Annotated in this window: 41 protein-coding genes and 2 pseudogenes (1 of these 43 cut by a window edge); 27 read left to right on the top strand and 16 right to left on the bottom strand. The window is 44.5% G+C overall.

The features are described from left to right. From BXY_RS11665 to BXY_RS11650, 4 genes are all read left to right on the top strand, one after another. Positions 1-735, top strand: the 3' portion of a protein-coding gene (locus BXY_RS11665) for a DUF6047 family protein (protein WP_015531979.1). It extends 405 nt beyond the left edge of the window; 735 of the gene's 1,140 nt are visible here — the last part of the coding sequence; its start codon lies beyond the left edge, outside the window; it ends in the stop codon at positions 733-735. Between the two features lies 1 nt (position 736). Then, positions 737-1,963, top strand: coding sequence for a DUF6047 family protein (locus BXY_RS11660; RefSeq protein WP_177989137.1), 1,227 nt, complete (start codon positions 737-739; stop codon positions 1,961-1,963). Positions 1,964-1,969: 6 nt separating this feature from the next. After that, the gene (locus tag BXY_RS11655; RefSeq protein ID WP_015531977.1) at positions 1,970-2,839 is read left to right on the top strand and encodes a hypothetical protein; all 870 of its coding nucleotides are present in this window, start codon (positions 1,970-1,972) and stop codon (positions 2,837-2,839) included. A 200-nt stretch (positions 2,840-3,039) separates the two neighbouring features. Then, on the top strand, positions 3,040-4,983 hold the full coding sequence (locus BXY_RS11650; RefSeq protein ID WP_015531976.1) for a type IA DNA topoisomerase: 1,944 nt from the start codon (positions 3,040-3,042) through the stop codon (positions 4,981-4,983). Here the strand turns inward: BXY_RS11650 and BXY_RS11645 are convergent. Continuing rightward, positions 4,906-5,319, bottom strand: a complete 414-nt coding sequence (locus BXY_RS11645) for a hypothetical protein (protein ID WP_005681888.1) — start codon at positions 5,317-5,319, stop codon at positions 4,906-4,908. The two genes, BXY_RS11650 and BXY_RS11645, sit on opposite strands and share 78 nt — an antisense overlap. Positions 5,320-5,901: 582 nt before the next feature. Between BXY_RS11645 and BXY_RS11640 the strand changes: the two are divergent. Together BXY_RS11640 and BXY_RS11635 are read left to right on the top strand one after the other, a co-directional pair. Continuing rightward, positions 5,902-6,072: pseudogene (locus BXY_RS11640) on the top strand (helix-turn-helix domain-containing protein); the annotation flags it as partial. Beyond that, positions 6,072-6,374 carry a helix-turn-helix domain-containing protein gene (locus BXY_RS11635; protein ID WP_005798109.1) on the top strand — a complete coding sequence of 101 codons (303 nt, stop codon included), beginning with the start codon at positions 6,072-6,074 and terminating at the stop codon, positions 6,372-6,374. The pseudogene BXY_RS11640 and the gene BXY_RS11635, both read left to right, overlap by 1 nt. Before the next feature lie 64 nt (positions 6,375-6,438). Here the strand turns inward: BXY_RS11635 and BXY_RS11630 are convergent, their stop codons facing one another. The 11 genes and pseudogenes from BXY_RS11630 to BXY_RS11580 all read right to left on the bottom strand — a co-directional run bounded on the left by BXY_RS11630 (position 6,439) and on the right by BXY_RS11580 (position 25,019). Beyond that, a complete protein-coding gene (locus tag BXY_RS11630) occupies positions 6,439-7,668 on the bottom strand; it encodes a site-specific integrase (RefSeq protein WP_005681891.1) in 1,230 nt (409 codons plus the stop codon). Positions 7,669-7,928: 260 nt separating this feature from the next. After that, positions 7,929-8,075, bottom strand: a pseudogene (locus tag BXY_RS11625) (lipocalin family protein); the annotation flags it as partial. A gap of 6 nt (positions 8,076-8,081) precedes the next feature. Beyond that, on the bottom strand, positions 8,082-10,805 hold the full coding sequence (locus BXY_RS11620; protein ID WP_015531972.1) for a S9 family peptidase: 2,724 nt from the start codon (positions 10,803-10,805) through the stop codon (positions 8,082-8,084). Beyond that, a complete protein-coding gene (locus tag BXY_RS11615) occupies positions 10,789-13,143 on the bottom strand; it encodes a S9 family peptidase (RefSeq protein WP_208946803.1) in 2,355 nt (784 codons plus the stop codon). Before BXY_RS11615 ends, BXY_RS11620 begins: the two co-directional genes overlap by 17 nt. A gap of 17 nt (positions 13,144-13,160) precedes the next feature. After that, the gene (locus tag BXY_RS11610; RefSeq protein ID WP_004313743.1) at positions 13,161-15,521 is read right to left on the bottom strand and encodes a S9 family peptidase; all 2,361 of its coding nucleotides are present in this window, start codon (positions 15,519-15,521) and stop codon (positions 13,161-13,163) included. A gap of 45 nt (positions 15,522-15,566) precedes the next feature. After that, complete coding sequence (locus BXY_RS11605; protein ID WP_015531970.1) at positions 15,567-17,279, bottom strand: PKD-like family lipoprotein; 1,713 nt, start codon at positions 17,277-17,279, stop codon at positions 15,567-15,569. Between the two features lie 17 nt (positions 17,280-17,296). Further along, positions 17,297-18,055 carry a DUF4843 domain-containing protein gene (locus BXY_RS11600; RefSeq protein WP_049702247.1) on the bottom strand — a complete coding sequence of 253 codons (759 nt, stop codon included), beginning with the start codon at positions 18,053-18,055 and terminating at the stop codon, positions 17,297-17,299. A gap of 43 nt (positions 18,056-18,098) precedes the next feature. Next, positions 18,099-19,613, bottom strand: coding sequence for a RagB/SusD family nutrient uptake outer membrane protein (locus BXY_RS11595; protein WP_015531968.1), 1,515 nt, complete (start codon positions 19,611-19,613; stop codon positions 18,099-18,101). 10 nt (positions 19,614-19,623) lie between these two features. Then, positions 19,624-22,965, bottom strand: coding sequence for a SusC/RagA family TonB-linked outer membrane protein (locus BXY_RS11590; protein WP_049701528.1), 3,342 nt, complete (start codon positions 22,963-22,965; stop codon positions 19,624-19,626). A 39-nt stretch (positions 22,966-23,004) separates the two neighbouring features. Beyond that, a complete protein-coding gene (locus tag BXY_RS11585; protein ID WP_015531967.1) occupies positions 23,005-24,204 on the bottom strand; it encodes a FecR domain-containing protein in 1,200 nt (399 codons plus the stop codon). A gap of 245 nt (positions 24,205-24,449) precedes the next feature. After that, complete coding sequence (locus BXY_RS11580; RefSeq protein ID WP_004307824.1) at positions 24,450-25,019, bottom strand: RNA polymerase sigma-70 factor; 570 nt, start codon at positions 25,017-25,019, stop codon at positions 24,450-24,452. A gap of 1,359 nt (positions 25,020-26,378) precedes the next feature. Here BXY_RS11580 and mnmG point away from each other — a divergent pair. The 7 genes from mnmG (at position 26,379) to BXY_RS11545 (ending at position 33,804) form a co-directional block, all read left to right on the top strand. After that, a complete protein-coding gene (mnmG, locus tag BXY_RS11575) occupies positions 26,379-28,265 on the top strand; it encodes a tRNA uridine-5-carboxymethylaminomethyl(34) synthesis enzyme MnmG (protein ID WP_004313736.1) in 1,887 nt (628 codons plus the stop codon). A 50-nt stretch (positions 28,266-28,315) separates the two neighbouring features. Next, on the top strand, positions 28,316-28,846 hold the full coding sequence (locus tag BXY_RS11570; protein ID WP_004313735.1) for an adenine phosphoribosyltransferase: 531 nt from the start codon (positions 28,316-28,318) through the stop codon (positions 28,844-28,846). Positions 28,847-28,915: 69 nt separating this feature from the next. Next, the gene (gene uvrC, locus BXY_RS11565) at positions 28,916-30,760 is read left to right on the top strand and encodes an excinuclease ABC subunit UvrC (RefSeq protein WP_015531965.1); all 1,845 of its coding nucleotides are present in this window, start codon (positions 28,916-28,918) and stop codon (positions 30,758-30,760) included. 245 nt (positions 30,761-31,005) lie between these two features. Next, positions 31,006-31,458, top strand: a complete 453-nt coding sequence (gene dtd / locus BXY_RS11560) for a D-aminoacyl-tRNA deacylase (RefSeq protein WP_004313732.1) — start codon at positions 31,006-31,008, stop codon at positions 31,456-31,458. A 39-nt stretch (positions 31,459-31,497) separates the two neighbouring features. Beyond that, complete coding sequence (locus BXY_RS11555) at positions 31,498-31,836, top strand: nucleotide pyrophosphohydrolase (protein WP_004313731.1); 339 nt, start codon at positions 31,498-31,500, stop codon at positions 31,834-31,836. Next, positions 31,823-32,725, top strand: a complete 903-nt coding sequence (gene deoC / locus BXY_RS11550) for a deoxyribose-phosphate aldolase (protein ID WP_004313730.1) — start codon at positions 31,823-31,825, stop codon at positions 32,723-32,725. Before BXY_RS11555 ends, deoC begins: the two co-directional genes overlap by 14 nt. Before the next feature lie 398 nt (positions 32,726-33,123). Next, positions 33,124-33,804, top strand: a complete 681-nt coding sequence (locus BXY_RS11545; protein ID WP_008020027.1) for a DUF1266 domain-containing protein — start codon at positions 33,124-33,126, stop codon at positions 33,802-33,804. Here BXY_RS11545 and BXY_RS11540 read toward each other — a convergent pair whose 3' ends face one another. After that, positions 33,805-34,779 carry a polyprenyl synthetase family protein gene (locus BXY_RS11540; protein WP_004313728.1) on the bottom strand — a complete coding sequence of 325 codons (975 nt, stop codon included), beginning with the start codon at positions 34,777-34,779 and terminating at the stop codon, positions 33,805-33,807. A gap of 88 nt (positions 34,780-34,867) precedes the next feature. Between BXY_RS11540 and polA the strand changes: the two genes are divergently transcribed. Beyond that, positions 34,868-37,717, top strand: coding sequence for a DNA polymerase I (polA, locus tag BXY_RS11535; RefSeq protein WP_009041168.1), 2,850 nt, complete (start codon positions 34,868-34,870; stop codon positions 37,715-37,717). A 129-nt stretch (positions 37,718-37,846) separates the two neighbouring features. On the opposite strand, the gene BXY_RS11530 is transcribed toward polA, so the two are convergent. After that, positions 37,847-37,990, bottom strand: coding sequence for a hypothetical protein (locus tag BXY_RS11530; RefSeq protein WP_008997641.1), 144 nt, complete (start codon positions 37,988-37,990; stop codon positions 37,847-37,849). A 117-nt stretch (positions 37,991-38,107) separates the two neighbouring features. Between BXY_RS11530 and BXY_RS11525 the strand changes: the two genes are divergently transcribed. After that, positions 38,108-38,503, top strand: a complete 396-nt coding sequence (locus BXY_RS11525) for a DUF3836 domain-containing protein (RefSeq protein WP_004313726.1) — start codon at positions 38,108-38,110, stop codon at positions 38,501-38,503. Positions 38,504-38,592: 89 nt separating this feature from the next. Here the strand turns inward: BXY_RS11525 and BXY_RS11520 are convergent, their stop codons facing one another. Next, positions 38,593-39,372 carry a LytR/AlgR family response regulator transcription factor gene (locus tag BXY_RS11520; protein WP_004313725.1) on the bottom strand — a complete coding sequence of 260 codons (780 nt, stop codon included), beginning with the start codon at positions 39,370-39,372 and terminating at the stop codon, positions 38,593-38,595. Continuing rightward, positions 39,369-41,420 carry a tetratricopeptide repeat-containing sensor histidine kinase gene (locus tag BXY_RS11515; RefSeq protein ID WP_015531962.1) on the bottom strand — a complete coding sequence of 684 codons (2,052 nt, stop codon included), beginning with the start codon at positions 41,418-41,420 and terminating at the stop codon, positions 39,369-39,371. The genes BXY_RS11520 and BXY_RS11515 overlap by 4 nt, the downstream gene beginning before the upstream one ends. Before the next feature lie 123 nt (positions 41,421-41,543). Here BXY_RS11515 and BXY_RS11510 point away from each other — a divergent pair, with 123 nt between their 5' ends. From BXY_RS11510 to BXY_RS11455, 12 genes are all read left to right on the top strand, one after another. Beyond that, positions 41,544-42,449: a serine O-acetyltransferase gene (locus BXY_RS11510; protein WP_004296704.1), complete on the top strand. Its 906-nt coding sequence runs from the start codon at positions 41,544-41,546 to the stop codon at positions 42,447-42,449. 16 nt (positions 42,450-42,465) lie between these two features. Continuing rightward, positions 42,466-43,908, top strand: a complete 1,443-nt coding sequence (locus BXY_RS11505) for a THUMP domain-containing class I SAM-dependent RNA methyltransferase (RefSeq protein ID WP_195436270.1) — start codon at positions 42,466-42,468, stop codon at positions 43,906-43,908. A 144-nt stretch (positions 43,909-44,052) separates the two neighbouring features. Beyond that, complete coding sequence (locus BXY_RS11500) at positions 44,053-44,601, top strand: ORF6N domain-containing protein (protein WP_004313721.1); 549 nt, start codon at positions 44,053-44,055, stop codon at positions 44,599-44,601. Between the two features lie 14 nt (positions 44,602-44,615). After that, on the top strand, positions 44,616-46,814 hold the full coding sequence (locus tag BXY_RS11495; RefSeq protein WP_015531960.1) for a S9 family peptidase: 2,199 nt from the start codon (positions 44,616-44,618) through the stop codon (positions 46,812-46,814). A 68-nt stretch (positions 46,815-46,882) separates the two neighbouring features. Continuing rightward, the gene (purD, locus tag BXY_RS11490) at positions 46,883-48,157 is read left to right on the top strand and encodes a phosphoribosylamine--glycine ligase (RefSeq protein ID WP_015531959.1); all 1,275 of its coding nucleotides are present in this window, start codon (positions 46,883-46,885) and stop codon (positions 48,155-48,157) included. Positions 48,158-48,271: 114 nt separating this feature from the next. Next, positions 48,272-49,282: a hypothetical protein gene (locus BXY_RS11485; RefSeq protein ID WP_015531958.1), complete on the top strand. Its 1,011-nt coding sequence runs from the start codon at positions 48,272-48,274 to the stop codon at positions 49,280-49,282. Next, a complete protein-coding gene (locus tag BXY_RS11480; protein ID WP_008641597.1) occupies positions 49,267-49,746 on the top strand; it encodes a YqaA family protein in 480 nt (159 codons plus the stop codon). The genes BXY_RS11485 and BXY_RS11480 overlap by 16 nt, the downstream gene beginning before the upstream one ends. Before the next feature lie 56 nt (positions 49,747-49,802). Next, positions 49,803-50,537 carry a tRNA (5-methylaminomethyl-2-thiouridine)(34)-methyltransferase MnmD gene (gene mnmD, locus BXY_RS11475; protein ID WP_015531957.1) on the top strand — a complete coding sequence of 245 codons (735 nt, stop codon included), beginning with the start codon at positions 49,803-49,805 and terminating at the stop codon, positions 50,535-50,537. A gap of 38 nt (positions 50,538-50,575) precedes the next feature. Then, a complete protein-coding gene (locus BXY_RS11470) occupies positions 50,576-51,499 on the top strand; it encodes a metal ABC transporter solute-binding protein, Zn/Mn family (RefSeq protein WP_008641594.1) in 924 nt (307 codons plus the stop codon). A gap of 37 nt (positions 51,500-51,536) precedes the next feature. Further along, positions 51,537-52,373 carry a metal ABC transporter ATP-binding protein gene (locus BXY_RS11465; RefSeq protein WP_085929844.1) on the top strand — a complete coding sequence of 279 codons (837 nt, stop codon included), beginning with the start codon at positions 51,537-51,539 and terminating at the stop codon, positions 52,371-52,373. Between the two features lie 562 nt (positions 52,374-52,935). Continuing rightward, positions 52,936-56,349: a DUF2723 domain-containing protein gene (locus BXY_RS11460; RefSeq protein ID WP_015531956.1), complete on the top strand. Its 3,414-nt coding sequence runs from the start codon at positions 52,936-52,938 to the stop codon at positions 56,347-56,349. Positions 56,350-56,460: 111 nt separating this feature from the next. Beyond that, positions 56,461-57,075, top strand: a complete 615-nt coding sequence (locus BXY_RS11455; RefSeq protein ID WP_008641592.1) for a polysaccharide deacetylase family protein — start codon at positions 56,461-56,463, stop codon at positions 57,073-57,075. Positions 57,076-57,671 lie beyond the last annotated feature (596 nt).

The raw sequence follows: 57,671 nt of genomic DNA, 5'->3' as shown, positions 1-57,671 counted from the left end.
TACCACGAAAAAAGGGAGAATGCCCTGCCCGGGCGCACCCTCTCCGCCGTCCGCACGGACAAGGGCGTGCTCCTGTTCGACGACTCGGGCCGGGGACTGCAATGTCTGGAAGGTTACCTGCAGTACCACGCGGACCGGTATTTCTCCCCCGAACTCCACGGGCTGGAGAAACTGGATGTATACCACTTCAGTACATCCGATAAATGCATATCGGACGCGGCCAAAAGGTGCGCCTTTATGTTCACCCTGCAAGGCCGGCGTGAGTTCGTCCCCAAAAAGGCGGGTTATCTGCCGGACTCCCTTGTGGCCGGACTCCATCCGTCAGCCGGCTGTCCCATGCATGCGGACGGTGAGGCGTTCCGGCGGTTTGTCAAGACCTTCGGCCTGAATGTCACGGACGAGGCGAATGAAATCGCCGCCCTGACCGAAATCCGTGCCGGAGGACTGTCGGATCCCGGACAGCTGGAGAAGGTATCCGTCCACCGGGCCGGATTCCGCAGCCTGTATGAACGCCGGCAGGCCTGCCTGAAAAGGAATGACATTGTGATGTACCGGGCACTCGGACAGGCCTCCAGGGACATGGCGGAGAGAATTCTCAGAACAGAATATAAGGTACGGGGATACGCGCCTTCCATAGCGGAAAAGGAAACCGGGCACAGAGCCGGTCCGCCTGCCGGTAAAAAGAAGACAAACCGATGGAGGAAAACAGATGGAACCCCTAAAAGACGGATATAGCATGGCATGGTGGCTGGAACGGCTGAAAAGGCCTTGGAAACGCCCCCGGAAGGAAACGTCCGGAAACCTCTATCTGGAGCTGTGTCCGGACAACCGGATAAAATCCTTCATGGTGGTCCGGCACAGGCCGAAAGGCACGGATCCCTTCATGGAATTCATCGGGCATACCGCCGACAAAGCCATAAGGGAGGGAAACGGGCAGGTTCCGGACAACCTGCTGCTGGCCCTGGAAGGAGTACCGGAAAGAATGCTTCCGACAAGGGAGGAGCTCCGGGAGGAACGCCCCGGAAACATATGGAAGCTCATCTCCGGATATGGCGAAATAACCGGAGGAAAACCGGTACCGCTCAGACGGGCCGTCTACCTGAGGGCGCACGGAAGGGAGATAGACCGTACCGCACTCGAAGAGATGGGGCTTTCACCCGGCTGCCGGAACTACGAGGCCTATGAGACCGCCATGGAAAGGGCCTCGGAAGGGAAGAAAGCCCTGTTCCGCCTTACCCTCGTGAAGACGGAACGGGGTGTCGGGGTGTTCAATGACGGACTGCAGGGCCCGGAGCGTATGCGCGGGATGCTGCAGGAGATGGCGGACCGTTTCTATTCCGCCGCATGGGAAGGAATGAAAACGCTTTCCATATACCGGATCGAGACAGCCTCCCGGAGGCTGCTGGAAATGTCACGGGAGAACAGACGGGATTTTCCCGCCTCCCGGCCCCCGCTGGAAATCCTTGCCCGCTATCTCCCGACAGCATCTTTCGACATGTCGCCCACGGCGGAGAACCTGGAGCGTTTCGTGAGGGCCAACTCCCTGGCGCTCTCCGCAAACAACCGGGAGATCATGACCCTGCAGGATATCGCCCGGAAGGGATACGCCCACCTGTATATGGACGGTCCGTTCCGTTACAGGAAGGAGTTCGCCGGTATCGAGAAGGAACTCCGCATGCTCGCAAGGGAAAGGGAACTGTACCGCAACTTCCCTTATAAGGAGAGGATGCACGACCTTCGGGAAAGGTCCATGGCGGCCGCTGAACTCCTTCTGAAAAGGGAAGGGATCCGCAGGGATACGCCATCCGTTCCCCAAAAGACGGACAAGTATGCGGAAAGGATACAGGCCATGGCGGAATGCCCGGAAAAGGGCATGATCCCCCCATCCTCCGGTGAAAAGAAAAAGGAACCGGCCCGCAAGCAAAAGGGACCGGCCTTCAGAAAAGTGAAACCCCAATTATAAACCGCAATGGAAACAACAGGAACACCCACACCCGAAGAGCTGCTCGACGCCGGCAGACGCACCATCGACCGCAAGGCGCTGCAGAAGACCATAAAGGATATTTTCTCATACCGGAACCCTCTCCGGCAGTTCATGGAAAACTACCGTTTCAATGTCATCCGCTGGAGTGCCACCAACCTGAGGAAACCATCCTTATGGAAGCGCGCCGGCCTGTTCTTCAACACCGGAGGAATTCCGGGGATTCTCCGTGAGAATTTCCGGCAGAACCGCGCGGACCTGCTCGCCCGGTGGGAACGGGGCGTCATAGGCGACATCAACCGCTCGCTCATCCGCCTGGGGAGCATACCGCTTTCCTCCAAGCCCCGCGACCTTTCCCGGCAGCTGAAGGACATATCCAGGAAAATATACCGGATGACCACTTATGACCGCTGCCCGAGCCTGCTTCAGGAGAGTCTGCTGCTGTCCACCTACGAGTATATATTCGCCTCGCCGCATGAGAGGAAATTCGGAAACCTGTGCCCCGACGAGATCTGCGGGATGCTCCGACAGAACGGTGTCCCGCAGGAAAGCCTCTGCTACCAGAACTACGAGAGCATCCTCGCCGGAAGGGAGACGGTCCTTTACGAGTTCACCTCCGACGGGAAAGCCACCCTGTATCTCAAGCCGATGGACCATGTGAGACTGGAGATGACCTCCAAAGGGTATGACATGGTCCCTATGGGGATTCCTCCCGCCCGGACACTCCCTTCCCCCGCGGAAAGCATGGGGAATATGCCGCAGCTTTCCGAGAAGATCGGAAAAACAAAGAAAGCCCGGAGCGGAGAGAAACCCGCCAAAGGAGCCGGGAAGTCGAAGAAACGTCCCCAAATAGGATAATCCATAAACAACAGATAATAACCTGACAATAAAAATGTAAGAAAATGAAAGTCGTGATTTGTGAAAAGCCCCTCGTGGCTAAAAGACTGGCCCGCATATTGGGCGCGGACAAAATGGAAGACGGGTATCTCATCGGAAACGGATACGCCGTCACATGAACGTTCGGCCACCTGCTGGCCCCGGTTTCCCCATTTTCCTGTATGGAAGGACCTTTTACAAGGGAGATGCTTCCCCTTGCAGTCCCCTCCGGACTCGCCGTCCGCCGGACAAGGACGGAAGACGGTTTCCGGGATGACCCCGTGGCCGTCAGGCAGCTGGAGGTCATCCGCAGGCTGCTGCGGGAAGCGGACGGGGCGGTTACGGCCACGGACACCTCCCGTGAGGGGCAGATGGTCGCCCGCAACCTTTATGATTATCTGGGCTTCAAAGGAAAAACCGAACGTCTGTGGCTTTCCTCACTGACGGACAAGGCGATCCGAAAGGCGTTCCTTGACCTTAGACCAGACAGTCTCTATGAAGGTCTGTACCTGGCAGGCAGGGCACGGCGGGAAGCCGACCGAATCATCGGGTACAATGCAAGCCTCGCGCTCGGCATGGCAGCCGGAAAAAAGAACCACTCGCTCGGACGGGTACAGACACCGGTACTTGCGCTTGTCTCGCGCCGTTACCTGGAGAACAGGGATTTCAACGCCGTACCTTATTACCGGCTGGAGCTGTCGGTCCTCAAGGACGGTAAAGAGCTTGTTTTCACCTGCCCGGAAAAATACACGCAGCAGCAGGAGGCCGTAGCCGCCCGGAACCGGATCGCGGCATCGCGTGTGGCCACGGTAATACAGGCGGAGAGAAAGGAAACGGTGGAGGAACCGCCGCTTTTGCATGACCTGGCCTCCTTGCAGAAGGAGGCGAACCTCCGGATGGGGCTGACGGCAGGACAGACGGCATCCGCCCTGCAGAGGCTGTATGAGGGAGGATACATCTCATACCCGCGTACCTCCTGCCGCTACATCCGGAAGGACATGCCGGAGGATATGCCGACACTGCTTTCCCTTCTGAAAGACGACCCGTGTTTCGCACGTCATGCGGAGACACCGGAAGGCAGGGTGCTGTCCGCCCGTGCCGCCGATGACGGCAAGGTGACCGGACACCATGCCATCATCATAACGGAAAACATACCCGGCAAACTGCCGCTTGATGAGCAGAACCTCTACCGGATGGTCGCAGGCAGGATGCTGGAAGCCTTTTCGGGTGACTGCACCAAAGAAGAGGCGGATGTCCGTATCGAATGCGGGGGAATCCTGTTCGAGGCCGGATACCGCCGGACGGTGCATGCCGGATGGAAAAACGTTCATAACGGGACCGGGAAAGAAGAAGACACCATGTTCCCCTCCTGGGGGCAGGACGAGGTGCTGCCGGTAACGGACATATCCGTCCGAAGCGTGGAAACCTGTCCCGTACCGCTTTTTACGGAAGCCTCGCTGCTGTCCGAAATGGAACGGTGCGGACTCGGCACACCCTCCACAAGGGCCGGTGTCATCGAACTGCTCATCGCACGCCGGTATGTCGAAAGACAGGGATGCGGCCTGCTGCCCACCCCGAAAGGGCTGGAGGTGTATGAGGCCGTCAGGAACAAGCTGATCGCCGATCCGGAGATGACCGCCCGGTGGGAAAAGGACCTGCAGGAGATCGAGCGGGGAGAACTGGACGCGGACGTGTTCATCCAAAAGGTTGGAAAATATGCACGGCAGATCGTGGAGGAACTCTCGGCGGTCCGGTTCGAACATCCCGGACCGCCCCGACACCGCTGTCCCAAATGCGGCATGGAGACACTGACCCTTCACCGGAAGGTGGCCCGGTGCGGTGACCCGGACTGCGCGTTCCTGCTTTTCAGGACATTCAACGCAAGGGAGCTGACCGACGGAGAGATGCTTTGCCTGCTGGAAGGAAAGAAAACGGATTTCCTGCCTTTTGTCAGCAGGAAGGGAAAGCCCTATGAGGCATCACTTAAAATGGACGAAAACTACAGGATAGAGATGACATTCAGGGACATCCCGGTGGAGAGACAGCCGTTACCCGCCGGCGACCCGTCTGTAATGCAGGCAGCAGACATCCCTGTCGAAACTCCGCATCCCGGCCAGCTCCCATAAGGAAAATCCGGGGCATCCTTCGAACAGGCGGAAGCCTTCCCCCTGGAAGCGGGGCAGGACATACAAGACCAGCTCGTCGGCCATGTCAAAGCGGAGCAGGCTGTCCGTAAAAGGAAGCGTCTCCAAAGCCGCTTCCGCAAGGTATACACCGGAATGCCCCTGCTTCCATTCCGTCAGGGACATGAAGGATACATCAGGGCCAAGGCAGGACAAGGCAGCCTCCCGGATACGGGTGATGCCATATTTCTCGGGGTGTTCCCACAAATCGGGAAATGTACTCCTGCGGGCAAGGTAGCCGTCAAGGGTGATGAAAGCCAGGATCTGAACCGTCGCCATATGAATAGGATATTTTTTATTTCGTAATGGTTCCGGAAAAAGGCCATAAAAAGAGCGTGGCCTTACGCAACTTCAAGACGTGGCTCTGGTAAACCAAGAATAAGAGCAGCGCAAGCCACGCTATGACAATGCATAGCATAGCCTTACGCAGAGGTCCCTTATTCTTGTGAAATTTACCAGATTTCGTCTTGAGGGCGTTCCGCGAACGTTATGTCTATATATCAACAGGACCGGATTAATCCCCGTTCCTGAATGAATTCATATTTCCGGGGTAAAGATAGGAAATTAATCTGATATTCCGGGCAAACAGGTTCGATTGATTCATTATGCCGCCCCCAAAAAGAAGGAGGGCGTGTTTTCCGACTCCCTGACTATTGCCGACTTTTCATGACTATGGCTGACGCGTTCCGTACACGCATGGAAAATTGCATTATCTTGCACCCGAAATCATAAAAAAAGATTATGGAACTGACACTTATTGAAACGAACGCGTATCTGGAGCTAAAAAGAAAGCTCAGCACGCTGTCGGTACAGATGGCCGACTTCCAAAAGAAAATCGCTCCGTCCTCACCGGAAAAGTGACTTGACGCACAGGAGGTATGCCTGGCCCTCGGCATCTCCAAAAGAAGCCTGCAGAACCATCGGGACAGGGGACTGGTCCCTTATTCGAACATCGGAGGAAAATGCTTTTACAAGGAAGCGGATATCCGGCAAATATTGGAAGAAGGTCTCATTAAAAAAAGAAGGAAATAATGGCGGAAATCATTACAAAAGATTCGGAGGAGTTCAAGGAACTGACCGGATGGATGAAAAAGATCGGAAAATCGGTGGAGGCGGCGACGGCAAGGATACGTCCCGCCATCGCGGACGAACATTACCTACAGGGGGAAGACGTGTGCGAAATGCTGCACATCTCAAAAAGGACTCTGCAGACACTGCGTGACGAAGGAGCCATACCCTATACCACCATCGGAGGGAAAATACTGTATCCTGAGAGTGCCCTGTACGAGACCTTGCGGAAAAACTACCGGAACTACAGGCAATACGCCGGATAACCGGCCGTAAAGAAAAAGAAGAAGGGATGCTTCACCGGACTCGCCGGATAAGCATCCCTTCTTCTTAGTTGGCCAGGCGGAACATCCCGCCGATCTTCTCACGCATCCTGTCCGTGTCCTCACCGATTTTTGGATTGATCAGCTCGGCGTAGACCTGCGTGGAAATGATGGTCTTGTGCCCGAGGACTTTCTGCAGGGTTTCAAGCGGCATGCCCTTGCTCAGGGCCAGGGTCGCAAAGGTATGACGTCCGACATGCGGGCTGACGCGGACACTGCAGCCGGCCTTCTCGCCGATACGTTTCAGACTGTCCTCCATACTCCCTATTTCCCCCACGGGGAACACCCTGTCCGGAGAAACCTTGAATTCGTTCACCCCCCTGTATTTCTCGATCAGCTCGACGGCTATCGGGAGCAGCTTGACAACATAGGGTGCCTTGGTCTTCACACGGTTTCCAACCAGCCAGGTGTTGCCGTCCGAATCCGTGTGGACATTCCGGTAAGAAAGTTCCTTCAGGTCGGCATGGGCCAGGCCGCTGAAGCACATGAAAACAAACATGTCCCGGATGGCCTGCTGCCGCCTGTAGCTCAGCTTGACGCTGATAACGCGTTGCAGGTCCTCCTCCGAGAGGAAAGGACGTTTCTTGTATTCCGGCTTGCACACGAACTTCTTGAACGGGTGCTTGTGGATCCATCCCTCGTCCATTGCCAGATACATCAGCCATTTCAGTGTGTTGACGCGCTCGAAGGCCGTTGACTTGGCCAGCCCGCGCACGGAAAGCATCCAGTTGTAATAGTTCTTGATGAAATCCATGTCCAGCGACATCAGGGGGATATCCTCCGTACCCAACTTGTCCTTCAGGTAACAGGACAGACACTTGTACTCGTCCACCAACCCCCGGTAGGTGCTTTGGGCTTTCGTCTTGCCGATCTGCCGTTTGTAATCCCGGATCTGGATATTGAAGATCTCCATCAACGAATGGATCTCCTCGCCAAAGCCGTTATAGCGGTCATAGACCTTCTTGGCTGTCAGGAACGAATCGTGGTCCGAGAGATATTGATAGTGCTTGCCGATCTGTGCCTTGATGTTCTCCAGCTCCCGATTCAGCCGTCTTGCCTCCTCGGATTTGCCTTTGGCACAATTGCCTTTGGCATCCCAAAGGGCAAGGGGAACATCACGCTTGCAGCTGAAACTCGCCGTCGTTCCGTTGACGGTAATACGCCCCATGACAGGGACACGGCCATTTTTTATGGCCTGGTTCTTGGTGTAGAACAGAACTCGAAAGGTACTCCTCATAACTCGATTATTTTTGTTACAAAATTACTATTTATCGAGTTGTTTTAAGCTATGAAGAATAATGCAAACAATTGAAAAATAACCGCTTATATTGTCTGTTTTATAGACTTGGACAAGGTAACGATTAGGTAACGTAACTCATGCTCAAATGTGCTTTTTGTAGCGTCGTTTTTCAAATGGAAGTGAAATACAATCCCATTAATTCGCTGAATTCAAGCGGTGTGTCGCCATTATGCAACTATATCTAAAAATCTCCGACTTTTAAACTCAAACCCTTTGAGTTCCCCTGTAGATTCATAGGTATAAGGATTACACCATTTACCAATAATTTGTTTCTCCACTTTCTGTCCATAGCTGCTGAATGCAAAGCAAGACAGAACCATAACTGTCATTAATAGTTTCTTCATTTTAATTTATTTTTCTAGTAAATCATATTTCTGATCAATTCCACGTTCTCGCAAATGAATACCCTCTTTCATCCAACGCGGCTCTTTTGTTCCTTTCAGGTAATAATCAAAGAACTGTTTCATCCGGATAGTCCAGTCTTTCTGTGCAGCCTGATTACCAAGAAAATGCCCTTCGCCTTTGTAATTAAGATGCCATGCCGGACGTTGTAAACGACGCATAGCTAAATAAAGTGCACGACCTTGTTCGTAGGCAACAGCCTCATCCTTATCATTATGCCAAATTAATAATGGAGTATGTATTTTATCCGCTTCCACGATAGCAGAGCTTGCCAAATACTTATCTTTGGCTTCCCACAAACTCTTTCCCATACGGCTTTGCCATTCTTCATACATGAAATAACGCGGCAAACCGCTTCCACCACGAATACCCAAATAACCGGTTACCATATCAGTAATAGGAGCCCCGATATTAGCACAAGCGAATATATCCGTCTTCGTCACCAGATAACTAGTTTGGAAACCTGACCAACTATGTCCCTGAAGACCTATCTTTCCCGGATGCGCTATCCCCTGCTCTATCAAGTATTTCGTACCGCTTACTACTGCATCATAACTACTCTGTCCCGGTGTTCCTATGGTAAAATGCACATCCGGCATAAATACAATATACCCATTACTAACAAAGTACATCACATCCGCCATTGCACTACTCAACATTGGAGCATGATAAGTGTTCAGCCCTCCGGAATGTGTTTCATAGAACTGTACCAGAACAGGATATTCTTTCTTAGCGTCATAATCTTCCGGCAAGTAAAGTATTCCCTTGTTAGGCTTATTCTCATAATTAGTCCATTCCACTAACTTTGCAGTACCCCATTTGTATTCGCTTTGTTGAGGATTAGCATTCGTTATACGAATCGGATCAGAGAAATCCGATTTACTCCACCACAGATCACGGAATTCTGATATATTCTGACGATTCCAGATACAATACTTCTGATTGTCAGAAAAACGATGAATTGAATAGATATAAGGACCTTCTGCGAGCTTCTTCAAGCGACCTTTCATGTCAAGTGAATAAATACCTTCATCCATTGTATTTTCATCCCATACGCTGACTATAACCGTCTCGTCCGGATTGAATACTTCTTTGTCAATATTGCTGGTCATTTTACGGATAGATCTCTGATTTTTGCGACCATACCCCTTAGTGATGCATTCCGGTTGACGTTCTCCGGTCAAATCGATCTTCCACCAGTCATAAGCATCATAAATCAACACATTATTACCATCAGCAGTCCAACCAGCAATACCACAAGCAGGTGCAGGATTTGGTTTGTCATAAGTTTCCTCGAATATCGGATACCCAATAGCTGTTGAAATATCGGTAACCTCACCCGTTTTTCCGTCAAACTTATTCCATACTTGTGCAATAGGATCATACATCACAGCCCATTTGCCATTCATCGACCACCTCGGTCTTGTCCGGTAGCTACGTCCTACCAATTGCTTTTCTCCCGTATGTACATTCACAGAATAGATGTCAAACGGCATTTCATTAAGCCAGTCTTTCTGCGCACAATAAGGCGTTTCGTCTGTGTAAAGCACATTATGAATCTCTTCCGCACGATCCGGCTCCAACAAATCAGCATGCCCGGGAGCTACTTCCGTCAATTTTCGGGAAGCAATGTCATAGATATATTTCGAATATTGAGGACGGAAATAACGACTGCGTGTCTGCAAAGTAGGTACTTCATATTCATCCCAGGTCCACAACTCCAGCTCAAAACTCTTATCCGGCTTTATTTCCTCTTCTTTCTTATCTTTATTTATTTTTTCCTGATAAGGTCTGAGTTCCATTGTCAGAAACTTCTGGCTACTTGACAGGTTAGCCCGGACAAGTTCCATCCTTGCAGGGAGAACTATCTCTTTTCGGTCAAAGACCAAATCACAGGTGTTCTTCTTTAAGGAAAAGTTGTACCATAGTGAATCTTTAATACTGAACCCTCCTATCATCTGTTTTGCATTCAAGTTGAAAGAAACTGGTTCTTTCTTTACGGAACTCTGATAAATAGTCTGATAGGGTCCGGTTAATGGACCATAACACAATGCGTTACCTTTCGCTTGTTTACGTACAAAGATGATAGATTGTCCTTCGTTGTACAAGGTATAATAACCAATACTGTCAATTTGAAAGGAAGTGCCGTTTTTTAGATGACGAACTATCAAGCGGTCGAAAGATGGAACATGATTGATGGTATCCTTCGGCACATTTGTTACAGAAATTGAGTAAGGAATTCCTTTTGCTGGTCGGAAAGCTTCCTTATAAGTCCACTCGGTCTTTGTGCCTGAAGGCAGTTCTAACAGGATTGTTTTCGCATTCCCAGTAGAATCGGACACTTGATAATATGCAGCTTGATCTGAATTATAAAACTCAATATTTTCTACATCCTCCAACAGAATCTCCTTACGGGTGCGTGAGTCAAACAGGTGCAAGATCTTTCCGTCTTTGTACTCGGGATTATATTCCATAGGAACTATACGATAAGTCACCCATCGCCCTGTCGGAGAAATATCAGGCGACTCTACACGCATCCATGACATACACGCGTCAATATCAATCGGCTTCTTCGGTGTTTGTGCCTTAATATTCTGACCAAATCCGATCAAAAGTCCTACTGCTATTCCGATTCTTATTATTGTCCTGTTCATCTTATCTTCTCCTTTCATCTTCTATCATATATTTATTCAGATCAATATCTGCATCCGCCGAATGATCGTTCAATAGTAAACGTGCGAAATGACGCCACATTTTATGTTCAAAGAATACTTCTGATTCACCAAAGAATCCATGAGTGCATTTCGGTAGTACAAACATATCAAAGTCTTTGTCTGCTTTAATCAATGCATGTACCAGACGTAATGTATTCGCCGGATTTACGGTATTATCGACCGCACCAGTAAATAACAACAAGCCATGCTTGTAATTCTTGGCTAGTTCCTGATTAGGGCGTACACGAACACTATAATCATAAGTCGTATGCTCCACTCCCAAGCTATCTTTCCCTGTTTTCACCTTTTCATCTACGCCAAAGTGAATTTCCACAAAGCCCTTATTATAGATTCTGTTATCATGGTTACCCGCCGAAGAGACAGCAGCTGAATAGAAGTCGGGATAAGTACATATAGCTGCAGCCGACATGAATCCTCCTCCGGAATGACCATAAATACCGACTTTTGTACCATCAATGAAAGGATAACGGGCAGCCAGTTGCTCAATAGCATACTTATCATCTGCCAATGGATAGTCACGCATATTGTTATATCCATATGTATGATATGCTTTTCCACGCATCGGAGTACCACCTCTATGACCTACAGTAATAACAATGAATCCCAGTTGCGCCAGACGGGTATTATATACATCATTCACAGTAAAGCGTGTCGGCACATACTCAAAAAAAGGTCCCGGATAGACGTTCGAAATAATGGGATAAACCTTCGTCGAGTCAAAATCTGCAGGTTTCCACATCACGCCATAAAGATCAGTCACACCATCAGCCGCTTTCACCTTAAAACGCTCCAGAGCTTTCCATCCCATCTCATAAACAGGTTGCAAGTCCGGTTTTTCCAGTTTCATAACCACCTTTCCACGTGAGTTGCGAACGACATTGACAGGTTCTTGTGAAACTGTGGAGTAGGAATCTACAATATAATGGTTAGAGGGAGAAATTCTAGCTTCATGTGATGCGTTTTCGGGTGTCAACAAACGAATAGCATTCAGTTGATCCAGTTTAGCTTCATAAAGGATATAATAATAAGGGTCGATGCTTTTCTCACGACCATAACCATAAAAATAAAATTTTCGACCGACAGTATCAATCTTTGCAATCGGACCAGCCACCCAAGTTCCGTCTGTCACCTGATTTTTCAGGTTTCCGGTAGCAGTATCATACAGATAGTAGTGTCCCCACCCGTTCCGTTCCGAACGAAATAATATTTCTTTTCCATCTTTCAGGAAAGACACGCTACGCATCTGATAATCAAGGTACGGCTTATTCTCTTCATGAATTACGACGCGTACCTGTCCAGTTTCGACATCCACCTCACAAATATCTGATTGATTCCAAGAGCGGTTATAACGTTGAAAATAGAGACGTTTACCATCATTTGTTGTATACAGTACATCGATATACTGATCAGGCCAACGATTGATATCTACTTTCTTCACTTCCCTTTTATCTACGTCGCCAAGTAAAAGTTCATATTGTGTCACGTCTTTATCTCCTGCCAACTCGGCTTTATAAGTCGTTAATTCAGGAAACTTTGACAATGAATTGATTAACCACAGATCGCGCACTTTCCGATTGTCCTCACGAACAGCATAAAAACGATGAGTACCCGGAAGCCAATGAGCTGATTCAGCCCCGAAACGTCCCTCCATCTTTCCTTCATCCTCACGATTGAATGTATAGTCCGGTCCCCCGTCTGTTGTCAACTGTACAGGTATTGTATCCTGTCCCTTTTTCGGATTTCCGACAAAATACAGGTTGTCTTTACTGGCATACAACATATACAAGCTATCCGGAGAATATTTCTTCCAGTATGGATCACCGTCTTTATAAATAGGCTTTTCATCGAGTTTCTTCAACACTTTCGTACGAATGTTATAGGTATATAGCCCACGGTCGAAGTCGAGACGAATTGTCTCATTATCTTTCATGAAAGTGAAAGACAGATGAGGAGCTGCAGCAGAGTAAGCTTTTTTGGTATATACTGCAATCTTACTCAAGAGTTCGGGGGTATCAAACAACAGACGTTTTTCCTTTTTCTTCGGATTCACATAATAGTATTTCTCTCCCTCACGGGTAGTGAAAGAATAGTAGAAGCAGTCCGTATCATTGATGAACGTAGGGTTGACTTCCGTAGAATACTTCATGATAGGATTCTGTGTCAGTAAACGAAACTTCTCCGCCAACTGATAATTTGCTTTTTGCTGTGCGCTGGCCATGCTGCATATTAATGCAACAGCCGCCAAGCACAGATATCTAAAAAGAGAGTTTTTCATAAAATTTTGTCTATGTCTTATTTGGTACAGTTTATATCCCCCCAATAATCTGCCCGGTTATCACCCAGCAAGTGTTTAGCAAAGAAGCGATACATCTTTTTCTCAAAATATTTATCTGCAGAGCCATATCCATGCCCTGCACCGGGTATTACCAACATATCGAAATCTTTGCCAGCTTCAATCAATGCTTGAGCTACACGATAAGTGTGTGCAGGATTAACATTCTTATCCATATCCCCCGTCACAAGCATCAGATGCCCTTTCAGATTCTTGGCAATCTCTGCATTAGACTTCACACTGAATTTGTACTCATATTCTTTCGTTTCGTTGCCCAAGCTGTCTTTCACAACCTTTTCAACTTCTTTCACGCCATTATAGCATTCGCCCCAACCACGATTATAGATACTATTATCGTGATTCCCGGAACAGGAAACGGCAGCCGTATAAAAGTCCGGATAAGTGAATATAGCAGCTGCAGCCATAAATCCGCCACCTGAGTGCCCGTATATACCTACTTTCTTGCCATTGATAAACGAGTGGCGTTGAGCCAACTGTTCGATTGCATATTTATCATCTGCAAGGGGATAATCGCGCATATTGCCATAACCGTAGCGATGATAAGCTTTACCACGCATCGGAGTATCCCCTCTATGTCCTACAGTAATGACAATAAAACCTAGCTGTGCCATACGGGTACAATAGCTGTCATCCAATGTAAAGTTAGTAGGTACAAAGCCGAAATAAGGACCAGGATAAACGACTGAAATAATTGGATATTTCTTTTCAGGATTAAAATCAGACGGCTTCCACATCACTCCATATAAGTCGGTAATATTATCTGCTGCCTTTACAACAAAACGTTCCGGCTTTTTCCAACCCGATGCATAGACTAAGTCCAAGTCAGGTTTTGCCAACTCCATTATCACTTTGCCTTTTCTATCTTTCAGCATGATTTTAGGCTCCATGTCAACTCTTGAATATGTATCGATATAGTAATTATGAGATTTCAAGAAATTCACATTATGCTGCCCATCTTCTGTACTTAATGGAGTAACTCCTTCTTTGTCAATATCAACTTCGAAAAGCATATAATAGAAAGGATTTACTTTCTTATCTTTTCCATATCCATACAGATAAACTTTGCGTTTCAGTGTATCAATAGAATTAATGTAGCCTGTTACCCATTCACCAGAAGTCATCACATTCTTGAGGTTTCCATCGCCATCATAATGATAATAATGTCCCCAGCCAGTACGCTCTGAACGGAACAAAATATCCTTACCATCGTTCAAGATTGCCACATTACGAGCATGAGGATCACGATACGGTTTATCTTCTTCATGAATGATCTCCTTTACTTCCAAAGTTGAGAGATTAACCGAGCATACATCTACTTCATCCCAAGTACGTTTAGTGCGTTCAAAAAACAAATATTTGCTATCTGAGGTAACATGAAGAGGCATTACATACTGGTCTTTCCATTTGTCCACCTTCGCTTTCTTTGCCGTTTTTTCTACAATATCAATAATCGTCAAATCATTTTGAGTAACATATTTATCACCAGGGAACTCATATTTATATTTGACCAATGACGGTGAATCTTCTATTGAATTAATTACCCAAAAATCTCGTAATAAACGGTTATCATCACGCACTGCATATACATGACGATTATCCGGACACCAGCGTGCTAGCGTCGGTACTTCTCCGTCTTCTGCAGGTTCGTAATCATCTTCACGAGCATATGAAAAGTCTTTCATACCATCCGTAGTCAGTTGCACTTCAGTTGTATCTACTCCCAGTGACTTATTTCCTTTCACATACAAATTATGATTCTTTGCATACAAAATATATTTCTTGTCAGGAGAAAAGTTCATCCAAGTATAGCTTGGGTCTGATGATTCTTTCTTCTCTTCTTTCTTCTCAACTATTGTCAGTTTACCCGTCAAACGATTATAACTATACTGCTTACCCTTATAATCGAACTCAAATGAACGTTGATCTTTTGAAAAAGTAATAGATGAAATGTCCAGTTTATTTTTATCCACCACGCCTTTGGTGAATTCACTTAACTGCATAGCCATCTTACTTTTGTCAAAAAGAGGTTCACGTTTTCCTGCAGCAGGCATCACATAATAGTAATCTTTACCAGCTGTCGTTTGAAAATCAAACCAGAAATTATCTGTATCATTGATTTCCCGCGGATAAATCGATAGACTATTATTAGATAATTTACCTCCTAAGGTAAATTCCTGAAACTCCTGTACCAACTCGTAATTGGCTAGTATTGTATCATGCTTGCCAGAGGCTTGTCCCCATCCTTGCAATGCAAAAATAAAAGACAAGCTGCCGACAATAAAAACTCGTTTTAATACCATAATGGCTATTTTATTACTATATGAATCACTTTTAAAGCTATTCTTCTAGAAAGAAAATGACATATAATCATCACCACTTCCCCATTTATAAAGGACATCTACAATTTCTCCAAAGTTCTTATTTTCTTCTGAAGTGGTTTCATTCGGGAATTGCTGTTTAAGAGAAACCGCCGTACACGTACCGTCTTTTAGTCTTGTTTCTACAACACTATATATATAAAAACTTCCGTCTTCCAAAGCAACCCCTAATTGCCCACTGTAAGGATACTTGTATTTACGTAAATTGGTGGTCACATCCATACCTGACAAGGTCTTGACAGCAGCAGGCAACGGCTCACCTAATGGCATCAAACTCCCTCTATATTCCACATCTCCATAAGAATCCCATCCGTATTGATAATAATAAAGCTGGTTTCCGCTGGCAATAACCACATAACGTTTATTTCCAAAATTAGCCATACCACGATAATCATTGATAACTCCTAAAGGAGCCTCATAATACCAACCATCCATACAACTAACGGATCTGCTATCTGCCTCTAACCCGAAATAACGCAATTCATATACTGATGTAGCTTCATCTTTCAGCAAAACCGTCCAAAAAGGATAAGCCATTGTAAAATCATTCCCTCCATCATATGGAGCTGGCAATGCATCTACCACTGTCTTTTTTATATTTGAGAAGTGATCTTCACCACTCGGATCGGCAATATTATACATATTCCCACTTTCAGAACTAGTCATTTCGCCGATAGCTGAACTCTCACTTCCAGCTACATTACCCACATCCAAAATGCCCACTAATGAATTATCTTCTTTTGTCAACGCAAGCATCACATTCGTATAATAGTAATTAAACTTATAGGCTTGGAACAAGCGACTGAATCGGGTTTCATTATTTAATCCTATAGACATATAGGTACCTGCATGAAAATCAGCCGCATCTGCCTTTTTTTCCCAATAAATTAGTCCATTCTTATCCAACAATGCCTTAGCCGTATAAGTCATGGCAGCTTCTATCGGAGAAAAATGAGCAGGAATATCCCCACGGAACTCTTCATCTGTGTACACTTCACGTTCCAGCGTATTGCCATTAAGCTCCACCCAGCGATCTTGTTTCACTACCAATTCATCGTATACGCTAATACCGTACTGAAGATTATAATCTATATAACCAATGTTATTCATCAATCCTTTCGGATTTGATCCCAAATTGGAAACGACATCACGCTTCACTATATGATAAACCAATGAATCACGAGTAAAGGTTTCCCCATTATACGTTACCTGATAATGTTGTGTTGTAGGTACAATGAAATGAAGCACAGAACGTCCGCCTTCATCCGACAGAATAGTCCATCCACGTTGAAACATAGACATCACCTTAATAATCGTAGATTTTCCGAACTGGACCCCCGACTTATTGTCGGTCACTGCAAATGTCACTTGATACGTACCGCTTTTGTCGGCTTTAAATGTATAAGTGGCACCACTTTCACCTGTCTGCAACTGTTTGTCTATGTACCATTCGTAGCTGACGTCGGGCGTAATGCTGTCTATCGTAAACTTAAATGTAGGCGCCAATACCAATTCGTCTCCCTCTATCAAGTTATATCCAGAATTGATATTCTCAATATTGAAATTACCACCTTGTAAGTCATTAATCTGCTTGTAGTTATAATTATTGTCATCATCCAAACAACCGGACATAACTCCGACAAAAACAGTCATCACTGCATATATTCCTAATTTTTTCATACTTTGCAATTTTATAGTTATCCTGCCACTTCCACAGTAATCACATTTCCATGCTCATCTTTCTCCCAATCTTCCTTTTTCTTTCCTTCGTTCATCTGCTTCAGGGTATTCTTCAGTCTTAATGAATATTTACGTAATACTTGCTTGTTCTTTCCATCGAACACCATATCATCTTTTTTCAACTCGTCCAAAAACATCTGATACTTCCTTTCCGAATATTCACCTAGATAAAACCAATCGACTGAATTCCCCGGATTGGATTCTGACCCTGCATCAATCACCGACCACCAGTGAGGTTTAAACAAACGATCGGTAACAGTAATAAAAGCACGAGAATATGAATGGTCACCTTGCTTCACCCCGTTTGCCTCCACTACCTGCAATGCCAATATTTTCGTTTCTTTCTCCAGCATTGGGGCATTCTTCAGTATCACATAAATGGTATCCGTGAGCAATCCCTTTCTAATCCTACAGTCTGTAGGCAGCACATATAAGTCGGCAGGCAAGGTTGTATATTCTGCATCTACACTTACATTAAAATGTAAATCATCTTCCTGTATTTGCCCGTAGACAGAGACTTCTATCGGTATTTCGGCATCCTCACCCTCATTATACATTTTAAAAGATACTGTAGTCGTGTCTTTTGTCATATCATTAGCAAATCTCAAATAGGCTGTATCGTTACTGTTGACCAGCAATCCCTTCTCTTCACACGAAACGAGCATCAGATCTGCAATACAAATCAACGCTCCCCATATAGCATATTTTATCTTCATTTTCATTTCTCTTAAATAGTTATTATGAAAATATTCCTTATATTTAAATATTTGATTCCGAATCAGGTTTCGGCAATACCACATTCTCATCAGTCGGCAAAATATCACTACTATAATAAGAGCTGGCGGGGATCAATCTATTCAACCGTTTATACATATAGAATATCTGCCCTTCACCCAGAAATTCACGACGGGCATCATTTACCAACAAATCTATAAACTCCGATTTATTTGTCACATTATCAAACTTTTTTGATATCCCTCTTCCTTTTTTCACCAATTCCAAATAGCCTCGTGCTTCTTTGGGTTTGGTATCAAAAATCGCTTCAGCAGCAATGTAATACACCTCAGACATACGTATCATAGGGAGCATACGGTTATTTGTTTTCCCTTCATTTGTACTCTCTGTCTGTTTGTTATACTTCAATGTGCGATAATAAAACCCATAATACTTCTCTTCCAATTGATACTTAAACCGCCAGTCGCTATTTATTTCATCCCCATACAGTTCTTTCGCAACATCACCATCAAGACACAAATAATTCTCCTCACTGGCACCATCGGAACCATGATTTATTTCCTGATCCCATTCCACCAACTCCTTTGAAGAATAGAGCCCGAAAATAATATCATTATACATCTTCATATTTCCATTCCTAAAGCCAGACGAATTAGTTGAAGCCTCGAAATAGCCGGTTTTATTTTCTTCATCAATGATTTTCTTGGCTTCTGCATAAGCCTCTGCATTCTTTCCCGCATACAAGAAAACACGAGCCAACTCCGCCGTTACCGCATAATAATTCAGGCGATAGCCTCTGCTTTTTGCAAACAGGCTCTCTGAAACCGTTTCGATATTGAATCTAGCGTTCGCCCCCATACTAGATGTTGCATCCACTTCCTTCAGAATGCGCTGTGCTTCCTTCAAATCAGCAATAATCTGTTCCAAACAATAACTAACAGTTTGATGGTTGTTGACATAGCTAGGATAAACATTAACATAAGGAATGAAAGTACGATCATCTTTCCCGAAACCAACAGATGAAGGAGATGGAGCATAAATACGAAGCAAATCAAATTGTATAAATGCGCGCAATCCGATAGCCTCACCCAAAATCATCTGCCGCTCACCATCAAGTCCACTAAAGAGATTAGGGTCAGCTTTGGCGGCCTGTTGAGCCAATTCATTACAATTGGCAACCACATTCCAAGCAGCATTCCACATGGCATCTGTGACAGGGACTAATTCTGTATTTTTAAACTGAAGCGCTGCCATATTTCTCATAGCTGTTCCACCACCTATACTTGGAGCTTGATCTATATAATAAGACTGCGCCCAGGCATCCATAATGCCCCAAGTAAGGTTACTTCCATACAAATTGAAAGTAGCCATCTTCCGGTAAATACCGTTCGTTGCCGTACGGAAACCATCACCAGAAGAGAACAAATATTCCTCCTTTATCTCATCAGAAGGATAAAGGTCAAGCCAATCTGAACACGAAGAGAGTGTCAAGACTACAAACGCAAAAGAAACAAACGTAGTATATATTTTTCGTATCATAATGGTATACTTAGAATTGTGCTTTAATAGAGAAATCAACCGTCCATGACTTCGGGTAACTTAAACCTCGCTCCTGACGGATAGAATTCCAGTTAATAAAATCGCGTGTACTTGCTTCCAATCGGAGCATATTCATTCCCAAATACTTCTTTATCCATTCCCGATTGAAATCATAGCTTAAAGTTAATGCACTCAAACGCAGATAAGCCTTATCCTGAACGAAGCGTGAAGTCGGCATAGTGGCACTATCGGCATTTTTAATATCTTTAAACTGCGCAATATCTCCCGGCTGTTTCCATCTGTCGGTCAACACACGCAAGTCTACGTTTTGATATTGTATTCTGGCATTCTCCACCCGATCTACCAAAGTCTGATTATACTCCTGCCCGCCCCATTCGTATTGGAAAGCAGCAAATAAGCTCCATTGTTTATAAGCAGCATTAAATCCGATAGAGCCATTGAATTTAGGTTCAGTATTACCAACAGCCACTTCTTGAGTGGCATTCCATGTGTCGGACACACTACCATCACGGTTTAAGAATATTTCCTTACCTGTAGTAGGATCAATACCCAAAGATTTCACAGCCCAAATGGAAGTAAGTGACTGTCCTTCCTCATATTGAGAAATTGGTACTCCATATTTAGAATTATAGCGGCCATACTCTTCATTCACTATATTCTCATAGAATTCTTTTACTCGCTGATTGTAGGCACGTTGAGAATCAGAAATTTTTAGAATCTTATTCTTGTTGTGTGCCATATTTCCCCATAACGCCACCAACCAGTCACGATTACGGAATACTTCGCCACGTACCTGCAACTCAAATCCCTGATTCAGTACTTCACCCATATTGTCTTTATAACTAGAGAAGCCGGAAGTTTGAGACAGGCTGACATCGTTCACCAAATCAATTGTTTTATCATGATAATAATCTGCATCCACTGTCAAACGCCGATTCAAAAATTGCATTTCAATACCTACATTAAACTTATCAGTCTTTTCCCAAGTCAAGTTGTTATTTCCCAAAGCTTTCAACACTGCGCCAAAACCTGTTGCATACCATTCATCAAAAAGCGCTTCGTACATAGTCGTAGCAGCATAAGCTGGAAAACTAGCTTTACCAGTCCGGCCATACGATGCACGTACCTTCAATTTGTTAACTATCTCATTTCCTTTTAGAAACTCATAATTATGAATGTTCACCCCCAAACCTCCGGAGAAGAACGGTGCCCAGCGTTGCTTGGAGCCAAAATCAGATGACCCATCAAAACGAACAGAGAAATCAGCCAAATAAATATCATTCCATGTATAGTTTCCGGTAGCCCATGCACTGACCATGCGTGAAGTACCTTCGGTACGTGACGGCTTTTCATATATTTCGGCTGCATAATTCGATGAATGAAATTGTCCACTCGGGAATCCGCGGTAATGAACGTTTGTCGCATCTGATGAACCAGAAGATGCCTCCCATGCCACAGACAGATTTAAATTATGTTTATTGAAAGAACGTGTATAATATAAAGCTGCATTTGCATTCCAATTCAAACTATTTCCATCATCCACATAGAGGTCACCCAAGTTATGTCCACCTTCATTAGGAGCAGCCGTGGTTTTTGAAGACAGCGGGTCGATAAACCGTTCTCCACTAGAATATTTACGGTTCACACTAAATTGACCTCTAACAGTCCAGTAATCGGTCAGATACCAATTCAAACTCAAATTATTGGATACTTCATCATAAGCACTCCAAGTATAATTGCCAAGAGTCGCTTCGTATAGTGGGTTGTTAGCCTCGCGTAAATTGCTATTCTTCGAGAAGCTCAACCTTTTTCGCAATGTCCCGTCATCATTATAAGGTGTATCATAGGGTTGCAAAATGGTATAGTCACTAAACGAACCATAAGGCGACTCTTTCGATTTAGAATGAGTGAACGATACAGTGTTCTTCACTTGCAAAGACTTCATACGATAATCCAGAGAGAAACCAACACTATAGCGATCACGTCCTGACCCCTTCATCACACCATTCGCTGCATTGTAAGAAGCATCTACACCCCAACGCAAGTTTTGCGTACCTCCCTCTATAAAGAGGCTGTGTTTATGGTCGAATGCATTTCGTAGAGGCAGTACCATCCAATCAGTATCCACACCACGTTGAATTTGTGCAAATCTCTTATTATAATCAAGAATTTGATTTTCCATGTTACTATTATCGAAAAGTCCGGCAAGGCGTTCCATCTCCAGTTTTTCTGAAGCATTTGCCAGATTATAGTCGCTCAAGTCGGGCATTTCCACCGTACCTGTAAAGTTGTAAGAGACACGCACTTCACCTGGTTTCGGAGTGACGGTAGTGATAACTACCACACCGTTAGCGGCACGCGAACCGTAAATAGCGGTAGCTGCAGCATCTTTTAGGATGGTCATGCTCTCTATGCGGCTGGGATCTAAGTCGTATACCTTTTCGATGCTAACTTCAAATCCATCCATAATGAATGTAGGCAGATTGGGATTATTTTCCAGATTCGATTTAGACAATTGATTCTTATCCAAATCTCTGGTACCTACCCCTGAACGTCCACGAATATACATTTCAGGCAATGCGTTCGGATCGGAACCAAACTGCGTATTGCTCATCAAACGAAAAGAAGGGTCGAATGACTGCATGGCATCCAGAACATTGGTTTGCGATACCTTACGCAACTCATCACCTGTTATTTGGGTAGAACTACCAGTAAAGCTTGATTTACGAACATTGCTATATCCGGTTACAACTACATCCTCTAATGTCTTCACATCATCCAACATAGTAATCTCAAGCATCTTCTTACGTGTAGCATCTACCTGAAGAGTCTGTTTCTTCATACCAATAAAAGAGATTTCCAAAGTCACCTTATCATCCTTAACATCCAAAGTAAACTCACCTTCAATATTAGTAGAAGTACCCGTACGAGTACCTTTTACGATGATGCTGGCTCCTGGAATCGGTTCCTTATTCGAATCAATAACCGTACCACGGATACGATTATCACGCTTCTCGGCCTGCAATTTACGAACAACAACAATACCGTCTTTCACCACATAATCAAATCCCTGGGGATTTAAAATCAACTTTAGAGCGACTTCCCATTTCTCATTTTTTGCATTAATTGATACGGGAGGAACTCCTTTAAACATTTGTGAATTATACAACATATTCACTCCTGTTTGTTTCTTCACTGCATCCAAAACAGTCTCAATAGAGACATTGTGCAGGTTTAAAGTTACCGTCTTATCCTGTGACGGTAGAGCCCATGTGCTAAATGTGCAACACACTGCCACTAAAAAACATAGTAGCCATCGTTTTTCTCTCATAAATTAATGATTAAACTTTACCTAATATTCTATTTATTCTTACTCTTTCATTCCATCGTATATCAGCACTTTCCGGCCACTGATTTTATAAGTCAGATCGCCTGTCAGTTCCAAAGCATCCAAGAAAGAATTGATCGTTCCGTAACGTTTCAAACTGCCACTGTAAGTTATGTCGCGTAGATCCGGTGTTTCATAATAAATCTGTATATCATACCAGCGTTCGAATGTCTCCATAATCTCCCCTAAAGAACGGTTTTTAAAGTTGTACACACCATTTACCCAACCGATATACTCATCCAGATCGACTGTACGTTTCTCTGTGCCATTGGCAGAAACTACTGCTTGTTCACCCGGCTGAAGAGTTACCGTTCCGACATTCGGTGCAGAAAATTGAACTTTTCCATGTACCAATGTAGTGTAACAAACGGAAGCATCGGTATAAGCATTCACATTAAACGCCGTACCAAGCACCATCACTTCGCCAAGATGAGTTTGTACCACAAACGGATGAGATTCATCCTGCACAACCTCAAAATAAGCCTCACCTTCCAGAGCTACAATCCTGCGTTTACCCGCAAAGCGTACCGGATAAGTCAACTTAGAACCAGCATTCAAATGAACCGTCGTCCCATCAGCAAGGATCACGGTATTTTCTCCTCCACGTGGTATGATAAGTTCATTTGACTTAACCGGCTTCTCTTCGACGTTTTTCTCTTCGTGTTGTGTTGTGACGGTTGGTTTATATGACAGCACTCCTTCCTTATATTTTACCTGGACGCCATCTACTATTACGTTAACTTCTTTCTTCCGCACATCAATAATGCTGCCATCGGGTAAAGTCAATTGTGCCTGTTGAACTCCTGGCTGAATCAATGGTCTGCTTTCCTCTTCAATCGAACCATAATTCGACATATAGAAAGAGAAACCGATTACTAAAACAACAGCTGCTGCAACAGACCACCAAATCCGGAAAGCACGAGACTTCTTTATTACCTCCGGTTCCGTTTGTCCGATTTTCTGAAGGAAAGATTCATAGGCTTTCTTTGATGAATAATTTTTATATTCTTCAAATGCAACTCTTAATGTCTCACCATTCTGCAATTGTTCATACACTTTTTGTAAGTCCGGGCATTCCGCCAATCGCTTTTCAAGCTCTTGCTGTTCCGATTCATTAGCTTCTCCTAAAAGAGCTTTCTTCATTAAAGCGGCATCTTGATATACATTTTCGAACTTCTTCATCTTATTTTTCCTTTTTAAATCAAACAACTGTTTAATTTGCTTTATTATAGATATACATAACTCACAGAAAAGGGTGACAAAAAGATGATATTTTTTTGAGATAAGAATATAAAGGAGAGGAATTTAGAGGCAAAATATAACATTATGTCACAATACAGAAGGAATCAGTTCGTTTTTAACAAAGAAAACAAATCTTAAGTAATCAATAAAAAGATAAAGATGTATCAAATTGACTTTTTATCTTTTTAGAGAAATAAACAAAGAATAATAGAATGAACAGAGTCGCCCAGCCTCTCACGAAGGAATTTATAGCTGCGTGTCTTTTGAGTTTTAACAGTATTGATACTTATTTCTAAACGTTCCGCTATCTCTTCCCATGTATGTCCTTCGATTCTCATTAAGATAATCCGGCGTTGCTCGGACGGAAGTTCTTCGATATAGCAATAGAGTTGCCGGATAATTTCTTCTTTCACCGTCAATGCATAAATCATATCTTCGTCCTCCACGCTTTCTTCTTCGGCTAAAGAATTCAATATGGTATCATGAATTTGATTATTGCGTATATATAATAAGGTATTATTATAGCAGGCACGATAAAGATAATTGGTAAGCTCTTTAATATCAGAAAAGGTACGCTTCCCTTCCCATACAGAAATAAAAACGTCTTGTACCAAATCTTCTACCGCATCGGGGACCGGCAATATCTTTGATACATAAACACATAAGGCAGTATAAAAACGATCGTAGAAATCGCCCCACATCTTTTCATCCTTCCGGTTTACTCCCGCTACTATAGTGTCAATTTTATCGTTCATACTGTCACATTACCTGCGAAAAAAGGAAACAGAATTCATAAAAATCGCCGTAACTACTTACTTTTGCGACATTTACGATTGCAAATATATTGTTTTTTTTCAAAAACGCAGACTTTGCCGGCTTACAAAATAGAAAATAAAAAAGTTCTTTCTCATACATAGAGATTTTTTCACTTTCATCTTTCATCTATCACCAGACTTCTTGAAACAGTTTATTCATAGCACTTTCAAGCATGGTGATAGATTGCCGGTAACCTATCACCTTATCTATCATCTATCACCACCATTTATCGCTCTGATTTCTTGGTTTTTCCCTTCAATTTTACCGGGAATCTTGTCCTATGATAGCCACCAGACTTTATTTTTTTGATTTCAAATATGAGTCAGACAAGAGAAATGCTGACAAAACAATCGTAAGCTATAGGGCAGCGGTTCGTATCCCACAAGACGACAATCTGTTTCATGCTTTGAAACACTCTGTTTCATTACGGGAAACACTTTGTTTCACACCGAGAAACGAATCGTTTCAAACCTTGAAACAAACTGTTTCAAATAGGGTTGAAACTAATTGAATCCAGGCAAATAACAAATTGCCCCAAAAGAAACTCGAACGAGCTTACCATACAGTTCAAATGAGAAGCAAAAGAAAATAATAGTTGGAAATGAAAGGGCACAAAAAAAGAGCGAATCATTCCGCTCCACCTTTAAAGAATCCCCATAAATGGGATTCTTCTTTTTCTTCATCTTTCATTTACTCTTTACCTGAAAACGTCTTTCTCCTAATACCTAATCAAAACAATCTTTTTCCTAAAAACTAATCTTAAAATCTAATACCTTAATTTTATAAACTAACACCTTTTAATTATTACCTTTTTCTAATACCTAAAATATAAGTAGTTTCACAACTACACTGCAAAGGTATAGCTGTTTGCAAAAACAACAAAAGCCATCATGCAAAAAATTACATTCAGATTTATTTTTTTGACTTATGTCAAGACGTAGGGTAGATTTTGAGTGTAAACCTTACGTTTATTCCCACAACAATCCGTCTTTTCAACAAATCTTTCCTTTTACTCTCTAGTTGCATTCATAATTGAGCAAGCGCACAACTAACAAAAAGAAAGCAAAACAGGGAATTTAAAACACAATCTATTACCATTCTATTCAAAAACATACAATCACAAAAAACAATAAGCGGCCTATTTTCGAACAATCTGCATATTTCTAACTCAAAATTACGGCGATTTTTTCAGTCAAACCGGATTCCTCCCCGGATTTTCAGAAGCAAAAACAGCTTGAAGATACAAGTCTCACAACTTTTCCGTAACTTTGCAGCGTTTGATAATAAATAAGATAGGAATGGATTTTAAGTACGACGTAATTGTAATTGGTGCCGGACATGCTGGTTGTGAAGCAGCGGCTGCCGCAGCTAATTTAGGTTCCAAGACTTGTCTCATTACTATGGACATGAACAAGATTGGGCAGATGAGTTGCAACCCGGCTGTAGGAGGAATCGCCAAAGGACAAATTGTACGTGAAATAGATGCACTGGGTGGACAGATGGGATTGGTGACAGATGAAACAGCCATTCAGTTCCGAATTCTAAACCGTTCGAAAGGCCCTGCCATGTGGAGTCCCCGCGCCCAATGCGACCGGGCTAAGTTCATTTGGTCCTGGCGGGAGAAACTAGAAAATACACCCAACCTTCATATCTGGCAAGATACAGTATGCGAACTGCTCGTTGAAAACGGTGAGGCTACCGGATTGGTCACTGCGTGGGGTGTCACCTTCAAAGCGAAATGCATTGTGCTCACCGCAGGCACTTTCCTCAACGGACTGATGCACGTAGGTCGCCATCAATTACCGGGAGGAAGAATGGCCGAACCAGCTTCTTATCAATTGACCGAATCCATCGCCCGTCACGGCATCACCTACGGAAGAATGAAAACCGGTACTCCGGTACGAATCGATGCGCGCAGCGTTCATTTTGACCAAATGGATACACAAGCCGGCGAATGTGACTTCCACAAGTTCTCCTTCATGAATACCAGCACGCACCACTTAAAGCAACTTCAATGCTGGACGTGCTACACCAATGAAGAAGTACACCGGATTCTGCGTGAAGGTTTGCCGGATTCTCCACTGTTCAACGGACAGATACAAAGTATCGGACCACGCTATTGCCCGAGCATAGAAACCAAGATTGTTACTTTCCCCGATAAAGACCAGCACCAGTTATTCCTGGAACCGGAAGGAGAAACAACACAAGAGTTGTATCTTAATGGATTCTCTTCTTCACTTCCGATGGAAATACAAATTGCGGCACTGAAACAAATCCCGGCTTTCAAAGATCTGGTTATCTATCGTCCGGGATATGCTATCGAATATGACTACTTCGATCCGACCCAATTAAAACATACGTTGGAATCGAAGATTATCAAAAACCTGTTCTTTGCCGGACAAGTGAACGGCACTACCGGATATGAGGAAGCAGGAGGACAAGGATTGATAGCCGGCATCAATGCGCATATCAACTGCCACGGTGGAGAAGCCTTTACTCTGGCCCGCGACGAAGCATATATTGGCGTATTAATCGACGATTTGGTTACCAAAGGTGTGGATGAGCCCTACCGTATGTTTACCTCCCGTGCAGAATATCGTATTTTGCTTCGTATGGATGACGCCGATATGCGCCTGACAGAAAAAGCGTTTAAGCTCGGATTGGCAAAGGAAGATCGCTATCAACTGGTAAAAAGCAAGAAAGAAGCCGTGGAACAAATCGTTTCTTTCGCACGCAACTATTCGATGAAACCGGCATTAATTAATGATGCTCTCGAAAAGATAGGAACAACTCCCCTGCGTCAGGGATGCAAGTTGATAGAGATTCTGAATCGTCCGCAAGTGACAATCGAGAATATAACAGAATACGTTCCGGCGTTTCAGCGGGAACTGGAGAAAGCGACAAGTTCGGATCAGGATCGGAAAGAAGAGATTCTCGAAGCTGCTGAAATCTTAATCAAGTATCAAGGATACATTGACAGAGAACGAATGATTGCTGAAAAGCTGGCACGATTGGAGAGCATAAAGATCAAAGGAAAATTTGATTATTCTACCATTCAATCCCTATCCACCGAAGCTCGGCAAAAGTTGGTAAAGATAGATCCGGAAACGATTGCGCAAGCGAGCAGAATTCCAGGAGTCTCCCCAAGCGACATCAACGTACTGCTCGTGCTTTCGGGACGATAGGCGGCAACGTTTCACGTGAAACAAATCATTTAAAGAAACGATATAATTCAATGATTATGAGCAAAGAAACACTAATCAAAAGTATTCGGGAAGTACCCGATTTCCCGATCCCCGGAATCCTGTTCTACGATGTCACCACCCTATTCAAAGATCCATGGTGCCTGCAAGAATTATCAAACATTATGTTTGATATGTATAAGGATAAAGGGATCACCAAAGTAGTAGGAATAGAATCAAGGGGCTTCATCATGGGACCGATTTTAGCCACCCGCCTGAACGCCGGTTTCATTCCTATCCGCAAGCCCGGCAAGCTCCCTGCAGAAACAATTGAAGAAAGCTACGACAAGGAATACGGAAAGGACACCGTGCAAATTCACAAAGACGCACTGGATGAGAATGATGTAGTTCTATTACACGACGACTTGCTGGCAACAGGAGGCACGATGAAAGCGGCTTGTGAATTAGTGAAAAGATTAAAACCTAAAAAGGTATATGTAAACTTCATCATTGAGTTGAAAGAACTGAATGGAAAATCAGTATTCGGAGACGACGTAGAAGTAGAATCGGTATTGACTTTATAAAGGATTTGCATCTATTTGCAGAGAATGTGTCAAAAGTAAGCAGCTAGCGATCTCTCATACCTAACGATTATGAATGTAGAACCGGAAAGCAAAACCAATGAATATTTGAAAGGGATTGTAGCCAACCTTCCCGAGAAACCGGGTATTTACCAATACCTGAATACGGAAGGAACGATTATATACGTTGGAAAGGCAAAAAATCTAAAGAAAAGAGTCTATTCTTATTTCAGCAAAGAGCATGAGCCGGGAAAGACACGAGTATTGGTCAGTAAAATCGCTGATATTCGCTATATCGTAGTCAACACAGAAGAAGATGCGTTATTGCTGGAGAATAATCTGATAAAGAAATATAAGCCGCGCTACAACGTTCTGTTAAAGGACGACAAGACCTACCCTTCTATTTGCGTGCAGAATGAGTACTTTCCGAGAATCTTCAAAACAAGAAAGGTTATCAGGAACGGTTCGTCTTATTATGGCCCGTACAGTCACATTCCATCAATGTATGCGGTATTAGACCTGATAAAGCATTTATATCCCTTGCGCACATGCAATTTAAACCTAAGTCCGGAAAACATACGGGCGGGCAAATTTAATGTATGTCTGGAATATCATATAAAAAACTGCGCCGGGCCATGCATCGGGTTGCAATCACAGGAAGAATATCTCAAAAACATAGATGAAATCAAGGAAATCCTGAAAGGGAATACACAAGATATCAGCCGTATGTTGCTGGAAAAGATGCAGACGTTGGCAGCCGAAATGAAGTTTGAAGAGGCGCAGAAAGTGAAAGAGAAATATCTCCTGATAGAGAGTTACCGCTCCAAATCAGAGGTAGTAAGTGCTGTATTGCACAATATCGATGTATTCTCAATCGAAGAGGACGAGTCGAACTCTGCTTTCATCAATTATCTGCACATCACAAACGGCGCCATCAATCAGGCTTTCACGTTCGAATATAAAAAGAAGCTGAACGAATCAAAAGAGGAACTTTTGACGCTTGGTATTATTGAAATGCGGGAACGCTATAAAAGCCAGTCCAGAGAGATTATAGTGCCTTTTGAACTCGATTTGGAGTTAAACAATATCGTATTTACCGTTCCACAGCGGGGAGATAAGAAGAAATTGCTGGATCTTTCGGTTCTAAACGTGAAACAGTACAAGGCCGACCGCCTAAAACAGACAGAAAAGCTGAATCCGGAACAAAGGAGTATGCGTTTAATGAAAGAAATTCAGCAAGAGTTGCATTTGGAAAGACCGCCGCTACAAATCGAGTGTTTTGATAACTCAAACATACAGGGTTCTGATGCCGTGGCAGCCTGTGTTGTATTTAAGAAGGCCAAGCCATCAAAGAAAGATTACCGGAAATACAATATAAAGACGGTTGTAGGGCCTGATGACTATGCTTCCATGAAAGAGGTCGTCAGAAGGCGTTATCAACGCGCTATCGAAGAGAATTCTCCTCTACCCGACCTGATTATCACTGATGGCGGAAAAGGTCAAATGGAGGTCGTCAGAGAAGTCATTGAAGACGAACTGAATCTGGCTATTCCTATTGCCGGACTGGCAAAGGACAACCGCCACCGCACATCGGAGCTGCTTTTTGGATTTCCTCCGCAGACGATTGGTATCAAACAGCAAAGCCCATTATTCCGTCTGCTGACACAGATTCAGGATGAAGTACACCGTTTTGCTATTAGTTTCCATCGTGATAAACGCAGCAAACGACAAGTTGCGTCCGCACTGGATACCATCAAAGGTATCGGAGAAAAGACAAAAACAGCACTTTTGAAAGAGTTTAAGAGCGTAAAACGAATAAAAGAAACCTCTTTTGAGGAGATTGCCGCTATCATCGGAGAAGCGAAAGCCAAGACCGTAAAAGAGGGATTAAGCAATGAATCATCAAAAAATGAATAAGAAGCCGGCGGAATGGAGTCAGTTATCTTTCTATCATTTTTAGCCGCGGATTACACAGATTGCACGGATTTCACGGTTAAATTACTAAAAACCGCATTATCCTTTCAATCTGTATAATCCATGCCTAAATAATAAACCATTAAAGCTTTCGGCAAAACCTTATAATATTTTCCTGCCAACACACCGTTTTCTCTTTCGAATTTTGTAAATTTGCCTTTCCTAACCACGAAATAGAATAAATAACAATGCGAATAGTTATACAACGGGTAAGCCATGCGTCAGTAACCATTGAAGGACACTGCAAATCGTCCATCGGAAAGGGGATGCTGATATTAGTTGGCATCGAAGAATCAGACGGGCAGGAAGACATCGACTGGCTCTGCAAAAAGATAGTAAATCTACGTATCTTCGACGATGAAAATGGGGTGATGAACAAGTCTATTTTAGAAGATGGAGGCGAAATTTTAGTTATCAGCCAGTTCACGCTACACGCTTCTACCAAAAAGGGAAATCGCCCCTCCTACATCAAAGCTGCCAAACCGGATATCTCTATCCCACTCTACGAGCAATTCTGCAAAGATTTAAGCGGTGCACTGGGAAAAGAAATAGGCACAGGAATCTTCGGAGCAGACATGAAAGTTGAACTTTTAAACGACGGTCCTGTTACTATATGCATGGATACCAAAAACAAAGAATAGATATTCCATACTAATCATTAATCACTAATCATTAAAAAAATGACTCTGGAAGAAGCACAGAAACAAGTGGACCAATGGGTGAAAACATACGGTGTCCGCTACTTCAGCGAGTTGACCAATATGGTAGTCCTGACGGAAGAAGTAGGAGAACTGGCCCGTGTCATGGCCCGCAAATATGGCGACCAATCCTTCAAGGAAGGAGAAAAAGACAACATAGATGAAGAGATAGCAGACGTCTTATGGGTGCTTCTCTGCATCGCCAACCAGACGGGAGTAGACATCACTGACGCTTTCCGGAAAAGCATGGAGAAGAAAACGAAACGAGATAATAAAAGACATATCAACAACCCAAAACTGAAAGATCATGGAAGAGAATAACTCACAGCCCAACAAGTACAAGGCCGCATTGGCAAAGTATAATACCAATCTGAGCGATGCAGATATTCAAGCTCGCGTAGCTGAATTGATTGAGAAAAAAGTGCCGGAGAACAACACGGAAGACGTTAAGAAATTCCTGTTCAACTGCATTGATCTGACCACCCTGAACAGTACGGACAGCGACGAAAGCGTGATGCACTTTACTGAAAAAGTCAATCAGTTTGACGACGAATATCCTGATCTGAAAAACGTAGCAGCCATCTGTGTGTACCCCAACTTTGCAGCCATCGTTAAAAACACGCTGGAAGTAGACGGAGTCAATATCGCCTGTGTATCAGGAGGTTTCCCCTCTTCACAGACATTCATTGAAGTGAAAGTGGCAGAAACAGCACTGGCCATTGCAGACGGTGCAGACGAAATAGATATTGTGATTTCCATCGGCAAGTTCCTTAGCGGAGACTACGAAGGAATGTGCGAAGAAATACAGGAACTAAAAGAAGTTTGCAAGGAACACCATCTTAAAGTAATCCTCGAAACAGGCGCATTAAAGAGTGCTTCCAACATCAAGAAAGCCTCTATCCTATCCATGTATTCGGGCGCAGACTTTATCAAGACGTCTACCGGAAAGCAGCAGCCTGCCGCAACGCCGGAAGCCGCTTACGTGATGTGTGAAGCTATCAAAGAATACTATCAGAAGACAGGAAACAAGATTGGATTCAAACCGGCAGGTGGTATCAACACTGTTAACGATGCGATTATTTACTACACTATTGTAAAAGAACTATTAGGTGAAGAATGGCTTGACAACCAACTGTTCCGCTTGGGAACCAGCCGTTTAGCCAACCTCCTCCTTTCCGACATCAAAGGCGAAGAAATCAAGTTCTTCTAAAAATTAAAGGCTACATTAGCAATCAAATACGCCTTACCGCGCGACTCCCGTATCACGGGAATCGACGCGGTATTTTTTATTTAAGAAAAACTAAAGATAGTTACTGGAGAATTCGGAAAAATAATTATCTTTGTAAAAGGTTTAGCGATGAAAATATAGCTAATTAGTTATATTAGAGAACGTTTCATTTATTACCAGTTCCTGGAATTCGGCAAAATTCAAAGTTATGAATGGTAATAAGCAAACGGGTCTCACGCACCTTCATGTATATAATTTTGTTATATATCGAATGGAGCGTGGGACTGTTGCTTGTATACTCATAACGGCTTGCCGAAGCCTCAGGAAAATACATGGCAACAGTTCTCACGCTTTTCATGAACTTTATGGAGGTATTAAGGATGGACGCTTACACAAGAACCTTACGATTCAATCACAACCCTCTGAATCTCATCCTCGGAACAGAGAAAAAGAAGGGGCTACGCATCGGTTATATGGAAGCTGGACTGCAAGGCTTCTATCTCAACTCCATGGAGACCGGAGTCCATCCGCAAAAGCTATCCAGACTGCTGGCAGAAGAGTTCCACTGCACCGATACCGAGTCCGTCACCGGATTATTCCAGTTCCTGATTAACGAAGGAGACAGAGTCTCCTACCAGATTATGCTCCCCTACTTACTCTCCACAGAGAACATCAACGAGTTCGAAAGTATCATCCAAAAGCGCTTTTTCGGAGTAGAACGCTTCATTCAGCAAGGAAAGAATCTATACAGATTCGTGAAATATACAGAAGAAAGAAGAGACCCGATTATATGGATAAATGACTTAGAAAAAGGGATTATCGGATGGGACATGGGATTGCTTGTCAGCTTGGCGCGCGCCTCCCAAACATGCGGGCACATCAGCAAGGAACAAGCCTGGAAGTACATAGAACAAGCAGCCCAATTATGTTCGTTAGATCTTCATACAGCTGAAGAAATAGACAAGAGTTTCCTTTTAGGAAAAGCGATGAAATCGGGAAAGATAGAAGATTGGGATCGATTATTATCGTGCTATTCACTTCTGGGCAAACACCGGAGGTAATTATTTTTCGCGGTCTACCACGTAATCCAAGTAAGCCCGGAGGGCTACACAAATATCAGATTCCGGCAAAGAAGCCAGTAAATCAAAAGCCTTTTGCTTATAGATATTCATCGTCTGAACGGCATATTCAATGCCCCCATTTTCTTTGATAAACGAGATCAAATGAGCAATTTCATCGAGAGTAGCTGCACCCTCCTTTACCTTGATTGCCAATTCCTGCGCCTCATCGTTTTTTGTCGTGTTCAATACATACAAAGCGGGCAATGTCAGTTTACCTTCAAGCATATCATTACCTGTTGGTTTGCCAATCTCTCTATTATCAAAGTAATCGAAAATATCATCTTTTATCTGAAAGCAGATACCAATATATTCGCCCAACAAACGAGCCAGTTCGGCTTCTCCCTCCCCTACACCTACCGAAAAAGCGGCAGCTTTCGTACAGGCAGCAAAAAGAGCGGCAGTCTTCTTACGGATTACATCAAAGTAAACCTCCTCAGAAAAGCTATGATTACTTACATTTGAAAGCTGAAGCAACTCGCCGTCAGCAAGATCCTGCCCAAGAGTAGACACCAGTTGAATAATGCGGTGGCTGTTCGTCAGTTCGGCATGCACCAAACTGGTTGCCAGCAGATAGTCGCCCGTCAATACGGCTACTTTATTATTAAAGATAGCATTCACCGAGAGTTGTCCACGGCGTTCGGTACTTTCATCCACGACGTCGTCATGCACCAAACTGGCTGTATGAAGGAGTTCCAATGAAACAGCTGCATGAAGAGTGGAAGGACATACAGCACCATAAAGACGTGCCACCAGCAAAACAAGAATAGGACGCATCATCTTACCATTCCTCTGCCGTATGTGAGATACGACACTATCGAGCAATGCATTTGAACTGGAGAGAGAACTATCAAAAAGTTCTTTGAAGTCTCTTAGTTCTGCTTCAATCGGAGTTCTGATGAGTGAGATGCTGTCCATTAATTACACAATTTGAGCACAAAAGTAATAATAAAACGCTGAATACCGTATTTTTTTGTACTTTTACCATGAAAAATTAATTAAATCTATGGATTCAAGTAATAAATTATTTCTTTTAGACGCTTATGCACTGATATACCGGGCATATTACGCCTTTATCAAGAACCCAAGAATCAATTCCAAAGGATTCAACACTTCAGCTATACTGGGTTTTGTAAACACCCTCGAAGAAGTGCTGAAAAAAGAGAATCCCACTCATATAGGAGTAGCCTTCGACCCTGCAGGACCTACCTTCCGCCACGAAGCTTTCGAACAATATAAAGCGCAGCGTGAAGAAACTCCGGAAGCGATCCGCCTTTCCGTGCCTATTATAAAGGATATTATTCGTGCTTACCGCATCCCTATTCTGGAAGTTGCAGGCTACGAAGCCGACGACGTGATAGGTACGCTTGCCACCGAAGCCGGTCGCCAAGGTATCACCACCTATATGATGACTCCCGACAAAGATTACGGGCAGTTGGTAAGCGACAAGGTATTTATGTACCGTCCCAAGCACACAGGAGGTTTCGAAGTGATGGGTGTTGAAGAAGTGAAAGCCAAGTTTGACATTCAGTCTCCGGCACAAGTGATTGACATGCTCGGACTGATGGGCGACTCTTCGGATAATATCCCCGGATGTCCCGGAGTAGGAGAAAAGACTGCCCAAAAACTAATTTCTGAATTCGGAAGCATCGAAAACTTATTAGAGCATACCGACCAACTGAAAGGTGCACTGAAAACAAAAGTGGAAACGAACCGGGAAATGATTACTTTCTCGAAATTCCTCGCCACGATTAAAATCGATGTGCCCATCCAACTTGAAATGGATTCTCTTGTCCGCGAAGAAGCAGACGAAGATTCACTTCGCAGCATTTTCGAAGAACTGGAATTTAGAACGCTCATCGACCGGGTACTAAAAAAAGAGGTTTCCGGAAATGGAATAACCTCCACTCCCAAAAGCAAAGTAGCCACCGGAAAAAGCGCCCCCTCTCCTCTTCCACTTTTTCCCGAAGAAGGAGGCGGAATACAAGGCGATTTGTTTGCGAATTTCACGCCCAATGAGCCGAATGAAGCAAAAAAATCGAATCTAGAGACGTTAGAATCGCAGTCACGTAACTACCAACTCATTGATACAGAGAAGAAAAGAAGAGAAATTATTCAAAAGTTACTTACATCGAAAATTCTCTCATTAGATACGGAAACTACCGGGACCGAACCAATGGATGCCGAATTGGTCGGAATGAGTTTTTCCATTGCCGAAAATGAAGCATTTTATGTTCCTGTTCCATCAGACCGGGACGAAGCGTTAAAAATCGTAAAGGAGTTCCGCCCGGTCTTCGAAAATGAGAATTCGTTAAAAGTCGGACAGAATATCAAGTACGATATGATCGTTCTTCAAAATTATGGTGCAGTAGTAAAAGGTCCGCTTTTCGATACGATGATCGCTCACTATGTTCTTCAACCGGAACTTCGTCATGGCATGGATTACCTGGCAGAAATTTATCTGCATTATCAGACCATCCATATTGACGAACTGATAGGCCCCAAAGGAAAGAATCAGAAGAACATGCGCGACCTCGACCCGAAAGATGTATATCTGTACGCTTGCGAAGATGCGGACATCACTCTGAAACTGAAAAACGTATTGGAGAAAGAGCTGAAAGAGAATGACGCCGAACGTTTATTCTATGATATAGAAATGCCTCTTGTTCCGGTATTAGTCAATATCGAACGGAACGGAGTATTGCTAGACACGGAAGCACTGCAACAATCATCCGCTCATTTCACCGCCCAGATGGAGCAAATCGAAAAAGAAATCTACGAACTGGCCGGTGAGACCTTCAACATCGCTTCACCCAAGCAAGTCGGCGAAGTCTTGTTTGACAAGCTGAAGATTGTAGAAAAAGCGAAAAAGACCAAGACCGGGCAGTATGTCACCTCGGAAGAAGTGCTCGAAAGCCTCCGGCATAAACATCCTGTGGTAGAAAAGATTCTGGAACATCGCGGACTAAAAAAGCTATTGGGCACGTATATCGACGCACTTCCCCTACTTATCAACCCACGCACAGGAAGGGTGCATACCTCTTTCAACCAGACTGTAACCGCTACGGGACGCCTTAGCTCAAGTAACCCGAATTTACAGAATATCCCTATCCGCGACGAGAATGGAAAAGAAATCCGTAAAGCATTCATCCCCGATGAAGGCTGCCTCTTCTTCTCTGCCGACTATTCGCAGATCGAATTGCGTATTATGGCACACCTTAGCGAGGATAAGAATATGATTGATGCTTTCCTTAGCAACCACGATATTCATGCTGCCACCGCTGCCAAAATCTATAAGATTGATCTGAAAGATGTAGATTCCGACATGCGCCGTAAAGCCAAGACTGCCAATTTCGGTATCATCTATGGCATATCCGTATTTGGTCTTGCCGAACGGATGAATGTAGACCGCAAAGAAGCCAAAGAACTAATCGACGGTTACTTTGAAACTTATCCGGGAGTGAAAGCCTATATGGACAAAAGTATTCAGGTGGCCCAGGAAAAAGGTTATGTAGAAACAATTTTCCACCGGAAACGCTTCTTGCCGGACATCAACTCCCGCAATGCCGTTGTACGCGGATATGCGGAACGAAATGCCATCAACGCCCCTATCCAGGGAAGTGCGGCAGATATTATAAAAGTAGCAATGGCACGTATCTATCAACGGTTCCAGGCCGAAGGAATACAAGCCAAAATGATCCTACAAGTACATGACGAATTAAACTTCAGCGTTCCTGTCAATGAAAAAGAGCGTGTAGAAGAAATTGTCATCGAAGAAATGGAGAAAGCATACCGCATGCACGTCCCCTTGAAAGCAGATTGCGGATGGGGCAAAAACTGGCTTGAGGCACATTAAACCATCAAGTGGATAAAGGCCACCTCAATAAGGAATTGCTATCTTTTAGATACTAATTGCGCAGGGAGACTCCACCTTATCCGGGGTTTCCGCTTACAAAATAGAAGCAAGTATGGATAATAACATTATTTAACTCATTATCCAGAAAGCTAGAAAAAGGAATCCTTTTTCGACGAAGTGATTCATTCTATATCCGGCAGATTGACTGCCGGATATTTTTTTGTCACCAATCTTGGCAAAAAGCAACCCATCTCCGACCCTACATCTTGACATTTTGACAATATTTTATCTTCAAAAATGCATAAATACCAAATTAATATGTAGATTTGCAGCGTAAAACCAATGCATTTGATAGACAAATGAAAGTATAACTCAAAAACTTAAATAGCCATGAAAGCAAAAGTATCTTTAAAAATGTTCGTTTTATCTGCAGCTCTTCTTGTTGTGTCGCTTGCTACTTCTGCACGTAGCTACGATAATCAATTGATTTATAATCCAATCGAAGAGAATGGTATGACAGTGGGACAGACCGTTTACAAAATGGACGGAAACACACTTGCCAACTACATGAAGTACAACTACAAGTACGATGACAATAAACGTATGATTGAAAGCGAAGCCTTAAAGTGGAATAGCAACAAGGACGAATGGGAAAAAGACCTACGCATCAACTATACGTATGAAGGCAAGACCGTTACCACCAATTATTATAAATGGAACGCTAAAAAACAAGCCTATATACTGGTACCCGAAATGACTGTTACGATGGATAATACAAATATGTAACATAAACTCTCTCTCATTCTAATATTCTAACAAAAAAGATACGCCGCTTCTGCTGAAGAAGTGGCGTATTGCAATTTATAAGGTCTACATTACAAAACAAAGAAACGTTCTTGCAGTTCTTTCAGATAACTTCGAGAAATCATCAAATCGTTTTTATCGTGAAAAGGTGGATAGAGTTGGCAACACTTACCATCAATCATTGCCAAATAATTAACATTTACAATAGCCGATTGGCTAATCTGCACAAAAGCTTGTGAATAACTGATAATATCTTCTGCTTTTGTATTCCGCTTCAAATTCAGGCGAGTCTGATTAAACAAGACTACCTGCCATTGACGTTTGTCTTTCAGATACTCAAAAAAGCCGATTTCTTCCAGGCGTAAAAGCTTGAAACCCGTCACTGTGCTAATCATAAACATGCCTTGTTGTGGCATTAATGCACTGATAGAAGAGGCAAAAGAAGGCAAAAGAGGAAGCGCAGCAGAGGTCATTGCCTTCCGGTAACGCTCCATAATCACTTTCAGGTCTTCCGCCTCAAAAGGCTTTAACAGGAAGTCGAAAGCCGACTCACGCAATGCCTGAAGCAAGTATTTATCATAAGAGGTGTAAAACACCACCTTCATATCCCACAAAATATCCTCTCTAATTTCACTTAGCAGGTTAAGCCCCAATGTATCCGGAAGCTCCACATCGAGAAACAATAAATCCGGATGCAACTCCATAATCATCTTTTTACCCTTTGCACCATTCCCTGCAATTCCTTTTACTTCAAATTCACGATAGGGCTCTAACTCGCGGCGCAAAGCATCAATCGCTGTACGTTCATCGTCAACGATGACTACCTTATACTTTTCTTCTGTCTCCATCATAAATCATAAGAAAAACGAAACGGGATATATACCGACACTTCCGTACCGGTTTGTCCATCGCTTCTGTTGGTTATATTAAAACGTATTTTATCACTCTTGTTCTTTGTATTCAGTAATTGAATGGTCTGATACAACACTTTCAATCCTGTACCAGTACCCCGTGTGGCGGAAACTACCTGCGGGAGATACCCGCGTCCGTTGTCGGTAACCGTTATGCGAATCCCATTTGTTTCACGGGAAACATATACCATTAGCTCCTTTTTTCCGTCCTTTCCCGCCAGTCCATGTTTAATAGCATTCTCCACCGGAATTTGCACAATCATAGATGGAATCATGATGCGGGTTGCATCTAAACCGTCCTCCACCGTGATTGTTGCGACAAAATCTTCTCCGACACGTCCACGTTCCAGTTCGATGTATGTACGGACGAAATCCAGTTCGTCTTGCAAAGATACGCTCAATTTCTCGGTAAGTTCGAGGCTACGACGGAGATATTTCACCAGTTCCATCAGATTATGTTTCACCTCTTCCGAGCCGTTAAACTGATTGATCTCACGTCCCAGTACATTAAAAGTAAAATGAGGAGAAATCCGGCTTCTCAAATTCTCCATGCGGACACGGTTGATTTGCTGGAAGAAACGCTGGCGAAGAAACTCCCTCTTTTTACGCATATACCAGACAACTACCACTACCCCTGCCACAAGCAACACGCAGACAAGTACCCAGATAGATACGCTCAACTTGAGCACTCTCATCTCTGCCGCCTGTCGCTGAATCTGCATTTCTTTACGAAGCACGATTGTATCTTGCCGGTAGCGCATATCCAGTTCGGCAACACGCATCTGTACTCGTTCGCTACGAATGGAATCATCCAGATGACAATCGCGTTTCAGATACTCATAGGCATGGCGGTAATCACCAATCTGCTCAAAATAATGTTGTAGATACTGATTGCGTATAGTCAGCATATTAGCGTCAAGATGCCCGACAGGAGCAGTCCGGGCAATCATTGTTTTCGCTTGAGCTATATTTCCTTTCTTCAATACCAGTTCAATCATCTGGGTTTCGATGTAATGTACGGCCGAGTTATGCTGTATATCGGAGAAGAATCGATAACTCTCGTCCAGACAGACCTGTGCGGAGTCCAGTTTGTCAGTCAGCAGGTACAATTCTCCCAGGTTTACTTTAATAAAATTCTGTTCAAACACCATCTGCGGATAAGAAGAGACAAGCACATTGGCCCTGCGCATATACTTCAAAGCTTCCTGATAGTCTTTCCGGTAATAATAATGATTACCGCGATTGTTGAGATAAGTCCATCGTTCGCTCACGTTCATCTCATCGAAATACTGTCCGGCCAATTCATAGTAATGATTGGATAAATCGAAATCCCGCAGTTCCATATAGGTTTGCCCTAATCCGTAGTAGACAGGGAATTTCGCGTGCTCGGACAAGTTTAGCGAATCACAGAGAAACAGGGCACGACGATAATACGAAGCAGTGTGTGCCAAGTCACTGCGATGCAGGTAGGCATCAGCAGTATTGATACAAATATCCGGGAGCAGGTGCAGTTTTTTTCCTTTCAGACGATATTCGTAAGCTTTCTTATAGTCGGTAATTGCAGAATCAGGGCGGTTCAGTTGCATCCACACGTTGCCTTCGATATTATAAACATCGGATAATACATCATTCCATTGTGGAGATTGGAGAGATTCAGAAGATTGGGAAGCATTGCGGAAAAATTCCTTTACCCGGCGATTGTAATAGAGTATAGAATCAAAATCGGAAGAGACAAAGAATGTTTTCCCATAAAGGGCAAGCAAACGATAGTAAACCTGGGAATCTTGCGCCTGTGTCAGTGCGTCAAGCACCTGTGAGCGGGAATAATGCACATTGGAAAACAAAGAATCCTGTACACGAACTTCCAGAGAATCAACCAACACCTGTTCGCACGAAGAGTTATTGCGGTGTCTATCAGCATATCCGCAACTCAACAACATCAACAACCCCAACAGTCCAAATAGTTTCATAGCAGTCTTCCGATTCATCAGTCCCCTTATTCATGTCATGTTTTGAATGTGACAAAAATACATTATTTATCCTGAATCCCAGCGAATTTTATTATTTTTTTTAATACCTTTGTGCCCATATAAATATGAGTAACTGACCTAATGAGTCCACTGAACTTCACCCACATTTTGACACAGGCAGTCGATGAGCTATCGGAAAGCGAATCTTATAAAGGACTGTTTCATCAGCACAAAGATGGCGAACCACTGCCCTCTGCTAAAGTCTTGTATGAAATTATTGAGCTTTCACGCTCCATTCTCTTCCCCGGATATTACGGAAATTCTACTATTAACAGCCGGACAATTAATTATCACATCGGCGTCAACATTGAAAAATTGTTTGACTTACTTTGTGAGCAAATCCTGGCCGGATTGTGTTTTAGCACTTCCATAGAGGGGAAATGCAACGTCTGCTCCGACTCGAAACGGGAAGAGGCAGCACGTCTTGCTGCTAAATTTATCAGTAAGTTACCCGCCATGAGAAGAATACTGGCAACCGATGTGGAAGCCGCCTATAACGGTGACCCGGCTGCCGAAAGCTATGGGGAGGTAATTTTCTGCTATCCGGCTATTAAAGCGATCAGCAATTACCGTATCGCGCATGAACTGCTGGAACTGGGCGTTCCTTTGATTCCCCGCATCATCACGGAGATGGCGCATAGCGAAACGGGAATTGATATCCATCCGGCCGCAAAGATTGGCACTCACTTCACTATCGACCACGGTACGGGTGTCGTTATCGGTGCCACGAGTATTATCGGAAATAACGTCAAGCTATATCAGGGCGTCACTCTGGGAGCCAAGAGTTTCCCGCTGGATGCCGACGGAAAACCAATCAAGGGAATCCCCCGCCATCCGATCCTGGAAGACAATGTGATTGTTTATTCCAACGCCACTATTTTGGGAAGAATCACCATCGGACGTGACGCAACCGTAGGCGGTAATATCTGGGTAACGGAGAATGTTCCTGCAGGAGCAAGAATCGTACAAACTAAAGCAAAAAAATAAAATCAAAAGAATCTATATGAGCGAACAATTCGAGATGATAGCCAAGACTTTCCAGGGACTGGAAGAGATACTTGCAGAAGAACTGACAGCATTAGGAGCCAACGACATTCAAATAGGACGCCGCATGGTTTCATTCACAGGAGATAAACGTATGATGTATAAGGCGAATTTTTGCCTTCGCACCGCCATCCGTATCCTGAAACCAATTAAAAACTTTACAGCCAAAGATGCCGATGAGGTTTATAATCAAATACAGGCTATTCCATGGGAAGAATATCTCGATGTGAACAAGACGTTCGCTATCGATGCAGTAGTATTCAGCGATGAGTTCCGCCATTCGAAATTCGTTTCGTATAAGGTGAAAGATGCGATTGTGGATTATTTCCGTGATAAAACAGGAAAACGTCCGTCGGTACGTATCAACAATCCGGATGTACTTCTGAATATTCATATTGCACAGACTACCTGTACGTTGTCTTTGGACTCGTCTGGAGAATCACTTCACCGTCGCGGTTATCGCCAGGAAGCAGTAGAAGCCCCGTTAAATGAGGTATTGGCTGCCGGCATGATTCTAATGACCGGATGGCGCGGAGAATGTGATTTGATCGACCCGATGTGTGGTTCGGGTACTATCCCTGTTGAAGCGGCACTGATTGCTAAGAATATTGCTCCGGGAGTATTCCGTAAAGGGTTTGCTTTTGAGAAATGGGTAGATTTCGATGCGGATATGTTCGATGAGATTTACAATGATGACAGTCAGGAGCGCGAATTTGCTCATAAGATTTACGGATACGATAACAATCCGAAAGCTAATGAGATTGCGACTCACAATATAAAAGCTGCTGGCGTATCGAAAGACATCGTGTTGAAGCTACAACCGTTCCAGCAGTTTGAACAGCCACAGGAGAAGTCGATTATCATCACTAACCCGCCATACGGTGAACGTATTTCCACTAATGATTTGCTTGGACTTTATCAGATGATCGGTGAACGTCTGAAACATGCGTTTGTAGGAAACGAGGCATGGGTGCTTTCTTATCGGGAAGAGTGTTTCGACCAGATTGGTTTGAAAGCAAGTCAGAAAGTTCCTTTGTTCAATGGACCGTTGGAGTGTGAGTTCCGCAAATATGAGATTTTTGACGGAAAATACAAAGAGTTCAAGAGCCAGGAAGAGGGAGAAGAAAAGAAAGAGGCTGAAGGAGAACAGGCTCCAAGATTTAGAGAAAGAAAAGAATTTAAGCCACGCCGCGAAGGTGAGTTCAAACCGCGTCGGGATGGTGAATCCAGACCTCGCAGAGAGGGAGAATACAAGCCGCGCAGAGAAGGTGGTGAGTTCAAAGGTGGTGATGGAAGAGATAGAAAGCCACGGGGAGAATTCCTCGGAGGAAGAGATTCGAGAGGCCCGAGAGAGTTTAAAGGAAATCGGGAGCCGAGGATTCCGAAGAAGGAAGAGGAATAAACCATTCAATAGTTAATGACACATTATAACATCACACACTCATTAACACCCTGATAACCAACTTGAGGTCACAAATTGCAACCTCAAGTTCAAATAACATTTTCGCCAATAAGCTATCTATGATAGCAACCAATTAAAGAAAAAATGAACGACATTGTTATCATTGAAAATAAAATTTATGAGATCAGAGGTCAAAAAGTTATGTTGGACTTTGATTTGGCGGAGATGTATGAAGTTACCACAGGTAACTTCAATAAAGCCATTAAACGAAACATCGAACGATTTCCTGCAAGATTCATGTTTCAATTAAATAAAGACGAGTTCAACTTGATATTCCAAAATGGAATATCAAGTTGGGGTGGTACTCGCAAAATGCCTTACGCTTTTACAGAACAAGGTGTAGCAATGTTATCTGGAGTTCTGAAAAGTCCCCGTGCCATTGAAGTCAGTATTAATATTATGGATGCCTTCGTCCACATGCGTCAATACCTACTCTCCCATGCTCCGAAACAGGAATTGGAAGAATTGAGGAAAAGGATTGAATACTTGGAAGAGGACATATCCTCCGACAGAGAAAGCTACGAGAAGCAATTTGACGACCTATTCACCGCTTTCGCCAAGTTGAGTGCTGCCATTCAAATAAAGCAGACTCCCTTGGACAGAGTAAAAATAGAAGGATTTAAAAACAAATAATAAAGAAAAGAGCAATGAGTAAAATTGGAAAAAGAGCCATGCTTTTATTGTTGGCACTACCAATCGGATTCAATGTTATGGCACAAGAAACCAAAAAGCCGACACTGGAAGAATTGATTCCGGGTGGCGAGAGTTACCGCTATGCAGACAACCTGTACGGACTGCAATGGTGGGGTGACGAATGTATCAAGCCGGGCGTAGATACCCTTTATTCTATCCAACCCAAAACGGGGAAAGAAACAATGGTTATCACTCGTGAACAGATCAACAAAGTGCTTGAAGAGAACAAGGCAGGAAAGTTATCACACCTGTATTCCGTCAGTTTCCCATGGGCCGATAAGCCACAAATGCTATTCAAGATAGCAGGAAAGTTCATTGTATATGATTTCAAGAGCAATCAAGTTGTCAGCACTCTCAAACCCAAAGACGGAGCAGATAATGAAGACTATTGCGCAGCCAGTGGAAACGTGGCATACACGATAGGTAACAATCTGTATGTAAACGAGAAAGCGGTAACCAATGAACCCGAAGGCATCGTTTGCGGACAGACTGTACACCGGAATGAATTTGGTATCAACAAAGGCACTTTCTGGAGCCCGAAAGGTAACCTGCTCGCTTTCTACCGTATGGACGAGAGCATGGTGACACAATACCCGCTTGTAGACATCACTGCACGCGTAGGCGAAGTGAACAATGTACGTTATCCGATGGCAGGCATGACGAGCCATCAGGTAAAAGTAGGCATTTACAACCCTGCCACAGGCAAAAGCATTTATCTGAACGCAGGTGATCCCACAGACCGTTATTTCACCAATATCAGCTGGTCACCGGATGAAAAAAGCCTCTACCTGATTGAAGTAAACCGTGACCAGAACCACGCCAAACTTTGCCGGTACAACGCAGAAACAGGAGAGCCGATGGGTGTTCTCTACGAAGAAATGCATCCTAAATACGTGGAGCCACAAAACGCAATCATATTTTTGCCGTGGGACCCTACCAAATTCATCTATCAAAGTCAGCGTGACGGCTACAACCATCTTTATCTCTTTGATGCCGATGCAGCCAACATGAAAGGTGAAACTTATAACAGTGCCAACGGTGGTACTTATTTCCAGGCCGGCAAAGTCAAACAACTGACCAAAGGCAACTGGCTGGTCAGCGACGTCCTAGGATTCAACACAAAGCGTAAAGAAATCATCTTCACAGCCGTAGAAGGCTTGAGAAGCGGACATTTCGCTGTAAACGTGAGCAATGGAAAAATAAGCCAACCGTTCGAGAACTGCAAAGAAAGCGAACATAGCGGCATGCTTAGCGCTTCCGGCACTTATCTTATCGACCGTTATTCAACAAAAGACCAGCCTCGCATCATCAACCTGGTAGACACCAAAAACTTCAAAGAAACAGCCAATCTGCTGACTGCTGAAAGCCCTTACGAAGGCTACCAAATGCCAAGCATCGAAACCGGAACAATCAAAGCGGCAGACGGCACCACCGACCTGCATTATCGCCTGATGAAACCGGCCAACTTTGACCCGGCCAAGAAATATCCCGTCATCGTATACGTCTACGGAGGTCCTCACGCGCAATGCGTCACCGGAGGATGGCAAAACGGCGCACGCGGATGGGATACGTACATGGCAGGTAAAGGCTATATCATGTTCACCATCGATAACCGTGGCAGCAGCAACCGTGGACTGGCATTTGAAAATGCTACCTTCCGCCGTCTTGGCATCGAAGAAGGTAAAGACCAGGTAAAAGGCGTTGAATTCCTGAAATCCCTCCCCTACGTAGACAGCGAACGCATCGGCGTACACGGATGGAGCTTCGGAGGACACATGACTACCGCCCTGATGCTCCGTTACCCGGAAATATTCAAAGTAGGCGTTGCCGGAGGCCCGGTAATCGACTGGGGGTATTATGAAGTAATGTACGGCGAACGCTATATGGATACACCGGAAAGCAACCCAGAAGGCTACAAAGAATGTAATCTGAAAAACCTTGCCGGCCAACTGAAAGGTCACCTATTGATTATTCACGACGACCATGACGACACCTGCGTGCCACAGCACACCCTGTCGTTCATGAAAGCCTGTGTAGATGCCCGCACTTATCCCGACCTGTTTATCTACCCGTGCCACAAGCACAACGTAGCAGGACGTGACCGTGTACATCTGCATGAGAAAATCACCCGGTACTTTGAGCAGAACTTATAAAACTGACAAAGACACCACCGTATCCATACGAATCATAGATAACAGTATAAATCCATAACAATACAAAGATGAAGATATTATTACTAGGCTCGGGCGGCCGCGAACATGCACTGGCATGGAAAATTGCCCAAAGTCCGAAAGTTGAAAAACTATACATTGCTCCGGGAAATGCCGGAACAACTGCCGTAGGCGAGAATGTCAACATCAAAGCAACCGATTTTGAAGCAATCAGTGCTTTTGCTCTAAAAGAGAACATCCAAATGATAGTAGTAGGCCCCGAAGATCCGTTGGTAAAAGGAATCTACGATTACTTCCAAAACCGTCCGGAGCTAAAGCATATTGCCGTGATCGGTCCTTCGGCTCAAGGAGCGCAACTGGAAGGCAGCAAGGAGTTTGCCAAAGGCTTCATGATGCGCCACAACATCCCGACAGCCCGCTACAAAAGCATTACTTCCGAAAACCTCGAAGAGGGCCTCGCTTTCCTCGAAACGTTGGAAGCTCCCTATGTATTGAAGGCTGATGGCCTTTGTGCCGGGAAAGGAGTTCTCATCCTTCCTACGCTGGATGAAGCGAAGAAAGAACTGAAAGAAATGCTCGGCGGCATGTTCGGTTCCGCATCGGCAACCGTTGTGATTGAAGAATTCTTGAGCGGTATCGAGTGCTCTGTATTCGTACTGACAGACGGAGACAACTACAAAGTCCTCCCTGTAGCGAAAGACTACAAACGTATCGGTGAAGGCGACAAAGGATTGAATACAGGCGGTATGGGTAGCGTAACTCCGGTTCCGTTTGCTGACGAAGTATATATGGAGAAAGTACGCACACGCATCATCGAACCGACCATCAATGGTCTGAAAGAAGAAAAGATCACCTACAAAGGTTTCATCTTCCTCGGTCTTATCAAGGTGAAAGGTGAACCGATGGTTATCGAATACAACGTCCGCATGGGCGACCCGGAAACAGAAAGCGTGATGTTGCGCATTCAAAGCGACCTCGTAGAGTTGCTTGAAGGCACAGCGGCAGGCAACCTGAACGAGAAAACACTGGTGATGGACCCACGTTCGGCCGGCTGCGTCATTCTTGTCAGCGGTGGTTACCCAGAAGCCTACGAAAAAGGATTCCCTATCAGCGGACTGGAACAGGCTGCCGCCACCGACAGCATCATTTTCCATGCCGGAACAGCCATGAAAGACGGACAAGTGGTGACGAACGGAGGACGTGTGATTGCCGTTTGCTCTTACGGTGCAACGAAAGAAGAAGCATTGGCACAGAGCTACAAAGTGGCAGACATGATCGACTTCGACAAGAAGTATTTCCGCCGCGACATCGGATTCGATTTGTAAGAAACAACCTGTAATGATACGCCACGGCAGGCATAAATCCCCTATTTGCACAGCATATAGATCCTACAAAGCGATGATATATGCCCGCCGGGCGGCAAAAGAACTGACAGACCAATGAGAAATAAAAGACTACAAAGTCAAGTGACGGCAGGACGGTGGACCCTGCCTGCCGTTATCTTTATCTGCGCCCTATGCTGGGTGTTGACTTACTTTTTATTTCCCGACTCCATAGCCTCAACAACACCCAAGGACAGCTCTTCTTTCTTGCAATCCACCCGCGATTTACTGCTTCCGGGATGGGCAGAACGAATTGTCAGCTTTCTGGTTTACGCAATCATCGGCTATTTTCTGATAGAGCTGAACAACCAGTTCAGCATTATCCGCATGAGGGCTTCCATGCAGACAGCTATTTATTTCCTGCTAGTCACCGTTTGTCCGGGAATGCATTTACTATACATAGGAGACATTGTCGCCCTCGGTTCTCTTATTTCCATTTATTTTCTGTTTAAAAGCTATCAGCAAGCTCAAGCTGCGGGCTATCTATTCTATTCCTTCTTCTTTATCGGAGCGGGAAGTATTCTTTTCCCACAGCTCACCATCCTCTCGGTGCTTTGGTTGCTCGAAGCCTACCGTTTCCAGTCGCTCACTCCGCGTAGTTTCTGCGGCGCGCTGCTCGGATGGATGCTGCCCTACTGGATGCTGTTCGGACACGCCTTCTTCTATAACGAGATGGAGTTGTTCTACCGCCCTTTCAACCAGCTATTAACTTTCGGAGAAGTCTTTAACTTACAAATCCTTCAACCCTGGGAATTGGCTATACTGGGCTATCTGCTCGTGATGTTTATCGTCAGTGCTGTCCATTGCATCGCTGCCGGATTTGAGGATAAGATACGCACACGTGCCTATCTCCAGTTTTTGATAGACCTGACGCTCTTCCTGTTCCTGCTGATTGCCTTGCAACCGATATATTGCAGTGCCCTGCTGCCTTTGCTTATCATAAGCAACAGCATCCTGATCGGACATTTCTTTGTACTGACCAATAGTAAAAGTTCGAATGTGTTCTTTATCATTTCATTGGTCGGCCTCATCCTCTTATTTGCTTTTAATATATGGACGCTTTTGTAGATTCAACGATACAACTCCTCATAGAATGGGGACTTCCGGGATTATTCATCTCGGCTTTATTGGCTGGGAGCATCGTGCCTTTCAGTTCCGAACTGGTATTGGTGGCATTGGTGAAGCTCGGCCTGCCCCCGATAGCCTGTCTGATATCCGCCACTCTAGGCAATACAGTGGGCGGAATGACTTGTTACTACATGGGACGTCTGGGCAAAATCAGCTGGATTGAGAAATACTTCAAGGTAAAGAAAGAAAAGGTAGACAAAATGGTGAAATTCCTGCAAGGGAAAGGGGCATTGATGGCATTCTTCACCTTTCTTCCTGCCATTGGCGAAGTGATCGCCATTGCACTAGGATTTATGCGAAGTAACACATGGCTTACTATTGTTTCCATGTTTGTCGGCAAACTGATACGTTATATCCTTCTCCTGTATGTGCTCGAAAGTGCCTGGGATGCTATGGCGGGGTAGAGGTCTTTTTTAAGTATTAAGTTAAGTATTAGGTATTAAGTATTAAAGATTGAGTGATGGAAAGAATAATTGAGAGAACCGATGACGGGAGCGCTACTCTGTTTGTTCCGGAATTGAATGAACATTATCATTCGACGAAAGGGGCACGCACGGAGTCTCAACATATTTTCATCGATATGGGGTTGAAAGCCTCTCCTGCCGCTACTCCACGTGTTCTTGAAATCGGTTTCGGGACAGGACTCAACGCTTGGCTCACCCTTGAAGAAGCGGAAAGAAGCAGACGAAATATACACTATACAGGGTTGGAACTCTATCCACTAGACTGGCAGACAGTAGAACAGCTAGGATATATCTCCAGCGATGAACAGCTTACCATACATCGGAAGCAAACAACAACCAATGAGCAATTTACCCCGAATGAAGAAGAACAACAATCGGCTATCGAATTGTTTAAGCAGCTTCATACATCGCCCTGGGAAAAAGACGTGCAGCTTACACCGCACTTCACCTTACGAAAAATAGAAACGGACGTGAATAAGTGGAGAGTTGAGAACTCTCCATTTAACCTAGTCTATTTCGACGCCTTCGCCCCGGAAAAGCAACCGGAAATGTGGTCGCAAGAACTATTCAACCGCCTCTATGTTTTATTAGATAGAGACGGAATTCTGACTACCTACTGTGCCAAAGGTGTAGTACGCCGAATGTTGCAGACAGCCGGATTCACAGTAGAACGCCTCCCCGGACCTCCGGGTGGTAAACGGGAAATATTACGGGCCCGGAAACAAGAGTAGAAACAAGATAAGATTGAAACCCCGAAACAGAAAAAATCATGAAACAACAACTAAAAGATATGAGAACACTTTTCCTTCTTGGTACCTGCCTCCTGATGGCAGCCTGCACAGGACGTTCCTCCCAAGCAAGTAACGATGACGAGACAAAGCCGGTGATAACCGTCACACTGGAACCGCAACGTTATTTCACCGAGGCTATTGCCGGAGATAAATTCAAAGTAGTCAGCATGGTGCCCAAAGGTTCCAGTCCAGAGACATACGATCCTATCCCCCAGCAACTTGTTTCTTTAGGAGACAGCAAAGCCTATTTCCGCATCGGGTACATCGGCTTCGAACAAACCTGGATGGACCGCCTGATGAACAATACTCCCCATATCCAAGTGTTCGACACCTCGAAAGGAATCGACCTCATACTCAACAATGATGACCATGCCCACGGCCACAACAGTCACGACGGCCATATCCACGCCGTAGAGCCACACGTATGGAATTCTACCGGTAATGCTTTAATCATCGCCGGAAACACCTACAAAGCCCTTAGCCAACTGGATAAAGCAAACGAACCATATTATAGAAACCGTTACGATTCTCTCTGTCAGCGCATCCAGCACACCGACAGCCTGATTCGCCGGCAACTCTCCACCCCCGAAGCAGCCAAAGCCTTCATGATTTATCATCCGGCTCTCTCCTACTTCGCCCGCGACTACGGATTGCATCAGATTTCGATCGAAGAAGGAGGCAAAGAACCCTCTCCCGCTCATCTGAAAGACCTGATAGACGTCTGTCAGGCGGAAAATGTAGGCGTTATCTTCGTTCAACCGGAGTTTGACAAACGCAATGCGGAAACCATCGCGCAGCAAACCGGAACGAAAGTGGTCCCTATCAACCCGTTAAGTTATGACTGGGAGGAAGAAATGCTGAATGTAGCCAAAGCCCTTGCGCCGCAAGCTGCCACCAAATAAACGTATAAAGAAAGAACCAATCAAGCCCTTTCCAATGATGAAACCAATAATCGAAATAAAGAATCTTTCCGCCGGATATGACGGTCGCACTGTTCTCCACGATGTTAATCTAAGCATCTACGAACGGGATTTTCTAGGTATTATAGGTCCGAACGGAGGCGGCAAAACAACGCTTATAAAGTGCATCCTCGGTCTGTTGAAACCAACCGGAGGAGAAATTATATTCCATACTCCCGAGAAGACTCCCATAAGAACATCTACGGAAGGGACTTCGACAGAAACATCTGCCAAAAACTCCCACCAAAGTTCTTCCGCGAAATCCCAGCTTTTCCTCGGTTACCTACCGCAATATAGCACCATAGACCGAAAGTTCCCTATTTCCGTGGAAGAAGTGATCCTGTCCGGATTGAGCATACAGAAGTCGCTCACCTCCCGGTTCACTCCCGAACAGAGAGAGAAAGGCAAACAGATTATCGCCCGCATGGGGCTTGAAGGGCTTGAAAGCCGCTCTATCGGACAATTAAGCGGTGGACAACTGCAACGTGCCCTGTTAGGACGTGCCATCATCTCGGATCCTGCAGTGTTGATTCTTGATGAACCCAGCACGTATATCGACAAGCGTTTCGAAGCACGCCTTTATGAGTTATTAGCTGAAATCAATAAAGAATGTGCCATTATCCTTGTCAGTCACGACATCGGCACTGTATTGCAACAGGTAAAATCCATCGCCTGTGTCAATGAAACGCTGGATTACCATCCGGACACGGGCGTCACTACCGAATGGCTGGAAAGAAACTTCAACTGCCCCATCGAACTATTGGGACACGGCACACTGCCTCATCGGGTTTTAGGGGAACATCATCACCATCATTAAAGGATACACATATTCAATATCCCAAACATATATATACAGCAACCCAAGTATTAATACCTGAAATCTCAACCATTAACAGCTGATATTACAAGTGTTAACACCTAACGTCCAAGCTATTAATAGTAAACTTCCGTTGTATTAATAGTAAACTTGTTCTTCTCTAACAGGAAAGTTATGATTGACTAAGGATAATCTATAAACGCAAGTTACGTTTATAAAATTGAAAGCTTTGTTTTTATAATTGCAAGTTTCATTTATAAAAACAAAACTTGCAATTATAGTTTATGACTAATGAAAAGGAAGTTTGTTATTAAGGCAAAAGAAGTTCACTAACAGGATAAAGGAAGTTTATCTCTAATACACCAGAGCTTATTTATTAAAGGACTAAAAATAATTTCCTTACTTGCCAACACACAAGTTCCCGCCTTCCGGAAGAGTGAAAGAGATAGTAAATCAGCCCTCCGTTACTTAATATTTCTTACTTTCTTCCTCATTATCCTTACAAATCACTATCTTTGCGACCTCATAATTTGTTTTTAACGAATAAACTACGATAGTGCTAATGAAACAGTACAGAACCGTAAACAACCTTATGGGTTGGCTTACATTCATCATTGCGGCAACCGTCTACTGCCTGACAATAGAACCGACCGCAAGTTTCTGGGATTGCCCGGAGTTCATAACCACCGGCTATAAACTGGAAGTCGGACACCCGCCCGGCGCGCCTTTCTTCATGCTAGTGGCGAATCTGTTTTCTCAATTTGCTTCCGACGTAACAACTGTTGCTAAAATGGTGAATTACATGAGTGCCCTCATGAGTGGCGCCTGTATCCTGTTCCTTTTCTGGAGCATCACCCACCTGGTACGCAAACTGGTTATCACTGACGAAAACAATATCACCAAAGGACAGCTTATCACAGTGATGGGTAGCGGACTGATCGGTGCACTGGTTTATACATTCAGTGACACATTCTGGTTCTCGGCCGTGGAAGGTGAAGTATATGCCTTCTCCTCCCTCTTTACCGCTGTTGTTTTCTGGTTGATTCTGAAATGGGAAGACGTAGCCGACCAGCCGCACAGCGACCGTTGGATTATCCTCATCGCCTATCTGACCGGATTGAGTATCGGTGTGCACTTATTGAACTTGCTTTGTCTGCCTGCCATCGTATTGGTATACTACTACAAAAAAACGCCGAATGCTACCGCCAAAGGTTCGTTAATAGCGCTATTAGGTTCAATGGTGCTCGTTGCAGCCGTGCTTTACGGCATCGTACCGGGTATCGTGAAAGTAGGCGGCTGGTTTGAACTGTTGTTCGTCAACGGACTCGGAATGTCATTCAATTCGGGCGTAGTGGTTTATATCATTCTGCTTGCAGCCGCTCTGATTTGGGGTGTATACGAAAGTTACACCGAAAAGAACAAAGCGCGCATGGCTATCTCCTTTATCCTGACGATCGCTTTGCTGGGTATCCCCTTCTACGGACACGGAGCCAGCAGTATCATCATCGGTATTTTGGTTATTGCCGCACTGGGACTTTATCTTGCTCCGAATGTACAGGCTAAAATCAAAGAGAGATGGCGTATCACCGCCCGCACCATGAACACAGCATTGCTGTGCACCATGATGATCGTAATCGGGTATTCTTCTTACGCACTGATCGTTATCCGTTCTACTGCCAACACTCCGATGGACCAAAACTCACCGGAGGATATATTCACCCTGGGCGAATACCTCGGCCGTGAACAATACGGAACCCGTCCGCTCTTCTACGGCCCTGCTTTCTCTTCGAAAGTGGCACTCGACGTAAAAGACGGCTATTGTATTCCGCGCCAGTCGGAAGCAGGAAGCAAGTTTGTCCGCAAGGAAAAGACTTCTCCCGACGAAAAAGACTCTTATATCGAACTTCCCGGACGTGTGGAATACGAATATGCACAGAATATGTTTTTCCCGCGTATGTACAGCTCGTCACACGCACCACTCTACAAGCAATGGGTAGACATCAAAGGGCATGACGTTCCTTACGACCAATGCGGAGAAATGGTAATGGTGAACATGCCTAACCAATGGGAAAATATCAAATTCTTCTTCTCCTACCAGTTGAACTTCATGTACTGGCGTTATTTCATGTGGAACTTTGCCGGACGGCAGAACGACATACAGGGTAGCGGAGAAATTGAACACGGCAACTGGATCACCGGTATTCCGTTTATCGACAACTTGCTGGTAGGTAATCAGGAACTGCTTCCGCAGGATCTCAAAAACAATAAAGGACACAATGTATTCTACTGTCTGCCGCTGATTCTCGGCTTAATCGGACTCTTCTGGCAGGCTTATCATAGCCAGCGGGGTATCCAGCAATTCTGGGTGGTCTTCTTCCTGTTCTTCATGACAGGTATCGCCATCGTGCTCTACCTCAACCAAACCCCTGCACAGCCCCGTGAACGAGATTACGCGTATGCCGGTTCGTTCTACGCCTTTGCCATCTGGGTAGGTATGGGAGTGGCAGGTATCATCCGTATGCTGCGAGAATACTGTAAGATGCAGGAACTTCCGGCAGCCGCACTGGCTTCAGTGCTCTGTTTGTTCGTCCCCATCCAGATGGCGGGACAGACCTGGGATGACCACGACCGTAGCGGACGCTTCGTTGCCCGCGACTTCGGACAGAACTACCTGATGACCTTACAGGAAAAAGGAAATCCGATTATCTATACCAATGGTGATAATGATACTTTCCCATTGTGGTACAACCAGGAAACAGAAGGCTTCCGTACAGATGCCCGCACCTGTAACCTAAGTTACTTGCAAACAGACTGGTATATCGACCAAATGAAACGCCCAGCCTACGATTCCCCTTCGCTTCCTATCACTTGGGACCGTGTGGAATATGTAGAAGGACAAAATGAATATATTCCTATCCGTACGGAAATGAAGGCTTTCATCGACAGCTATTTCAAACAGGCAAACGAACTGGCTGCACAGGGAGACACTACCATATTATCACTCGTTCACTCCATTTTTGGTGAGAATCCATACGAATTGAAGGAAATCATCAACCGTTGGATGCTCGGTAAGAACGACCAGTTGAAAGAGCTTCTCAAAAAGACTGGAAAAGATATCCAACTGCCGCTTATCCCTACGGACAGCATCGTAATGAAGGTGGACAAAGAAGCCGTACGCCGCTCCGGCATGAAGATACCGGAAGCTCTGGGCGACTCTATCCCCGAATACATGACAATCACCCTTAGAGACGCCAACGGCAACCCGAAACGCGCCCTCTACAAGAGTGAACTGATGATGCTCGAAATGCTTGCCAATGCCAACTGGGAACGTCCTATCTATATGGCAATCACCGTAGGAAGCGAAAACCATCTGGGCATGGGCAACCACTTTATGCAGGAAGGTCTTGCCTACCGTTTCACACCATTCGATACGGACAAACTGGACAGCAAGATAGACAGCGAAAAGATGTATGACAACCTGATGAACAAGTTCAAGTTCGGCGGTATCGACAAACCGGGTATCTATATCGACGAGAACGTGATGCGTATGTGCTACACGCACCGCCGTATCTTCACGCAACTTGTAGGCCAGCTTATCAAAGAAGGCAAGAAGGATAAGGCACTCGCCGCACTCGACTACGCCGAAAAGATGATTCCGTCATACAACGTACCGTACGACTGGGCAAACGGCGCCTTCCAAATGGCAGAATCTTATTACCAGCTGGGACAGAACGAGAAAGCCAACAAGATCATCGACGAGCTTGCCAACAAATCGCTCGAATACATGATCTGGTATCTTAGCCTGAACGATAACCAGCTTGCCATCGCCGGCGAAAACTTCGTGTACAACGCCAGCTTGCTTGACGCCGAAGTCCGCTTAATGGAAAAATACAAATCAGAAGAACTCGCGAAACATTACTCCACGCAACTCGACCAACTTTATAACGAGTACGTGACAAGAATGAAAGGGAAATAAATAGTAAGTATTAAGTATCAGGTATTAAGTATTACCATAGGCTTCCGACATGTTTTCCGCATGGATAATACTTAATACTTATTACTTAATACTTGTTTAACACAGACTCTCATGTTTATAGAACAACCACCTTGGCTTTTCCGGGCGTTGTATCCACAAGCTATCTTCCGGATGGATCCGAATGAACGGGCAGTCTATCTGACTTTTGACGACGGCCCCATCCCTGAAGTAACTCCCTGGGTACTGGAAGTATTGGAAAAGCATCATGTTAAAGCTACCTTCTTTATGGTAGGCGACAATATACGCAAGCACCCGGATGAATACCGGATGGTGGTAGAACACGGACACCGCATCGGTAACCATACCTTCAACCACATCCGTGGATTTGAATATTCTAATCCTGATTACCTCGCAAACGCCAGAAAGGTAGACGAAATTATTCATTCCGATCTCTTCCGTCCGCCACACGGACACATGGGGTTCCGGCAGTATTATACCTTGCGCTATCATTACCGCATTATCATGTGGGATCTCGTAACTCGTGATTATAGTAAACGGATGCGCCCGGAACAGGTATTGAACAATGTGAAGCGCTATGCACGCAACGGTTCCATCATCACTTTCCATGATTCACTGAAGTCTTGGAATAACGGTAACCTGCAATATGCACTTCCTCGTGCCATTGAATTCCTGAAAGAGGAAGGGTATGAGTTCAAGATGTTATAGAAACAACCTTTGAGAAAACAGGAACTTCGAAAAGAACAGAGATTTTTGAAAAAAGTCTCCAATGAGCCCAAAAGCTCCCTGATAAGAAGATAAAAATATAAGCCGAGGTCTTACGCCCCGGCTTTTGTAGTTTAAGGCCTGTTTCGTGCCCGAAATTGGGAGATCACTCCTCTTTCTTATAAGATGTCAGTACAAGCGCATTTCGCCCGGCAAAGGGAAAAAAGAGGGCAAAATAACCGGTATTCAAAAAGTTTCTGATTCACATTACCCTTTCCATCCGTATTTTTTTATACATTTGCAACGGTCTATTCCGCAGAAAGCCTCCGGGTGGCGAGGGAGAGATGTTTATATTGAGAAGACGTTTACAAGCGTTTGTCATTTATGTTCAAAACTTCGCAAACTTTGACCTATCGGAATGACTAACAGCAACAAAGACGTCCTCCTGATGTGTATTTATATACATCCGTGCCTCACTTTGATAAACAAAGGGGGGCTACGGGTGTTGTACATATCGGCGTGGGCTTTCTGCGTTGTTCGTTCCCGATAATTGGCATTGCGAAGGCCTTGAACATGGAACGGACGAAGGTGAGAGATTC

Origin of the sequence: Bacteroides xylanisolvens XB1A (assembly GCF_000210075.1) — a bacterium.
GTDB lineage: Bacteria > Bacteroidota > Bacteroidia > Bacteroidales > Bacteroidaceae > Bacteroides > Bacteroides xylanisolvens.
This window is presented reverse-complemented; position numbering and strand designations above follow the sequence as displayed.

Bases quoted from the DNA above. Each gene is read 5' to 3' on its own strand.
- BXY_RS11610 (WP_004313743.1), bottom strand. From the start codon at position 15,521: ATGGTATTAAAACGAGTTTTTATTGTCGGCAGCTTGTCTTTTATTTTT.
- BXY_RS11595 (WP_015531968.1), bottom strand. From the start codon at position 19,613: ATGATACGAAAAATATATACTACGTTTGTTTCTTTTGCGTTTGTAGTC.
- BXY_RS11585 (WP_015531967.1), bottom strand. From the start codon at position 24,204: ATGAAGAAGTTCGAAAATGTATATCAAGATGCCGCTTTAATGAAGAAA.
- BXY_RS11600 (WP_049702247.1), bottom strand. From the start codon at position 18,055: ATGAAGATAAAATATGCTATATGGGGAGCGTTGATTTGTATTGCAGAT.
- BXY_RS11480 (WP_008641597.1), top strand. From the start codon at position 49,267: ATGGACGCTTTTGTAGATTCAACGATACAACTCCTCATAGAATGGGGA.
- BXY_RS11635 (WP_005798109.1), top strand. From the start codon at position 6,072: ATGGCGGAAATCATTACAAAAGATTCGGAGGAGTTCAAGGAACTGACC.
- BXY_RS11530 (WP_008997641.1), bottom strand. From the start codon at position 37,990: ATGTCAAGATGTAGGGTCGGAGATGGGTTGCTTTTTGCCAAGATTGGT.
- polA (WP_009041168.1), top strand. From the start codon at position 34,868: ATGGATTCAAGTAATAAATTATTTCTTTTAGACGCTTATGCACTGATA.
- deoC (WP_004313730.1), top strand. From the start codon at position 31,823: ATGGAAGAGAATAACTCACAGCCCAACAAGTACAAGGCCGCATTGGCA.
- BXY_RS11460 (WP_015531956.1), top strand. From the start codon at position 52,936: ATGAAACAGTACAGAACCGTAAACAACCTTATGGGTTGGCTTACATTC.
- BXY_RS11545 (WP_008020027.1), top strand. From the start codon at position 33,124: ATGGACGCTTACACAAGAACCTTACGATTCAATCACAACCCTCTGAAT.
- BXY_RS11645 (WP_005681888.1), bottom strand. From the start codon at position 5,319: ATGGCGACGGTTCAGATCCTGGCTTTCATCACCCTTGACGGCTACCTT.
- BXY_RS11540 (WP_004313728.1), bottom strand. From the start codon at position 34,779: ATGGACAGCATCTCACTCATCAGAACTCCGATTGAAGCAGAACTAAGA.
- BXY_RS11505 (WP_195436270.1), top strand. From the start codon at position 42,466: ATGAGCGAACAATTCGAGATGATAGCCAAGACTTTCCAGGGACTGGAA.
- BXY_RS11615 (WP_208946803.1), bottom strand. From the start codon at position 13,143: ATGAAAAACTCTCTTTTTAGATATCTGTGCTTGGCGGCTGTTGCATTA.
- BXY_RS11555 (WP_004313731.1), top strand. From the start codon at position 31,498: ATGACTCTGGAAGAAGCACAGAAACAAGTGGACCAATGGGTGAAAACA.
- BXY_RS11470 (WP_008641594.1), top strand. From the start codon at position 50,576: ATGAAACAACAACTAAAAGATATGAGAACACTTTTCCTTCTTGGTACC.
- BXY_RS11455 (WP_008641592.1), top strand. From the start codon at position 56,461: ATGTTTATAGAACAACCACCTTGGCTTTTCCGGGCGTTGTATCCACAA.
- BXY_RS11580 (WP_004307824.1), bottom strand. From the start codon at position 25,019: ATGAACGATAAAATTGACACTATAGTAGCGGGAGTAAACCGGAAGGAT.
- BXY_RS11605 (WP_015531970.1), bottom strand. From the start codon at position 17,279: ATGAAAAAATTAGGAATATATGCAGTGATGACTGTTTTTGTCGGAGTT.
- BXY_RS11660 (WP_177989137.1), top strand. From the start codon at position 737: ATGGCATGGTGGCTGGAACGGCTGAAAAGGCCTTGGAAACGCCCCCGG.
- BXY_RS11525 (WP_004313726.1), top strand. From the start codon at position 38,108: ATGAAAGCAAAAGTATCTTTAAAAATGTTCGTTTTATCTGCAGCTCTT.
- BXY_RS11485 (WP_015531958.1), top strand. From the start codon at position 48,272: ATGAGAAATAAAAGACTACAAAGTCAAGTGACGGCAGGACGGTGGACC.
- mnmG (WP_004313736.1), top strand. From the start codon at position 26,379: ATGGATTTTAAGTACGACGTAATTGTAATTGGTGCCGGACATGCTGGT.
- dtd (WP_004313732.1), top strand. From the start codon at position 31,006: ATGCGAATAGTTATACAACGGGTAAGCCATGCGTCAGTAACCATTGAA.
- BXY_RS11655 (WP_015531977.1), top strand. From the start codon at position 1,970: ATGGAAACAACAGGAACACCCACACCCGAAGAGCTGCTCGACGCCGGC.
- BXY_RS11570 (WP_004313735.1), top strand. From the start codon at position 28,316: ATGATTATGAGCAAAGAAACACTAATCAAAAGTATTCGGGAAGTACCC.
- BXY_RS11590 (WP_049701528.1), bottom strand. From the start codon at position 22,965: ATGAGAGAAAAACGATGGCTACTATGTTTTTTAGTGGCAGTGTGTTGC.
- BXY_RS11465 (WP_085929844.1), top strand. From the start codon at position 51,537: ATGAAACCAATAATCGAAATAAAGAATCTTTCCGCCGGATATGACGGT.
- BXY_RS11500 (WP_004313721.1), top strand. From the start codon at position 44,053: ATGAACGACATTGTTATCATTGAAAATAAAATTTATGAGATCAGAGGT.
- BXY_RS11510 (WP_004296704.1), top strand. From the start codon at position 41,544: ATGAGTCCACTGAACTTCACCCACATTTTGACACAGGCAGTCGATGAG.
- BXY_RS11520 (WP_004313725.1), bottom strand. From the start codon at position 39,372: ATGATGGAGACAGAAGAAAAGTATAAGGTAGTCATCGTTGACGATGAA.
- BXY_RS11650 (WP_015531976.1), top strand. From the start codon at position 3,040: ATGGAAGGACCTTTTACAAGGGAGATGCTTCCCCTTGCAGTCCCCTCC.
- BXY_RS11630 (WP_005681891.1), bottom strand. From the start codon at position 7,668: ATGAGGAGTACCTTTCGAGTTCTGTTCTACACCAAGAACCAGGCCATA.
- BXY_RS11495 (WP_015531960.1), top strand. From the start codon at position 44,616: ATGAGTAAAATTGGAAAAAGAGCCATGCTTTTATTGTTGGCACTACCA.
- uvrC (WP_015531965.1), top strand. From the start codon at position 28,916: ATGAATGTAGAACCGGAAAGCAAAACCAATGAATATTTGAAAGGGATT.
- BXY_RS11515 (WP_015531962.1), bottom strand. From the start codon at position 41,420: ATGAATCGGAAGACTGCTATGAAACTATTTGGACTGTTGGGGTTGTTG.
- mnmD (WP_015531957.1), top strand. From the start codon at position 49,803: ATGGAAAGAATAATTGAGAGAACCGATGACGGGAGCGCTACTCTGTTT.
- BXY_RS11620 (WP_015531972.1), bottom strand. From the start codon at position 10,805: ATGAAAGGAGAAGATAAGATGAACAGGACAATAATAAGAATCGGAATA.
- purD (WP_015531959.1), top strand. From the start codon at position 46,883: ATGAAGATATTATTACTAGGCTCGGGCGGCCGCGAACATGCACTGGCA.